Source organism: Occallatibacter sp. (assembly GCF_049582745.1).
Classification (GTDB): Bacteria; Acidobacteriota; Terriglobia; order Terriglobales; family Acidobacteriaceae; genus Telmatobacter.
The window spans coordinates 1-57,671 of the sequence record NZ_JBAUUO010000082.1; the positions used below are offsets into that span (position 1 = coordinate 1).

Annotated in this window: 53 protein-coding genes, 1 tRNA gene and 1 pseudogene (1 of these 55 running past the window's edge); 31 read left to right on the forward strand and 24 right to left on the reverse strand. The window is 58.1% G+C overall.

Annotated features, from left to right (window positions below; translation table 11 throughout):
* The 7 genes and pseudogenes from WCA10_RS13455 to WCA10_RS13485 all read left to right on the forward strand — a co-directional run.
* Positions 1–271, forward strand: a 271-nt coding sequence (locus WCA10_RS13455) for a hypothetical protein (protein WP_472823044.1), incomplete at its 5' end; no start/stop codon positions are given.
* A 106-nt stretch (positions 272–377) separates the two neighbouring features.
* Positions 378–866 (forward strand): annotated as a pseudogene (locus WCA10_RS13460) (magnesium chelatase subunit ChlI family protein); the annotation flags it as partial.
* Between the two features lie 603 nt (positions 867–1,469).
* A complete protein-coding gene (locus tag WCA10_RS13465) occupies positions 1,470–1,691 on the forward strand; it encodes a DNA-directed RNA polymerase subunit omega (protein WP_472823045.1) in 222 nt (73 codons plus the stop codon).
* Between the two features lie 220 nt (positions 1,692–1,911).
* The gene (rho, locus tag WCA10_RS13470) at positions 1,912–3,162 is read left to right on the forward strand and encodes a transcription termination factor Rho (protein ID WP_472823046.1); all 1,251 of its coding nucleotides are present in this window, start codon (positions 1,912–1,914) and stop codon (positions 3,160–3,162) included.
* A gap of 277 nt (positions 3,163–3,439) precedes the next feature.
* The gene (locus WCA10_RS13475; protein WP_472823047.1) at positions 3,440–4,207 is read left to right on the forward strand and encodes a DUF3142 domain-containing protein; all 768 of its coding nucleotides are present in this window, start codon (positions 3,440–3,442) and stop codon (positions 4,205–4,207) included.
* Positions 4,204–6,510, forward strand: a complete 2,307-nt coding sequence (locus WCA10_RS13480; protein ID WP_472823048.1) for a hypothetical protein — start codon at positions 4,204–4,206, stop codon at positions 6,508–6,510. The genes WCA10_RS13475 and WCA10_RS13480 overlap by 4 nt, the downstream gene beginning before the upstream one ends.
* A gap of 102 nt (positions 6,511–6,612) precedes the next feature.
* Positions 6,613–6,688 (forward strand) — tRNA-Ala (locus WCA10_RS13485).
* Here WCA10_RS13485 and WCA10_RS13490 read toward each other — a convergent pair.
* From WCA10_RS13490 to WCA10_RS13520, 7 genes are all read right to left on the reverse strand, one after another.
* Entirely contained in the window at positions 6,677–7,009 is a 333-nt protein-coding gene (locus WCA10_RS13490; RefSeq protein ID WP_472823049.1) for a hypothetical protein, read from the reverse strand. The two genes, WCA10_RS13485 and WCA10_RS13490, sit on opposite strands and share 12 nt — an antisense overlap.
* Positions 6,987–7,532, reverse strand: coding sequence for a hypothetical protein (locus WCA10_RS13495; RefSeq protein ID WP_472823050.1), 546 nt, complete (start codon positions 7,530–7,532; stop codon positions 6,987–6,989). Before WCA10_RS13495 ends, WCA10_RS13490 begins: the two co-directional genes overlap by 23 nt.
* Before the next feature lie 19 nt (positions 7,533–7,551).
* Positions 7,552–7,824 (reverse strand): hypothetical protein, encoded by a 273-nt coding sequence (locus WCA10_RS13500; RefSeq protein ID WP_472823051.1) that lies wholly within the window; start codon positions 7,822–7,824, stop codon positions 7,552–7,554.
* Between the two features lie 334 nt (positions 7,825–8,158).
* A complete protein-coding gene (locus WCA10_RS13505) occupies positions 8,159–8,413 on the reverse strand; it encodes a dienelactone hydrolase family protein (RefSeq protein WP_472823052.1) in 255 nt (84 codons plus the stop codon).
* Between the two features lie 9 nt (positions 8,414–8,422).
* On the reverse strand, positions 8,423–9,151 hold the full coding sequence (hoxU, locus tag WCA10_RS13510) for a bidirectional hydrogenase complex protein HoxU (protein ID WP_472823053.1): 729 nt from the start codon (positions 9,149–9,151) through the stop codon (positions 8,423–8,425).
* Between the two features lie 3 nt (positions 9,152–9,154).
* On the reverse strand, positions 9,155–12,319 hold the full coding sequence (locus WCA10_RS13515; protein WP_472823054.1) for an NADH-ubiquinone oxidoreductase-F iron-sulfur binding region domain-containing protein: 3,165 nt from the start codon (positions 12,317–12,319) through the stop codon (positions 9,155–9,157).
* Positions 12,316–12,855 (reverse strand): NADH-quinone oxidoreductase subunit NuoE family protein, encoded by a 540-nt coding sequence (locus WCA10_RS13520; RefSeq protein WP_472823055.1) that lies wholly within the window; start codon positions 12,853–12,855, stop codon positions 12,316–12,318. The genes WCA10_RS13515 and WCA10_RS13520 overlap by 4 nt, the downstream gene beginning before the upstream one ends.
* A gap of 1,079 nt (positions 12,856–13,934) precedes the next feature.
* Between WCA10_RS13520 and WCA10_RS13525 the strand changes: the two genes are divergently transcribed.
* The 10 genes from WCA10_RS13525 (at position 13,935) to WCA10_RS13570 (ending at position 23,679) form a co-directional block, all read left to right on the forward strand.
* Entirely contained in the window at positions 13,935–17,027 is a 3,093-nt protein-coding gene (locus tag WCA10_RS13525) for a proton-conducting transporter transmembrane domain-containing protein (RefSeq protein ID WP_472823056.1), read from the forward strand.
* Entirely contained in the window at positions 17,024–17,524 is a 501-nt protein-coding gene (locus tag WCA10_RS13530) for an NADH-quinone oxidoreductase subunit B family protein (RefSeq protein WP_472823057.1), read from the forward strand. Before WCA10_RS13525 ends, WCA10_RS13530 begins: the two co-directional genes overlap by 4 nt.
* The gene (locus WCA10_RS13535; protein WP_472823058.1) at positions 17,521–18,435 is read left to right on the forward strand and encodes an NADH-quinone oxidoreductase subunit H; all 915 of its coding nucleotides are present in this window, start codon (positions 17,521–17,523) and stop codon (positions 18,433–18,435) included. Before WCA10_RS13530 ends, WCA10_RS13535 begins: the two co-directional genes overlap by 4 nt.
* Positions 18,432–18,848, forward strand: a complete 417-nt coding sequence (locus WCA10_RS13540; protein ID WP_472823059.1) for a 4Fe-4S binding protein — start codon at positions 18,432–18,434, stop codon at positions 18,846–18,848. Before WCA10_RS13535 ends, WCA10_RS13540 begins: the two co-directional genes overlap by 4 nt.
* Positions 18,835–19,242, forward strand: a complete 408-nt coding sequence (locus WCA10_RS13545; protein WP_472823060.1) for an NADH-quinone oxidoreductase subunit C — start codon at positions 18,835–18,837, stop codon at positions 19,240–19,242. The genes WCA10_RS13540 and WCA10_RS13545 overlap by 14 nt, the downstream gene beginning before the upstream one ends.
* Entirely contained in the window at positions 19,239–20,321 is a 1,083-nt protein-coding gene (locus WCA10_RS13550) for a hydrogenase large subunit (protein WP_472823061.1), read from the forward strand. The genes WCA10_RS13545 and WCA10_RS13550 overlap by 4 nt, the downstream gene beginning before the upstream one ends.
* Before the next feature lie 295 nt (positions 20,322–20,616).
* Positions 20,617–20,760, forward strand: a complete 144-nt coding sequence (locus tag WCA10_RS13555) for a hypothetical protein (RefSeq protein ID WP_472823062.1) — start codon at positions 20,617–20,619, stop codon at positions 20,758–20,760.
* A gap of 270 nt (positions 20,761–21,030) precedes the next feature.
* Positions 21,031–21,435, forward strand: coding sequence for a hypothetical protein (locus WCA10_RS13560; RefSeq protein ID WP_472823063.1), 405 nt, complete (start codon positions 21,031–21,033; stop codon positions 21,433–21,435).
* 578 nt (positions 21,436–22,013) lie between these two features.
* Positions 22,014–22,523: a hypothetical protein gene (locus tag WCA10_RS13565; RefSeq protein ID WP_472823064.1), complete on the forward strand. Its 510-nt coding sequence runs from the start codon at positions 22,014–22,016 to the stop codon at positions 22,521–22,523.
* A 340-nt stretch (positions 22,524–22,863) separates the two neighbouring features.
* Positions 22,864–23,679 (forward strand): hypothetical protein, encoded by an 816-nt coding sequence (locus tag WCA10_RS13570; protein ID WP_472823065.1) that lies wholly within the window; start codon positions 22,864–22,866, stop codon positions 23,677–23,679.
* Between the two features lie 14 nt (positions 23,680–23,693).
* Here WCA10_RS13570 and WCA10_RS13575 read toward each other — a convergent pair whose 3' ends face one another.
* The gene (locus tag WCA10_RS13575) at positions 23,694–26,345 is read right to left on the reverse strand and encodes a serine/threonine protein kinase (protein ID WP_472823066.1); all 2,652 of its coding nucleotides are present in this window, start codon (positions 26,343–26,345) and stop codon (positions 23,694–23,696) included.
* A 233-nt stretch (positions 26,346–26,578) separates the two neighbouring features.
* Here WCA10_RS13575 and WCA10_RS13580 point away from each other — a divergent pair, with 233 nt between their 5' ends.
* On the forward strand, positions 26,579–28,051 hold the full coding sequence (locus WCA10_RS13580; RefSeq protein ID WP_472823067.1) for a UbiA family prenyltransferase: 1,473 nt from the start codon (positions 26,579–26,581) through the stop codon (positions 28,049–28,051).
* 34 nt (positions 28,052–28,085) lie between these two features.
* Here the strand turns inward: WCA10_RS13580 and dnaJ are convergent, their stop codons facing one another.
* The 3 genes from dnaJ to WCA10_RS13595 all read right to left on the reverse strand — a co-directional run bounded on the left by dnaJ (position 28,086) and on the right by WCA10_RS13595 (position 31,202).
* The gene (gene dnaJ, locus WCA10_RS13585) at positions 28,086–29,204 is read right to left on the reverse strand and encodes a molecular chaperone DnaJ (RefSeq protein ID WP_472823068.1); all 1,119 of its coding nucleotides are present in this window, start codon (positions 29,202–29,204) and stop codon (positions 28,086–28,088) included.
* A 124-nt stretch (positions 29,205–29,328) separates the two neighbouring features.
* Positions 29,329–29,916, reverse strand: coding sequence for a nucleotide exchange factor GrpE (locus WCA10_RS13590; RefSeq protein WP_472823069.1), 588 nt, complete (start codon positions 29,914–29,916; stop codon positions 29,329–29,331).
* Between the two features lie 170 nt (positions 29,917–30,086).
* Entirely contained in the window at positions 30,087–31,202 is a 1,116-nt protein-coding gene (locus tag WCA10_RS13595) for an HrcA family transcriptional regulator (RefSeq protein ID WP_472823070.1), read from the reverse strand.
* 385 nt (positions 31,203–31,587) lie between these two features.
* On the opposite strand from WCA10_RS13595, the gene WCA10_RS13600 reads away from it, so the two are divergent.
* Positions 31,588–31,938, forward strand: coding sequence for a DUF3147 family protein (locus WCA10_RS13600; protein WP_472823071.1), 351 nt, complete (start codon positions 31,588–31,590; stop codon positions 31,936–31,938).
* A 5-nt stretch (positions 31,939–31,943) separates the two neighbouring features.
* A complete protein-coding gene (locus WCA10_RS13605) occupies positions 31,944–32,375 on the forward strand; it encodes a DUF3147 family protein (RefSeq protein ID WP_472823072.1) in 432 nt (143 codons plus the stop codon).
* Positions 32,376–32,424: 49 nt separating this feature from the next.
* On the opposite strand, the gene WCA10_RS13610 is transcribed toward WCA10_RS13605, so the two are convergent.
* Positions 32,425–34,590 (reverse strand): VWA domain-containing protein, encoded by a 2,166-nt coding sequence (locus tag WCA10_RS13610; RefSeq protein WP_472823073.1) that lies wholly within the window; start codon positions 34,588–34,590, stop codon positions 32,425–32,427.
* Between the two features lie 34 nt (positions 34,591–34,624).
* Positions 34,625–35,788: a VWA domain-containing protein gene (locus WCA10_RS13615; protein ID WP_472823074.1), complete on the reverse strand. Its 1,164-nt coding sequence runs from the start codon at positions 35,786–35,788 to the stop codon at positions 34,625–34,627.
* A 180-nt stretch (positions 35,789–35,968) separates the two neighbouring features.
* Between WCA10_RS13615 and WCA10_RS13620 the strand changes: the two genes are divergently transcribed.
* A complete protein-coding gene (locus WCA10_RS13620) occupies positions 35,969–36,244 on the forward strand; it encodes a DUF2164 domain-containing protein (protein ID WP_472823075.1) in 276 nt (91 codons plus the stop codon).
* Between the two features lie 171 nt (positions 36,245–36,415).
* Here the strand turns inward: WCA10_RS13620 and WCA10_RS13625 are convergent, their stop codons facing one another.
* Together WCA10_RS13625 and WCA10_RS13630 are read right to left on the reverse strand one after the other, a co-directional pair.
* On the reverse strand, positions 36,416–36,715 hold the full coding sequence (locus tag WCA10_RS13625; protein ID WP_472823076.1) for a transcriptional regulator: 300 nt from the start codon (positions 36,713–36,715) through the stop codon (positions 36,416–36,418).
* Between the two features lies 1 nt (position 36,716).
* Positions 36,717–37,355 carry a thioredoxin domain-containing protein gene (locus tag WCA10_RS13630; protein WP_472823077.1) on the reverse strand — a complete coding sequence of 213 codons (639 nt, stop codon included), beginning with the start codon at positions 37,353–37,355 and terminating at the stop codon, positions 36,717–36,719.
* 156 nt (positions 37,356–37,511) lie between these two features.
* On the opposite strand from WCA10_RS13630, the gene WCA10_RS13635 reads away from it, so the two are divergent.
* The 3 genes from WCA10_RS13635 to WCA10_RS13645 all read left to right on the forward strand — a co-directional run bounded on the left by WCA10_RS13635 (position 37,512) and on the right by WCA10_RS13645 (position 40,383).
* Complete coding sequence (locus tag WCA10_RS13635; RefSeq protein WP_472823078.1) at positions 37,512–38,567, forward strand: 3-deoxy-7-phosphoheptulonate synthase; 1,056 nt, start codon at positions 37,512–37,514, stop codon at positions 38,565–38,567.
* 181 nt (positions 38,568–38,748) lie between these two features.
* Entirely contained in the window at positions 38,749–39,519 is a 771-nt protein-coding gene (locus WCA10_RS13640; RefSeq protein WP_472823079.1) for a sensor histidine kinase, read from the forward strand.
* A 162-nt stretch (positions 39,520–39,681) separates the two neighbouring features.
* The gene (locus tag WCA10_RS13645) at positions 39,682–40,383 is read left to right on the forward strand and encodes a Crp/Fnr family transcriptional regulator (protein WP_472823080.1); all 702 of its coding nucleotides are present in this window, start codon (positions 39,682–39,684) and stop codon (positions 40,381–40,383) included.
* Between the two features lie 90 nt (positions 40,384–40,473).
* On the opposite strand, the gene WCA10_RS13650 is transcribed toward WCA10_RS13645, so the two are convergent.
* Entirely contained in the window at positions 40,474–41,499 is a 1,026-nt protein-coding gene (locus WCA10_RS13650) for a class I SAM-dependent methyltransferase (protein ID WP_472823081.1), read from the reverse strand.
* A gap of 179 nt (positions 41,500–41,678) precedes the next feature.
* On the opposite strand from WCA10_RS13650, the gene WCA10_RS13655 reads away from it, so the two are divergent.
* The 4 genes from WCA10_RS13655 to WCA10_RS13670 all read left to right on the forward strand — a co-directional run bounded on the left by WCA10_RS13655 (position 41,679) and on the right by WCA10_RS13670 (position 49,692).
* The gene (locus WCA10_RS13655; RefSeq protein ID WP_472823082.1) at positions 41,679–43,307 is read left to right on the forward strand and encodes a VWA domain-containing protein; all 1,629 of its coding nucleotides are present in this window, start codon (positions 41,679–41,681) and stop codon (positions 43,305–43,307) included.
* Between the two features lie 196 nt (positions 43,308–43,503).
* The gene (locus WCA10_RS13660; RefSeq protein ID WP_472823083.1) at positions 43,504–46,233 is read left to right on the forward strand and encodes a serine/threonine protein kinase; all 2,730 of its coding nucleotides are present in this window, start codon (positions 43,504–43,506) and stop codon (positions 46,231–46,233) included.
* A gap of 113 nt (positions 46,234–46,346) precedes the next feature.
* A complete protein-coding gene (gene lpxB / locus WCA10_RS13665) occupies positions 46,347–47,588 on the forward strand; it encodes a lipid-A-disaccharide synthase (protein ID WP_472823084.1) in 1,242 nt (413 codons plus the stop codon).
* Between the two features lie 55 nt (positions 47,589–47,643).
* Entirely contained in the window at positions 47,644–49,692 is a 2,049-nt protein-coding gene (locus tag WCA10_RS13670; RefSeq protein ID WP_472823085.1) for a M1 family aminopeptidase, read from the forward strand.
* Between the two features lie 140 nt (positions 49,693–49,832).
* Here WCA10_RS13670 and WCA10_RS13675 read toward each other — a convergent pair whose 3' ends face one another.
* Both WCA10_RS13675 and WCA10_RS13680 read right to left on the reverse strand, forming a co-directional pair.
* Positions 49,833–51,239, reverse strand: coding sequence for a diguanylate cyclase domain-containing protein (locus WCA10_RS13675; RefSeq protein WP_472823086.1), 1,407 nt, complete (start codon positions 51,237–51,239; stop codon positions 49,833–49,835).
* 257 nt (positions 51,240–51,496) lie between these two features.
* Positions 51,497–52,021, reverse strand: a complete 525-nt coding sequence (locus WCA10_RS13680) for a septal ring lytic transglycosylase RlpA family protein (protein ID WP_472823087.1) — start codon at positions 52,019–52,021, stop codon at positions 51,497–51,499.
* Positions 52,022–52,872: 851 nt separating this feature from the next.
* Here WCA10_RS13680 and WCA10_RS13685 point away from each other — a divergent pair.
* On the forward strand, positions 52,873–53,319 hold the full coding sequence (locus tag WCA10_RS13685; protein WP_472823088.1) for a lysozyme: 447 nt from the start codon (positions 52,873–52,875) through the stop codon (positions 53,317–53,319).
* A gap of 166 nt (positions 53,320–53,485) precedes the next feature.
* Here the strand turns inward: WCA10_RS13685 and WCA10_RS13690 are convergent, their stop codons facing one another.
* Complete coding sequence (locus tag WCA10_RS13690; RefSeq protein WP_472823089.1) at positions 53,486–53,752, reverse strand: hypothetical protein; 267 nt, start codon at positions 53,750–53,752, stop codon at positions 53,486–53,488.
* A gap of 22 nt (positions 53,753–53,774) precedes the next feature.
* Positions 53,775–54,635: a hypothetical protein gene (locus WCA10_RS13695; RefSeq protein ID WP_472823090.1), complete on the reverse strand. Its 861-nt coding sequence runs from the start codon at positions 54,633–54,635 to the stop codon at positions 53,775–53,777.
* A gap of 188 nt (positions 54,636–54,823) precedes the next feature.
* On the opposite strand from WCA10_RS13695, the gene WCA10_RS13700 reads away from it, so the two are divergent.
* Positions 54,824–55,168, forward strand: a complete 345-nt coding sequence (locus WCA10_RS13700) for a phage holin family protein (RefSeq protein ID WP_472823091.1) — start codon at positions 54,824–54,826, stop codon at positions 55,166–55,168.
* A 20-nt stretch (positions 55,169–55,188) separates the two neighbouring features.
* Here the strand turns inward: WCA10_RS13700 and WCA10_RS13705 are convergent, their stop codons facing one another.
* The 3 genes from WCA10_RS13705 to WCA10_RS13715 form a co-directional block, all read right to left on the reverse strand.
* Positions 55,189–55,713 (reverse strand): hypothetical protein, encoded by a 525-nt coding sequence (locus tag WCA10_RS13705; RefSeq protein ID WP_472823092.1) that lies wholly within the window; start codon positions 55,711–55,713, stop codon positions 55,189–55,191.
* Positions 55,710–56,303, reverse strand: coding sequence for an RNA polymerase sigma factor (locus WCA10_RS13710; protein ID WP_472823093.1), 594 nt, complete (start codon positions 56,301–56,303; stop codon positions 55,710–55,712). The genes WCA10_RS13705 and WCA10_RS13710 overlap by 4 nt, the downstream gene beginning before the upstream one ends.
* A gap of 84 nt (positions 56,304–56,387) precedes the next feature.
* The gene (locus WCA10_RS13715; protein WP_472823094.1) at positions 56,388–57,095 is read right to left on the reverse strand and encodes a tetratricopeptide repeat protein; all 708 of its coding nucleotides are present in this window, start codon (positions 57,093–57,095) and stop codon (positions 56,388–56,390) included.
* A 178-nt stretch (positions 57,096–57,273) separates the two neighbouring features.
* Here WCA10_RS13715 and WCA10_RS13720 point away from each other — a divergent pair, with 178 nt between their 5' ends.
* Positions 57,274–57,633: a hypothetical protein gene (locus tag WCA10_RS13720; RefSeq protein WP_472823095.1), complete on the forward strand. Its 360-nt coding sequence runs from the start codon at positions 57,274–57,276 to the stop codon at positions 57,631–57,633.
* A 20-nt stretch (positions 57,634–57,653) separates the two neighbouring features.
* Here WCA10_RS13720 and WCA10_RS13725 read toward each other — a convergent pair whose 3' ends face one another.
* Positions 57,654–57,671: the 3' end of an ADOP family duplicated permease gene (locus tag WCA10_RS13725; protein ID WP_472823096.1), read on the reverse strand. Its footprint extends 2,754 nt past the window's final position; only the last 18 of its 2,772 coding nucleotides appear in the window; its start codon lies off the right edge, out of view; it ends in the stop codon at positions 57,654–57,656.

Genomic DNA, 57,671 nt, shown 5'->3' on the forward strand with positions numbered 1-57,671 from the left:
GTTCGTCCAGCATCATCTGACGGAGTCGGGTCACACTGACCTCCTTGTGACCCAAAAGCTATCCCAGCCAACAAACTACTCGACAGCCACAGAAGTAGCGGCCGCCGCGCAGCGGCTTAGTTCAAACAGGCCAGCGTTCACTGATTTCCAGCGGAGGACATTTCACATGGACGGAAAGTCGCCATCTCGGACAATTGCCCCAGAAACGAGCGCGGTATCGATAGTCCGCGAAAAACTGAGGAAAGCATTCGAAGAGGAGAAGGGCCTTTAGCCTCTCTTGATTCGCGGGCAACGTGCGTCGCTCGAGGAGCTCCCAACATACAACTAGATATCGGTCATCGGCAGATAAATGAGGCGGGAAGCAGCAACGAAGATACCCGCAGCCCTGCGGATATTTCAACGACAAGTCGCGCGAGTGCCTCTGCACCCCGCCCATGATCCAGCGCTACGTCGCCAAAATCTCCGGTCCGCTCCTCGACCGCATCGACATCCACATTGAAGTTCCGGCCGTTCAATATAAGGAGCTGCGCGGAGGAGCCGCCGCCGAAGGTTCCTCCGAAATTCGCGCCCGCGTGATGGCCGCCCGGGACCGCCAGCAAGCGAGGTTCAAGATCTCCGGCGAAAAAATCTTCTCCAACGCCCAGATGTCCACACGCCAGATCCGCGTCCATTGCGAACTCGGCCCCGACGCCGAGCGCCTGCTCGAACGAGCCATGCAGCAGCAGGGACTCACCGCACGAGCTCATGACCGCATCCTTAAAGTAGCCCGCACCATCGCCGACCTCGAGGGCGCCGAACGGCTCGCCGTTTCCCACCTCGCCGAAGCCATCCAATACCGCACGCTAGACCGCAGCTATTGGGCTTGAAGTCCCAATCCACGAGATTTATGTGGTGTGCGCCACATAGCGCGGATAACTCCAATGATTCCTTTTGTTTGAGAAAAGATAGCTCGAGTTTCCGTGATTTTCTTTTGGCGTGGTTTCAGGACCGTCTAAATATAACAATATTAATATGTTAACCTCATTCCCTCTTCTAAAGCTCGCCCTCCCAGTTCGAGGTAAACTTCAAAAAAAGATGTTGACCCGGAATCGGACCCGTTGTACATTCATGAGTGCCATCCGTAGGGGTAGATTGCTAAGCGCGATCGCGCGTCTTTCTGCTTTTTCCGCCTCCAACTCCGGACTCAAATTCATCCACAGGTGGCAGGGTGTGTTTGGGGTTCCATGTCGGCTGAAATCGCCCGGCGCAAAGCTCGCAACAGCAGTCACTTCTATCCGTTACAGGGCAAGTTGCCTGTTCCCACTGAACGCTGCTTTGCGGCAAAAGTTTTTTGAACTCCATGCCCAATTTGTGCGTCTAAAGGGGAGAACAGACTGCTTGGGGCAGCAGCTCGATTTCATATCTAGTCAGTAACTGTATCGCCGGTGCCAGGTAGTACCAGCGAACAGGTCTGGAAGGAGATTCACTTTATGCGTTCTGATTTGGTTTTTGGAGCACTTTCCCACGTCACCAATCGCTACCAGCTCTGCCAGTTGGCGAGCAAGGCGACCCGAAAGCTGCACAAGCCGAACACTCGGTTGCAGGACACTACCAACGAAGTCCTCGTCCGCTTCCACTCCACCAACCCCGGAACCCTGGCGCAGGTCTATGCCCCAGTGCCTCGGCCCATCGAAACGCGGCGCGCCGCGTAGTCACCATCTCCTGTATTATTAGAGGAGTTAAGCAAACACTCAGGCGGCCTTTTCACAAGGCACAATTGGCCGCCTTCCCGCCTGCATTGAAGTCCCTTTCATTAAGGTTTTCGCTTTAATGCAGAACTGCACTTCTGACCGCAACTCTTAAACCCCGCCTATTGCTCCTGGAGCACTTCCCTCTCTCGGGTCTCCCACTTACCCCCTTCCGCAGGTGAACATGACGATCGCCGAACTCAAAGAAAAAAACATCACTGAACTGAGCCGCATTGCGCGCACCCTGGAAATCCCGGGCACTAGCGGCCTCCGCAAACAGGACCTGATCTTCAAAATCCTTCAGGCCCAGAGCGAAAAAGAAGGCCACATCTTCGCTGAAGGTGTGCTCGAAATCCTGCCCGATGGCTATGGATTCCTTCGCTCGCCCGACTACAACTATCTGCCTGGTCCCGACGACATCTACGTTTCTCCTTCGCAGATTCGCAAATTCGATCTGAAGACCGGCGATTCCATCAGCGGCAACGTGCGCCCGCCCCATGAAGGCGAGAAATACTTTGCGCTGGTCAAGATCGAAGCCATCAATTTCGAGTCTCCTGAAGAGACGCGCAACAAGATCCTCTTCGACAATCTGACGCCGCTCTATCCGCAGGAACGCATCAAGCTTGAGACCGTGCGCGAGGCCGTCAGTGGCCGCGTGATGGATTTGCTCACTCCTGTCGGCAAAGGCCAGCGCGGTCTCATCGTCGCTCCGCCGCGCACCGGCAAGACGATGCTGCTGCAGTCGCTCGCGAACTCCATTACTGCCAATCAACCTGAAGTCGTCCTCATCGTCCTGCTCATCGACGAGCGCCCCGAAGAGGTCACCGACATGCAGCGCTCCGTCAAGGGCGAAGTCATCAGCTCCACTTTCGACGAGCCGGCAGCCCGACACGTACAGGTCGCCGAAATGGTAATAGAGAAGGCCAAGCGCCTCGTCGAGCACAAGCGCGACGTCGTCATCCTGCTCGACTCCATCACGCGCCTTGCCCGCGCCTACAACACCATCGTGCCCCCTTCGGGCAAAGTGCTCTCCGGCGGCGTCGACTCCAACGCCCTGCAGCGCCCCAAGCGCTTCTTCGGCGCGGCCCGCAACATCGAAGAAGGCGGGTCCTTGACGATCATTGCCACCGCCCTCGTCGACACTGGCTCGCGCATGGACGAAGTCATCTTCGAAGAATTCAAGGGCACCGGCAACATGGAAATCATCCTTGACCGCAAGCTCGTCGACAAGCGCGTCTTCCCGGCCATCGACATCCAGCGCTCCGGCACGCGTAAAGAAGAGCTGCTCATCCCCAAGGAAGATCTCCAGCGCATCTGGATCCTGCGCAAGGTCCTCAACCCGTTGTCGCCCGTCGAAGCAATGGAACTGCTCATCAGTCGCCTCGAGAAAGTCCGCAACAACGCCGAGTTCCTCGCCAACATGAATCAGCTATAGCCGAATGAACCGAACACTTTCTCCTTGTCCGTTAGTTTGCGCCGAAGGCGCGGTTGGCCGCACCGCAGGTGCCTCCGGGGTCTAGGTGGTACTCCAGAGACTGGCAAAAGGCCGGGGCATCATCCCCGGCCTTCGTGTTTTCGATCCAGGCCAAAGAGTGTCATTCCGACCGGACCCTGAGCGCAGCGAAGGGAAGCGGAGGAACCTGCAGTTGCTCTTCCGGCCCTTCCTCCTTGCTTTCTCCCCTGCCGTGGTGCATTGTGAAACTGCAACCACCATGCCCACCCCCGCCAAGCTCTGGAATGGCGTCTCCTGCGCGCTGATCGCACTCCTGATCCTGCTCACCATTCAATCTGACGCACTCCCCCATCCGCAACGCCGTCTAGCCGCATTGCCGCGTGTAACCCTCTGGGCCTGGGAACGCCGCGAAGATTTCCGCACCATCGATACGCGTCGCTTCGCCGTCGCCTACCTCGACCAGACAGTGACCATCGGCCTCACCGTCCACGCCCAACCGCGTCGCAACGCTCTTGCTTTTCCATCAACCGCCACGCGCATCCCCGTCGTCCGCATTGAAGCGCCTTCTACGGCAATCCTGAATGATGAAAACCGCAAAGACGCCATCCAATCAATCCTCGTCTCCGCGCACCAGCCCGGCATCGCCGCCCTGCAAATCGACTTCGATGCCACCCGCTCCCAGCGCCCCTTCTATCGCGATCTGCTCATTGACCTCCATCGACAAATCCCCGCCAGCCTTCCCCTCTCCATCACTGCCCTCGCCTCCTGGTGCAGTTGGGACAACTGGATTCGCGATCTTCCCGTAGACGAAGCCGTGCCCATGATGTTTCGCATGGAGCCCGATCATCGCCGCGCTCCGCCATCCATCAACGACTTTCAGATCCGCGAACCGCTCTGTCGCACCTCCATCGGTGTTTCGACCGATGAGCCATGGCCAGACCACCTCGCCGGCAAACGCATCTACGTCTTCCCAGACCACGGCTGGCGCGCCGACCCGCCCGCCGAACTTGCTCGGAGACTCCCATGAAATCTCGCCTGCTCGCGATTGCTGCCCTCATCGCTGTCGTCTTGCTATCACCCATCGGCAACGTCGAAGCCTGCGGACCCGACTTTGAAGGCGACGTCTTTGTCAGCATCACCAGGCCCGACGATTCTGCCGCATTCGCCGCAGGCCATCTCGGCATCCTGCAGGACGGCTTCGACTCGAACGACTACGCTGTCGCCTATCGCTACCTCAACGGTGGCAACCTCTCCGACGCCGAACGCAGCGTTTACGCACCAACCATCGGCCAGCCTCAGATCGTCGCGGATTACCGGAATCTCACACCGGCACAGATCACCGCCGCGCAGGAAGCAGAAAAGCAAGCTCAGGAAAATGCTCAGCCCTTTGGCAAATGGCTAAAGGCGCGCGCGCAATATATCCCCGAGGGCACGCCGGGAGAACAGAAGCCCACCTTTCCCACCAATTACGACGGCACCATATCCCTCGACGAGGGCTATCTCAATTGCCCCGGGCCCGCGTTTGACAATGCGAGCCTCACTCTTAACGTGCGCGCAAAAACCTGGGGTCCCCAAAATCCATTTCTGCGCGACTGGATACACGCGCAGGACGCCGTCTTTGCCAACTGCGCAAGCAAGATCGTTGTCATCCCCACTCCCGCCTCAGCCAACAGCCCCGCCCTGCTCAAAGCCGATCGCGCCTACCAGATCGCCTCCGCAACTTTCTACGCCAAACAGTTCGCCGAAGCCGCCCGCCAGTTCGCCGCCATCGCCGCCGATAATTCATCCCCCTGGGCCGCATGGGGACCCTACCTCGCCGCCCGCGCCACCGTGCGCCAAGCCTTCGCCATGGGCAACGCAACCGATCCCTACAGCGGCGACCTTGCAAGCTACGACACCAACACGATGCAGCGCGCCCAGCAAATGCTGGAGTCGCTGCTCAAACAGCCCGACCCAAAACCATCGCGCACCATCATTCAGGCTGAACTCAACTTCATCCGCATCCGCACCGAGCCTACTCAGCGCGTTGCCGAGATCTGCTCCGCGCTCGCCGGCCCAGGTCCCGACCCGCGCTTCCGCCAGGATCTCGCTGATCTTAGCTGGATCATGATGAAGCACGGCAAACTCGCCGATACTCCGCCGCTCCTCGAATGGATTGAGGCCTGGCGAGGAAGCGATACGTCTGCCACCGCCCTTTCCAAATGGCAACAGAGACGTGAACTCCCTTGGCTGGTGATCGCAATGGACAAGTCGAACCCATCCGATCCATTCGCCCCACAACTCATCGATGCGGCTGCGAAGATTCCAAAAACCTCACCCGCTTACGACACCATCTTCTTCCAGCGCGTTCGTCTGCTCATCGCACTCAAGCGCACCGACGAAGCACGCTCCCTGCTTGATATCGCTCTTCCCGCATTGCAACGCCAGAAGCCCAGTTCCAAACTCAACGCGCTCCTCGCTGAACGCCTGGTCGTCGCACGCAACTTCAGCGAGTTCCTCACCTACGCACCACGCCCCACACTCAGTACCGGATCGCAAGGCTCCTGGGATCTGCAAGGCCAATGCAACGCGAAAGCCCGCGCCGTGAACGAACAGGCGGATTGCCCCGAGCTCACTCAACCGCAATTCGACGACGACGCCGTCATCGTACTGAACCAGCAAACCCCCATCAACCTGCTCATCGAAGCAGCCACTTCCACAAGCCTTCCCGCAAACCTGCGCCAGAACATCGCCATCGCCACGTGGACGCGAGCCGTCCTCTTTGAGGACGCAGCTAGCGCGACAAAGCTCGCTCCGTCTCTGCCCAAAGCGGTCCGCGACACTGCCGGTTCCAGCATCGGCTTCCCGGCCGATCTCGCCATCCTCCGCAATCCCGGCATTCGCCCCTACCTGGAACTGGGAGTATCGCGTGTCGCCAGCTTCAGCTACTTCGATGAGTTGCGCAACAACTGGTGGTGCAAGCCATGGGGAGACCCTCAGAACTACGAACAGGCCAAAAACCCAAAGCCGCTCCCCATTCCACCCTTCCTGCCTTCGGACGCGCTAGCTCGAGCCGCTTCTGAGTATCAGCGCCTCCAGCAATTCCCAGACTCCGTCATCGTCATCGGCCAGCGAGTTCTCGACTACGCAAAAGATCATCCCGACGATCCGCTCGTTCCTGAAGCTCTGGCTCTCACAGTGCGCGCCGGACACTATGCCTGCCAGGCGTATAACACCACTGGAGATCCTGATAAATCCGAGTACACTCCAATCAGCAAGACTGCCTTCGAGCTTCTCCACCGCCGCTACCCCAAATCCCCCTGGGCCTTGAAGACACGCTATTACTACTAGATTGGTCCTGGCCGTCTGGCCCGAGCTATCATCGCCGTCCCGAGAGTGACAGCGCGGAGCGCTTTGCCGATTCCCCGCTCACTGGTAAACTAAATAAGTCGTGGGGCTGTAGCTCAGCTGGGAGAGCGCCTCGTTCGCAACGAGGAGGCCAGCGGTTCGATCCCGCTCAGCTCCACCATATAATCAGCAACTTGCGGCATCCCCAGCATCTCGTTTGCGGCGCTTCTGTCGTTGTTTGTGTCGTAACCCTTCGTTTTGCCCTCCTTGGAGCAAGATGCGGGGGGCGATCCTCCAAGAACCGTTTAGCCACATCGCGGAACAGGAGCCGGGTGAAATTGTCACTACTGGCCGCAAGTTTGCCCGCTTTGGCCTCGGCAATTCTGTCTTTTCCCTTGTTTTGCGCATCCCGCCAGTCGGTTGTTCCCAGACTCTGCCAGTAACGCACGCCGTCCACAGCGAAATGGCAGTGCCACGTTTTACCGCGCTTTTTGAGTGCCATTTCTCCTCCTGTCCGTCTCCTTCACCCTTCCATCCCTGTGCAGCCTGTAACGTTGTCGGTCAGCCGCTCGTCTCTTCGCTTTGAATTCTTCAGAGGACTGGTGGGCTTTCACGCGGCATTTCACACTGCAATGTGTCTGGTCGATTCTTTCTGCAACGAAGTACCTGCGACATGAGCATTCCCGCACATCTTCAATTTGATTTCGTTCCGCGATCTGAAGCGCGCACCACACAGCCTGAGCTTCCGCATTGTCTTCCGCGGACAGACGATGACTGTCGGCGGAAAGAAAGCCAAGCCTAGGTACAAAACTAAGCAGATCAATTTGCGGAATGATCTTGTAGCGCAGGAGTCTCTCATTCAACTCAGAATTGAACTGAATCAGGCTTGGAATAAGCGTGTCGGCAGGCCTGTGATCGCGATAGCCTTCCATCAACTGAATCACGATCCCTTGATGAGCGCGCAGCAATTGGATGATTCGACCGACACGCTCCTTGGTTGCTGTGGTCAACGTGTCGCCATTCACAAGATGCGTAATCCAGAGCCTAAGCTGTGATCTCGCGAGCGGTCTTATCCCGCTTGAGTTCGACTACAACGAGGTCCCCATCTCCATTCATGCAAAGCAAATCGATACGCCCACCGGAACTGGTTATGACTTGGCGTCCGATTACCATGAGGGCAGAGTCGTCAGGTACGAGAACCGACACGTTGTTGCATATCCAGTTTTCGATTCGTTCCTCGTAATCCAGCTTCGAGGGCTCTATTTCCCTCAGGCAATCGCTTTCGTCGACAGCCCAGACACGCACTCCATCTGACATATCACGCTCCAGAATCTCCATTCCGGGTTCTGCCTTCGTTTGGTAAAGACAATGGGTTTGCAACTCTCGGCTGGTCGCCTCACTTGCCCTTCCCGTTGGGATCAGAAATTTCTTGTACTGCGCGCCGTCTCGAACATCGCACATAAAGCCCCAGTCGGCCTTCCGGCTGTGACCATCGCAAGCAGAGAACCGGCTATCGTCATCCTTCATTAATCCAGACGGAGCGCAGGTCGGCACGGATTACAGCCGCGGAGAGAAATTCCCGCAGCGATCCGATTGCGCCCTCCGGCTTTCAAGGACCAGTTACCGAACTATCTTGATTCGGGAATTTTGGCTATTCGGCGGCTTTTAGTTGTAAATCCGCAGGGACGGCTTTCATCTCCTCGATACAGGTGTTCACCTGGGCCATCGGAACGTGTGGGTCGAGACCTCCGTGACTTATGAGGATCTTGGCCTTCGCGGTGCCTGGTTCTGACGGTTGCGAGGTATCGAGGCCTTCGTGAACGCTGACGACCCCGGAGACATCCGCACCGCTTCCAGCGAGTTCGAGCATCGTCATGCCACCAAAACAATACCCGACTGTAACCATGCCTCTGGCTCAAGTGTGGTGTGCGGTCGTTCTGCTCGCCGAGATGCGCGCAATCATTTCGCTGTTCTTTTCCATATGGGTCGGAGCGAATCCCTTCTCAACCAAGGCTCCCGTGGGGCATGCCTGGATGCATTTGCCGCAGTTGGTGCAATTTCGGGCGTTACCCCAGTCTTCCGCCATATCGCTCACCAGCCGCGAAGAGATCCCGCGAGCGGATACCTCCCAAACATGGGCACCCTCCAGTTCTGCGCAGGCACGTACGCATCGGGTGCACAGAATGCACCGATTGTGATCAACGACGTATCGCGGATGGCTCATATCGACATGAAGACGCGGATTGTCGTACGGATACCGAACGTGTGTGATTTCAAGCGATTGCGCAAGCGTTTGGAGTTCACAGCGACCGTTCGATACGCACACAGAGCAGATGTGGTTGCGTTCGACTAAAAGCAGTTCGATCGCCATCCTGCGATATTCTTCGAGTCTGGGCGATGTTGTTCTGATCGACATGCCATCCTGAACAGGTGTGGTGCAAGCCGGCAACAACCGATCGGTTCCTGCAAGTTCAACCATGCATACACGGCACGCGCCCGTTGCGCTTAAGCCCTTGAGGTAGCAAAGCGTCGGGATATCTTTTCCGTGTTCGCGAGCGGAGTCAAGGAGCGTTTGACCCTCGGGTACTGTTATCAACTCGCCATCGATTCTTAAAGAGATGGTTTTCAAGGGTTCTCCTTCCAAGGCTCACTTCTCCGCAACCAGGGCGCGCAGGTCGCAACGAAGACAACGCCGGCTTTCCTCGATGGCTTCAGCCGAACTTAACGTGCAAACAACTTCGTCCTGTGTTCGTACGCGAACTGCGACTGCTGCATTTTCACCGGCATGTCGTTTGCTCAGGCTCGGCTCACCGGGAGTGCTACGGCCATATTCAAGCTGAGGGAAGATTTGCTCCCAGCGCGTATCACCCATCAGGCGTTCATCGATCTTTCGAGCGGCCTGTTTACCTCCGCTCATCGCATTTGAGACATTCGAGGCGCCTGTAATCACATCGCCTCCGGCGTAGAAACCCCGTCGGCTCGTTTCCAACGTGAATCGGTCTACCTTGATCGTTCCTTGTTCCTTCAGTTCCAGTCCCGATGCGCGGCAGAAATCAAGATCGAATGTTTCCCCGACGGCGAGGATGACGGTGTCGCACTCAAAGCGTTTGACCTCATCTGTAGGAATCGGTCGCCGCCGACCTGAGTTGTCGTATGCGCCCAAGCGGGTCTTCACAATTTCAATTGCTTTCACTTGACCCTTTGCGTCTCCGAGAATGCGGTGAGGCGCCGCGAGGAACACCAGCCGTACGCCCTCTTCTTCGGCTGCGCGAATTTCTTCATCGATCGCGGGCATATCACTGCGTTCGCGTCGATAGAGAATCGTCACCTCGGCGCCAGCCCGCCTTGAAGTCCTGGCCGAGTCGATTGCCGCATTGCCGCCGCCTATAATAGCTACGCGCGAACCAAGTGGAACGGACTCGTTCTTTGCCATCGACTCAAGGAAGGGTAGAGCAGGATAAACCCCGGTCAATTCCGTGCCAGGCAGATAGAGCCACGACTCTTTCCACGTTCCGATGGAGAGAAATGTCGCGTCGAATTGGCTCGCCAGATCATTTAGAGAAAGTTCCGTCCCGACTTTCGTGTTAAAAATCATCTTGACGCCGATACGTTCGATTAATTCGAGTTCACGATGAAGCACCGATTTCGGCAGGCGATATTCCGGAATCGCGAACCGAAGCATACCACCCGCCTCGCTGCGCTCTTCGAAGACTGTGACTTCATGTCCCAACATGACCAGGTAAAATGCAGCTGTCAACCCGGTCGGCCCGGCTCCGGCAACTGCGATCTTGCGCCCCGTGGGCGCCAGTTTGTGGGTCAGGATACGCTCCACCATCGGTTCGAACAGTTCCGAAGAATACACCGCGTCTGCGATGTAGCGATGCACTTCGCGCATATTCACAACTTCATCGAACGACTGTCGCCGGCATCGGTTATCGCATGGATGCTGGCAAACGCGGCCCGTAGACGCAGGGAGTGGATTGTCCATCAGCACTGATTCAAATGCGTCCTCAAGGCGACCTTCCTGAAAGAGCTCAAGGAAGCGGGGGATATTCATCCGGAGAGGACAGCTGTTCTCGCATGGGGATACTGCAAGTTCCTGACACACCCCAGCTCGGCAACGTCTTGCCAGGATATGGTCGTGGTACTCGTCGCGAAAGTGTCTCAGTGTCGTCAGGACGGGATTTGGAGCCGACTGGCCGAGGCCGCAAAGAGAGCAAGCACGGATCATCCGCGCCAGTTCGTCCAGTGTCTCCAGATGTTCCATCGTTCCGCGGCCTTCGGTGATTGCGTTAAGTATTCGAAGTGCCTTGTCGAGCCCGACCCTGCACGGCACGCACTTGCCGCACGATTCGGAATGTGTGAATTCGATGAAGTACCGCGCGACATCGACCATGCAGTTGTCTTCATCCAGTACGACCATTCCGCCCGAGCCCATGATCGAACCGATTTGCGCAAGACTCTCATAGTCCACGGGAGTGTCGAACATCTCTGCGGGGATGCATCCGCCCGACGGGCCACCTGTCTGGACGGCGAGTACGCGACGCCCGCTTGCCGCACCCTCACCGATGTCGTAGATGAACGTTCTTAGAGGTGTACCAAGCGGCATTTCTACAAGTCCGGTGTTCTGCACTTTTCCCACAAGAGAGAAAACTTTCGTCCCGGGGCTTTTCTGACTACCCGTCTCGGCGAACCAACTCGGTCCGCGACTAACAATCGCAGGAATATTGCACCAGGTTTCGACATTGTTGATGTCGGTGGGGATGCCCCATAGTCCGCTCTGTGCCGGAAAAGGAGGACGGGGGCGCGGTCGGCCGGCACAACCCTCCAGCGACGCAATCAACGCAGTCTCTTCTCCGCAAACAAATGCACCGGCACCCTGAACCAACTCGATGTTAAAGTCGAATCCGCGATTAAGAATGTTCGTTCTAAGCAAACCGTATTCGCGCGCTTGCTCAACAGCACGACTCAGTCGGCGCACCGCCAGCGGGTATTCCGCACGGATGTAAACGATCCCTCGCGTGGAACCGGTGGCATATGCTCCGATAATCATGCCTTCCAGAACAGAATGAGGATCGCTCTCGATCTCGTTGCGGTTCATGTACGCGCCCGGGTCTCCCTCGTCCGCATTGCAGATGATGTACTTCTCATCCGCCTTCGCCTTGGCAAGGAAGTCCCACTTGTTTCCTGTCAAAAATCCGGCGCCACCGCGTCCGCGCAACCGCGATGCTTTGATTTGCTCAATGATCGATTCCGGTCGTCCATCGATAAGAACCTTGTAAAGTGACTGATAACCTCCGACTGCGATGTACTCCTCAATATCTTCCGGATTAATCAGCCCCGCGTTCCTAAGCACGATCTTCTTCTGACCTTTGAAGAATGGGATCGAGTTCCACAGGGGTATCTCAGGATAGCCCTGGCCGAATTTGAACTGCGCGGTGACGTGATCCCACTCTTCCAGTTTGCAAAAGACAAGATCGGGAGGCATCACCTTTGACGAAAGGACTTCGAGAATTCGGTTGGCGTCGTTCGGTCGAACGTGATGCAAAATCACCAACGGCGCACCGGGGATTCGAACTCCTACGAGCGGCTCCTGGAAGCAGGCACCGAAGCAGCCCACGCCCGCAAGCTGAACATCCTGTCCGCTTCGTTCAATGGCATCGTTCAGGGCGTGAAATACCTCTTCGGCTCCGTTACCACGCCCACATGTACCCATTCCCACGGTAATCCGCGGAATGGGAGACATGAGCTTGGCAATCCCGGATTCGCGTATAGCGTTAAAGCTCCCGATATCCTCGATGCGCGGCTTCATTTTTTCCTCAAGCTCAACACGTTGATCTCACGTTGCAGGGTGCGCTCATTCACGTGACTCAGGATGTGATGATTCACTTCAACAACGGGCGCCAGAGCACACTGTCCAAAACAAGCTACGGTTCTAACCGTGAAGTGCCGATCTTTCGTCGTCATCGACAGCTTGTCGGCGTCGTTGGAACCGTCGGTGGTTCGCTGATGCAAACCAAGGTCGAGGCAGAGCTTGGCAAGCAGATCTCGCGAGCCGCGAGTGTGGCACGCAGTACCTCGGCATACGCAAACCACGTTATCGCCCTGCGGGTCGAGATTGAAGAGCGCATAGAAGGTGGCGACGCTGTAGACCTTTGCAGGGGGGATTCCAGTTTTGGCGGCGACATAGCGGAGGGTATCCAGCGACAGAAACTTGTGAGGATTTGCGCCCTGCACATCCTCGAGAATGCCCAACAATGCGCCCGCTCCATCTCCGTGCACGGCAATCACCTTGTCGATCAGCAGCTTCTCGTTTGCATTCAATCCCTGAGCAATCTCTTCCCGCATTCGACCCTCCTCCAGGTGTCAGGAACCTCGTTGGTCGTCGGATTTCTTGCGATGCTCTGAAGAAGTGGAGAGGAAAGGGCGCGCACCGACAGAGCACATTCCAACGGGCACGCGCAACGCGTTTCAGTTTCCTGCATCGGAACTCCCGAGAGTCGTCCGCCGGAACTTTGGAATGACGAGCGCAGCTTTGGATGTGCCTTTGATCACATAACGCTGTGACTAGGTGTCGGAGCAAGATCTTCCCCAACCGTGATTTTGCATTCGTAAAGAAGGACCGACTTGCGTGGGATCTCAAGTCAAAAGGGGTTGAGGAGATGAACAGAGGAAGGACGCCTCGTTCAAGAAAAATGAGCTACCCTTCACTCACCCTTGAGCAGTTCGACAGAGACAAGAGCCTCCGGCCTATTGTCAGGATGCCCTGTAACTTTTGCCGAATCTCCCATCACTGACCCTCGCAAAAAGTATGTGATTGGGTGTGTGAGATCAGCCGGTAATGATGAGCCCGCATAAGGACTCACACGAACATTCGCGTACAAATCAGAACCCTCTACCTGATAAGAACCGAAGTACGTGTGCGCTGGGTCTCCACCTTCAATCAGCCCGTCATGCAACACGGCCACACCGTCTCCCTTCACTTCCCCAGATGTGAAATGCGCATACCAAATGCCTTGCATTTATCTAGCTCCTTACCGAAGATTGCGAATCTGGGCAACCAGCATACTCCAAATTTCAATGTGCGCACCAGCTCGCACATATAAATCTGCTGCCAACCAAGCCAACGCAATCGCAACTGTCTCAACAGCCCATGACGCGAATTTGGAATGCTCGTGACGTTTGTCACAAACGGTACCTACCGCGATGTGCTAACACCATGGGTGCTCGGCAAACTGCCACGGTGCGAGCAGTAGTTGACAACCGATCGTGTGATGCTGAAGTTGAACTGCCCCCGCCTAACCGGCAGACTGTCGTAGCTCGGCGCTGCCCAGAATGGCTCGTAATTCGCAGTTTCGCGGCGCGGGCCGCAGCTGCGACTCGGGAGACCTTAAATCGGGCACCGCCCATGAACATGGGAGGTGCGGATGCCGAAGCTTAATGATCCGGTTTACCTCTTGCTCGCACCGTGTGTCCTCCTCCTCGGCGCCCTCTTGCAGTTCCTGATTGCGCGCATTTGCTCTGCCCGGGTCAAGGGCGTCACAGCAGCAGCAACCTGCATCCCTGCACTGTTCAGCGTGATAAGCCTCTTTCCGCGCGTCCAGTCGGGTAACGCAGTCGACATCACTCTGTTCTCCTGGGATGGGCCGCTCGCTCTCGCATTTCACATCGATGCGCTCAGCATCCTATTCGCATTCATGGGGACGTGCCTTGGCGCGATCGTGCTCCTCTACTCGATCGCCTATATGCGTCGAGATCCGGCTGTCACACGCTTCTATGCCACGATGCTCGTGTTCATTGGCGGCTTCGTTGCGCTCGTCTATTGCTCCAATCTGTTTCTCCTGTACCTTTGCTGGGAAGTGATCGGACTGTGTTCGTTCAGCCTGGTCGGCTTCTGGTATCAGCAACGCGAAGCCGTGATGGGTGCGCGCAAAGTTCTGCTCATGACACACCTTGCCGGCTACGGTTTGCTGATTGCCATCCTCGTTCTCTATCACCGCACCGGCACAGCCCTTTGGACCGACCCCGCGATCGGACGCAACTTCTCAACGGGTATATTCCTCCTGATGCTCGCGGCGCTGGCGGCCAAGTCGGTGCAGGTTCCCCTGCACACGTGGATACCCGATGCCATGGCTGCTCCAACTCCGGTCAGTTCGTTGCTCCACGCAGCTTGTTACGTGACTGCCGGTGTTTATCTCGCAGCGCGCATGCACAGCTTCGCGGCATGGCCGCCTTCATGGAACTTGATTCTGGTTTCAATCGCCTCCGTCACCATGATGGTTGGAGTGATGTACGCCCTAGTACAAAGTGATTTGAAACGCATGCTGGCCTTCTCTACCGTGAGCCAGATTGGCTATATGTTGCTGGGAATCGGGATCGGCACTCCTCTGGGAATCATGGCGGGGCTTCTACACTGCCTCAATCACGGATTCTTCAAGGGCGGCCTGTTCCTGAACGCTGGCGCGGTGCAGCATGCCGCGGGAACACGGGACATGAATCTGCTGGGTGGACTGGCATCGCGCATGCCGCGCACAACACTCTGCTGGCTGGTCGGCGTCGGGAACATGGCCGGCATCCCGCTGATGAGTGGCTTCGTCAGCAAATGGATGTTGTACGCGGCAGCAATCCAGGCGGGGTGGGCGGTACCCGCCGTCATAGCCTGGATCGCAAGCCTCGGAACCGTGTTCATGTGCGCGAAAGCCACCAGCGCGGTATTCCTGGGTCCGCCATCTGAAGCAGCGCGCGATGCACACGAGGCTTCGCCCGGAATGCAATGGGCGATGGGGTTGATGGCTTTCGGGAGCATCGTTCTCGGCGTGGCGCCGCAATTGGCTTATGTGATTTTCTTCCAGCCAATGTTCAGCGCCATCGGGATGGATACATCGCTGCGTGTCACCTGGCTCGGCATGTTCGGCGGTGCAGGAACGTTCTCAACGGCTGGTGGACTCGTGCTCGCCATCGTCTCGTTCATGTTGGGCACGGCCATATTCGCGGTTGCGCGGATCGCGAGCCGTCCTCGCGTCCAGGTGACGGTTGCGGGTTCTGGTGGCATCCTTCTTGGCGGCCCCAACGATGTATTCACAGGCGGCGAACCACTGTGGGAGCACGACCGGCTTTCTGCCGCCGACTTTTCCCACATCTTCGAGCAGAATTGGCGAGCTTTCTTCCGCTGGTCAAACGTGGACAAGGCTTACGCATTTCTCTTTCAACAATTACGCGCTGCGGCGCAAACGCTGGCGCGGCCGGTCGCATGGCTTGAGCAGCACGTGTTCCAGGCGCTTCTGCTTATTTCAGCGGCTATGATGCTCGGCGCTTTCTGGATGGGCAAGGCCTCGGCAGTCTCCGTGGGACTTTCCGTCGCGCCGATGCCGCCGTTGCTCATCGGCGCAGTCTGCATTGCGGCAGTCTCTCTGGTTTGCACTGCGTCGACAACTAATGAAAGCAGATTCCTTCCGCTGCAATTGGCGCTCCCCTCGATTTTCGCGCTGGCGGGGTGCATGGCGGGGATCGAGTCAATTCGCCTTGGGCTGCTCGAAACGGCGGCGCTGCTCAGCATTGTGCCGGTGTGGAAAGCTGCACATACGCATAAATCGCGTCTCGCGTACGCGGCTGTGGTCGTACTTTCCGGACTCTGCATGGAGTCTTCGCAACTCCTTGCAAAACCAGAACAATTGGGCTGGAGCCGAGCGTTTCTCCTGACCAGCGTCTGCATCAAGTTCGCAGCGATTCCGTTTCTATTCTGGCTGCTTCGCCTCGCGGATGAACTCCCTGCCGTAATATTGGGTTTCATCCTCGCGGTTATCGACATCGCAGCCTTGGGTGAGCTGGCGCTTCGTGCGGAGATCGACCCGTCACTGTTCTTCCCGGCTGGACTCTGGCTCGTAATCGCCCTCCTCACCAGCTTGGTAGCCGCGCTACTGATGCTTGTGCAGCGCAGCATGAAGCGCCTGCTGGTTCTTTCCAGCATCGAAGACTTTGGGTTCCTCCTGCTCGGCGTCGCTTCGATCAGCCGCCTCGGACAGGATGGCGTCCTCCTCGCGGCTGCATCGCATGCCCTGGGAAAGAGTCTCCTCTTTATTGCGATTGCTGCTCCAGAACGCGATGGGGCACTTGCGCGTGGAGATACTGGATTAGCCGTGCGCTACCCTCTCAGCGCCTTCGGGTTTCTGGTGGGAATGCTCACACTGCTCGGCGTTCCTCCGATGCTCGGGTTTGCTGGCCGCTGGAGGCTCTACGAAACAGCCCTTTCGATTCATCCAGCGTTGTTGGGCGGATTCGTACTTGCGTCGATGCTGGCTCTTATTGCCTATGTCATGGCGTTCGCAAGTGTATGGTGGGGAATCCCGTCCTACGATGAGAAACATGTCACCGCGGCCGATAGAACTGAGCGGTACTTTCCCCCTCTCTTCCACGAGTCCGTGATATTGAAGGCTGTCATCATTCTGCTCTTTGTATGCATTCTTGGCGCGGGTGTCTGGCCCAACGTTGTCGTCCAGGCGTTTCAAGGAGGGCGGCCATGAATCTCTGGACTCGTTTGCTATTTGCCTGCCGCCGTCGCAGCCCGTGGATCTTCCATATGAATTCGGGAAGTTGCAACGGGTGCGACATTGAACTGATTGCCTCGCTGACCCCACGTTACGACGCAGAACAGCTCGGAGTGTTGTTGCAGGGAAGCCCACGCCACGCCGACATACTGTGCGTGACAGGTCCGGTAACGCATACGGCCGCGCCTGCCATTCACACCGTCTACGAACAGGTGTGCGGGCCGAAGGCAGTGATTGCGATCGGCTCATGCCCGGCATCTACCAACGTATTCATCGATAGCCGCGTTCTTGTTGGTCCGCTCGACAAGCACATTCCCGTAGATGTCTTTGTCCCCGGATGCCCACCCCGGCCTGATGCTATCGTCCGCGGAATCGCCGCAGCTGCCAACATACTGGCCGAACGCCGTGACAATGCCGCGAAGGCTGAATCGCCGGCAACCTCCATCACCAATCGGGAAGAGGCGCGGTCATGAATCTCCTTACCGCACTCGCGCGCTTCTTTATATTCCCTGGTTTGCTCTTCGCCATTCCGGCGGCATGGCTGGTGCTGTGGATCGAGCGTAAGTCTGTCGCTCTTTTGCAGCGGCGCATCGGACCCCCCTTTGGCCAGCCGTTCTTCGACTTCGTCAAGCTCATCGGAAAGTCAACGCCGCCGCGCTCCGGCGTGAACGGAGTCCTGATGCGAGCCTGGCCCTTGATCGCGGTTTCCGCGTCAGCCGGAGCCGTTGGGTTGCTCCCCGTTCTGCCATTACGTGGCGGCTTTCAGGGTGACTTGATTCTTCTACTCGCTTTGATGGAGATCCCCGCAATCTGCATGATCGTCGCGGGGTTTTCCTCGCGCTCATTATTTGCCGAAATCGGCTCGGCGCGCGAAGCTGTGCTCCTTGTCTCATACAATCTCGTATTCCTGCTGGCGGCTGTCTCGATTGCTGTCTCGCAGCACTCGTTTCGACTCGATTCGCTCGCCAGCGCCGCGGCCACTCCGTGGAGATACCTCGGCCTGATTGCAATTCTCATTTGCCTTCCTGCCAAGCTTCACGTCAATCCCTTCTCCCTCCCCAATGCTGAGCAGGAGATCTACTCGGGTCCGATGGTTGAATATGCCGGATTCGAACTCGCGCTGTGGCAGCTCTCACACGGCCTTGAATGGATTGCCGGTGTGGGCCTGGTTGCCACATTAGCCATTCCACCAACTGCACATCTTTGGCTCGACGTAGTCTTCGTCCTTCTCATCGGCTTGCTTCTTGTCCTGGCAATCTCGATCATTGCCGCGGCCACGGCACGCCTCGCCATCGACACAACCGTTCGGTTTTACTGGCAGTGCACTCTCGCCTTCGCGGTCCTTGCCATCTCCACGACTCTGCTCATGAGGTTACGCTCATGAAGATCTTTGGACTGCTCTGGAAGAACCTGCGTCGCGGCGTCGCGACGCTGCGATTTCCTGCAGCTCCGCCCATGACAGCTGGCTTTCGCGGCCTGGTGCATTTTGATCCCGCGCGCTGTACCGGTTGCGCCATGTGCCGTTTTCGCTGTACTGCCCGCGCCATCACATTTACTGCAGCCGGCAAGCAATTCACCTGGGCTTACGACCCGGGGCGATGCACGTTCTGCGGTCGCTGCGTCGACGGATGCAAAGACCACGCCTTGACACAGGACGCGGAATGCCCACCGATCTACCTCTCGGCAGGAAGCCTGCGAACCAGCTATACGCTGCAACGCAAAACTCCTTCGCCCAAATCGCAGCCCGCCCCTGCCGGGACGAGCGCCCAGTCAGGAGAGCCCCATGAACAACATTGAGGAACTGGCAGCCGAACTCAAAATCACCGACGTCTCGACAGACATAAGCGGGGTCAAGTGGTTTACCACCGGCAACCTCAGTCTCCGTGAGCTGGTGCCGGTTCTTGGTCGGGCCGGCGCGCGATTCGTCACCATTACCGCAACCGAACTTCCCATGAATCAGGGATTCTGCCTCGAATACCTATGGGACTTGAACGGCCAACTGCTCGGTTTCGCCTTCTACCCTACGGCCAACACCATGCCCAGCATCTACGACATCTGCGAAGCTGCCGATTGGATCGAGCGCGAAATCCACGAAGAATATTCGATTGATTTTACTGGCCGCGTTTACGAGCCGCTTCTGCTCCGGGATAACGACCGCACCGGCGTTAACCTTCACGAGGTGGCGAAATGAGCTACAAGTTGCCGATGGGCCCCTATCATCCCGGTCTGGAAGAGCCCTACAAACTCGAGATGATCTGCGAGGGCGAGACCATCTGCGATACGAAGCTGCATATCGGGTTTAATTTTCGCGGCATCGAGCACCTTGCGGAAACCCGCAACTACGTCCAGCTGATTGCGCTCATGGAGCGCGTCTGCGGAATCTGCTCGTTTATTCACACGCTCACTTTGTGCCAAGCTCTCGAGAAGCTCACCGGACTTGAGCCTCCGCCGCGCGCGCTCTATATCCGCGTCATCATGGCGGAGCTTGAACGACTCCATTCTCATGTGCTCTGGGCTGGCATTGCCGCCAAGCTCATGGGATTTAAGACGCTGTTCATGGCGTGTTTCGGTTATCGCGAAAAGGTCATGGACATGCTTCAGGCTATTTCCGGCAACCGCGTGAATTACTCGATGAATCGCATCGGCGGAGTCAATCGGGATATCACCGACCCCGACACCCTGTTGAAGATGGTCAATCTGCTCGAAGATGAAATCGCCCGCGAACTCGTCCCTGTCTTCACCAGCAGCTACACGGCAAGATCTAGATGTGCGGGTATTGGGATTCTCACACGCGAGAAGGCGCAGGACTGTGGAGTGGTGGGCCCTACCGCCCGCGCTTCAGGAATTCCTCAGGACCTTCGCCGTGCAGCGCCCTATGCAGCTTACGCCGAGATGGAATTCGACGTGCCGGTAGAGACAGCGGGTGATGTGCGCGCCCGGCTTCTCGTCCGCGCCTACGAAATTCTTCAGAGCTGCAGCATTCTTCGCCAGGCGATAGCCAAGCTCCCGCCAGGTGAGTTCGCGCATAGCGAAACAAAACTCGCGTTTGTAGCTGGAACGGCCATCAGCCGCGTCGAGGCCCCGCGCGGTGAAGTCGTGTACAGCGTCAGTTGGAAGGAAAACTCGCGCACGCCGAGCCGGGTTCATGTGCGCACCCCGACCTACGTCAACATGCCTGCGATTCGCTCGATGGTTCTGGGCGCCCGCGTCGCTGACGCACCCCTCATTCAGGCATCCATCGATCCCTGCTACTCATGCACAGATCGGTGATTTCAAAAAGGTCTCATCCGCGCACTGCATTTCGAAGTCGTTCAGGTCACTGAGAGCCATCGGCAAGCAGCACGGTCGAAGCACAAGGCAGCAGCCCCGCCGGCGCCGGCGCTGCAGGCCTCCCGACAGCAGAAAACGCTATTCGATCTGAAACATCGTGCTTTGGCGCTATTCACCCGCAACCTGGTACCCGAAACGCACTATCTCGACCTCAAACCGGAGCTGAAAGTGCTTGTTGAAGGCCTATTTGCCGAGCAACAGGCCATGGAGGAAGATGCCTTTGCCGAGAAGCAGCGTGAGGAACTGCTTCGAGAGCAGCAAGCGCGAACGCAGGCTTGCGCACAAGGGCAAAGGCTCGAAGATTGACGAACAGCGCAAGGCGAATTTCGATCTCGAATATCCTCACCTTGCCGCACTGGCGCAGGAATACGATGCGTGACGCCATAAGCTCGAGTTCGCAGATGAGGAGAGGGAGTTCCTGAAGGCATGGGATGCCCAAGAGCAAGAAGACGAGGATTGCGACGTCGCAAACCGGCAGCGGCTTACGGAATTGGAGCTTCGGTTCGCGCGCTCGCAGGCCAAGACGAGAGCGGCTGCAGCTCAACACAGCGATGATGCAATTGCCAGGCACGTGCGCAGGCGACGTGAGGAGTATCGCGCACTTCTACCGAAGTTATCTTTCAAAGATCGAGCGCTCGAGAGAATCGATATGCTGGACGAATCGCAACGCCTAGTCTTCCTGCAGCAATTTCGCCTGATGCACAACGGAAAGACTAACGGCAAACATGAGGTTCCGGGAACCACGCCCAAGCTCTGGGCGCTCGATGCAGGTAGCAGCGGTAAGGTCTATTGCCGGCGCGGCGATGGAGACTTTTTGATCATTGAACTGGTCGGCTTTAAACACCGCCAGGACTTCGATTATGCCTGGTTGCGCAATCAAGATCAGCGAAATTTCGCGAACCTGATGGGAAGCTCATACTATGGCGACCAAGGTGATCATATTTGCGGTGAAGGGCACAAGGGTGAGTGTCTCGCTGCGGTGGCATTCTTCGAGCGCAACTCAACGACAGACAAATCAAGACATTCTGCAACGGGCAGTTCAACAGTGCCTTGATCGTGCGGGAGCTTAAGAGCACAACCAAAGGAGGTTTAAGATGGTGACTCCGACGATAGCGGCACCTGGCCGGAACTACTGGCAGGTAGCAGCAGAAGCGGAAGGTCGTGATTATTCAGAGTGGTTTTTTGCAGCAATGCATTGCCTTTGTGGGTGACAAGCCGCAGGTCGCGACAATCTCGCAAGTTAAGACTGGTGATCGCGTGGCACTCAAACGCGGTACCTCACAACTGCTAGCGGTAGGTATCGCAAGAGAGCGCAATGGGCAAGTCGTCGGGCAGGCAGACAAGAAGTGGCTTAAGGACTTCGATGGTTGGGAGTTGCCGGGTTACTGCTATGTGGATTGGCACAGACTGCCTGAGACATTAGACTGCCAAGGGTTCATTCGGGGCACCATCTCTGGAATAAACAATGGGCTAATCCGGAGGACTATAGACGACTTGCTAGCTACGACTCCTGCAGTCGGTGAATGCCTTCCAGAGCCGGAACCAACCAAGCAGATTTCGGATGAGCAAATCTTGGGCTTTTGAATTGAGAATGGACTACGACCGGGCGCTGCCGAAGAATTTACTCACGCAATGAAGCGCATTCGTCTTTTGGTCAACTACTACGTGGATTGCCAGTACCCATCCGACATTCGCGAACACGAGGCTCTAACCTTTCTCATCGTACCGCTCCTCATCGCTCTCGGATGGGCTGAGCACCAACCTAAAATCGAGCTAGGCGTGAGCGGTGGACGTGTCGATATTGCTGGATTTAGGAGACCTTTTATTAGGAAACCAGGGGGAGCATGCAATCTAGATGATTGCACACTGATCGTTGAGAGCAAGGGGTTCTCTCAGGGGCTAACCTACGCATCCGTGCAAGGTCAGACCTATGCCAATCAGTTCCCAAACTGCAAGATCGTTCTCATGTCGAACGGGTTCTGTTACAAAGCGTACTCGCGAAGCGAAGATGGCTTCTCAAACAAGCCGACCGCATACCTGAATCTGCTCTCACCAACGGAAACGTATCCGCTCGACCCTACAAACGTCGAGGGAGCATTAGAGGTGTTTCGGCTACTATTGCCTTCAAATTCGTTCGATTAATTCTGACGTCTTTAGTTATCCAACTACAATCTCGGGATGCTCAAGAGGATGCCTACGGTGGGTCAGATCATTGTGTCACGGTTTGTGTCATAACCCTGCCATCCCTGCCGGTGTCGGGGCGTCGATCGCTGTGTCGCTCGGTCACGCGCAAAAGGCAGCGAACCGGCGTGAAACCCGCATGAACACTGCCTCTCTGTGTCACTTGGTGTCGTCTGGTTTCTCTCCGTCTGACTTCGCGCCTTGAATTCGCAACGAGGAGGCCAGCGGTTCGATCCTCAGCTCCACCAATCCCCTCAAAATCTTCGCCAGACTTCCTCGCGAGGCACGGTATAGTGCCTCCATGCCCCGCAAGATTTCCTTCCTGCTGCTCCTCGGCTTCCTCTGTCTGGCCTGCACCGCGCTTCTTGCTCAGAACAAAGACCCGCGCGCCCGCCTCGCCGCCGCCCACGCGCTCTACTACACCCCCACGGCAAGCGGCCTCAAGTCCTTTCATTGTGACGCCGCCATCGATTGGAAGTCGATGCTGACGCGCCTTAGCGGTGTCGATATTCCCGACGACAATCCCGCCCTGAAATTCCTCCAGACCGTCCATCTCTCCGTCGATGACGAACTCAAAGGCAATGGATCGCTTGGCTGGACGAGTGAAAGCGAAGCACCCCAGGACAAGGCAGCCGCGATTAAACAAATTCGCGATGGACTGCAAACCTCAGTCTCGGGCTTTTTTCAGACGTGGAATGTGTATATGAATGGCAGCATGGTGCCGATCCCCGACTCAACCATCACTGTTACCAATGCGGGAGACGGCGTTCACCTGAGCGGCACGTCAGACGGTTCGAGTTTCGATGAAGACTTCGACAAGAATATGCTTCTTACCGAAGTCCGGGTCGTCAACCCGAACATGAAGGTTCTGGCTACACCGACCTACGCCTCCACGCCCGACGGACTTCTCGTATCCGCCGTCGCGTCCCAGGTAAGTCAGCCATCCACGGCCCCTCCGGCTGAAGCCATTTTTCGCATCGACTATGTGAAGGTGGAGTCTTTTCAGATCCCGTCGCGTGTCGTGTTCGACATCAAAAATACCGGCGTCATCGAAATCGCCTTCAATTCCTGTCGCGTTTCGCTCGCTGATTTGGCTAAAAATCCGCCGTCACAATAGCAGCCCGCAACAAACTAGGGCTGAATCCAGTCCAAAGCATAGATATCCTGCGTTCCCCGATCGCGCAGCAGCAGGGGTGAGCCGTCCGGTGCTATAGATACCGCGCCTCCGCCAAGTCCAGTCAGTACAAAATCCTTCAAGTCCACGATCCGATCGGCCTTTCCGTCCGGAACTTGAAACCGCTCGACTGAACCTGTGCCTGCGAGATCTTTCACATAAATGAATTTCTCGTCAGGCGACCAGTTCAGCCAGCTCAGCGTCCCGGCCCCGATCTGCTTCCAGTTCCGGGTCTCGAAATCAAACAGCATCAGCTTGCTCGAATCGCTCGTCATGGCAGCGAGGTAGCGTCCATCCGGAGACCACCGCGGCGAAAACATTCCCTGCGAACCCTCCAGCGGTGAAACCTTGCCCGTCTGCACATCGAGGATATTGATCGCTGGACTGCTGTTCCGCACAATCGCATCGTTCGCATCCCCGGCGAATGCGATCCGCTTGCCATCCGCCGACCACGTCGCATCCTGCTCGTTCTGCTTGTCATCCGGTATCAGCTCGTGAGGAGTTCCTCCTGATGCCGGAATCTCATACATCTTTCCCGGCTTGCCCGGTCCGTTCGGAAACTCGAAGAAGAGGATCGTCTGGCCGTCCGGCGACCAACGCGGCAACACCGGCTTGGTCGGACTGAAGGTCAGTTGCACCCGATTCGTTCCATCCAGATTGCTCTTCCACAGATCCCCTTGCGGATAAGAAACATAAACAACCTGTCTCCCGTCGCGGCTTGCATCAACCCAATCGGCCGAAATCCCACCGAGAAAAGGCGTTGGCTTGCCCGTCTTCACATCGAAAGAAGTCAACTCGCCTCGAAACGTCATTCCCACCACAAATAGCTTCTTCCCATCCTTGCTCGGCAACGGCGATTGCAATTGCATCGGGCTCGATGTCAATTGAATGGGCTTCGCTCCTCTTTGCAGAAAGCGCCTCTCCCCCGAAAGTGCCCATATTTGCCCGCCCGACTGAAAAACAAAGTACTTCCCGTCCTCCTTCCACCTGCCGCAGCATTCGTTCCTTGTGCCTTGCCACTTCGGAACCAGTGGAGTTGGATTTGATCCGTTCGCCGGCGCCTGCCAGATCATTCGCTCTCCGACCACGACACTCGTTCCGCTTTGCGATATTTCTTCCGTTTCGATCTGAACGCGCGAGTTATCCGGCGAGAGACTGATTCCGGACACGAGGTTCTTCATCGTTGCAATCTTGCGTGCCGCCGTTCCATCTCCGTTGGCCAGAAAGACGTCATTGTCCTTACCAAACGCCAGTTGTTTTCCATCTCCCGACCAGGCGCCAACGCTACCCGAAGCATCTCCCAGTCGTCGCGGAGAACCCCCGAGCACCGGCAAGCTCCACAGCGGACCGGTCACGGGATATCCCGTTCCATCCACCAAAAGCAACGATGAACCGTCCGGGGAAACGTCCAAGGGAAGCATGCCAGGCCTCGGCAATGAGATCCGAGTTGGTTCGCCGCCTGTAATCGGAACTGCCGCTGCGTCCTCTGCTCCCGAATTAACAACCGTCAGAAAAAGCCTTGACCCATCGGTCCCGATAAGCGATTTCTGTAGTCCATCGTGTGTCAACTGCAGATAGTTCGCCACCTGCGGCTCCGGCACCGGCCGCAGCCATGAATACGCAACCGCAACAAGCATCACGGCGATAGCACCAGCGATCGCCAGGAGAAATCCACGCGACCACAACGGCCGTTTCTCTTGAATCCTGTAGTTCGAGGTGTACACACTCTGCAATGGACCCGCTGCCGCCTCCAGCGCAAAACCCAGATCCGATGCCGACTGAAAGCGCTGTTCAGGATTCTTTTCGAGACCACGCTGCACGACTCTTTCAAGTCCCGGAGGCGCATTGGGCAAGAGTTGCGTAAGGGGCGTCGGCTCCTCGTTTAAGATCGCGCTCATCGCATCGATCGACGTCGCCTTCTGGAACGCTCGCTGACCGGTCAGCATCTCGTACAGCACAGCGCTGAATGTGAAAATGTCAGACCGATGATCTGCCGACTGTCCCCGTACCTGCTCCGGCGACATGTAGCCCATGGAACCCATCAACATCCCTGCCATAGTCTGCACTTCGTGCGCAGACTGCGCCGGTATCGCCTCGTTCACTTGCGTTAAGCGCGCCAGTCCGAAGTCCAGAATCTTGGCGTGGCCATCGTTGGTCAGAAACAGATTCTCCGGCTTCAGATCGCGATGAACAATGCCCTTCTCATGCGCCGCCGCCAGTCCCTTTGCGATCTGTACTCCGTAGTCGACGACCTTCCGGATTGGCAGCGCGCCGCGCTTCAACCGGTCGCGAACCGTTTCGCCCTCCAGAAGCTCCGAAACCAGGTAGGGCGCCCCCTGGTGCGATCCCATCTGGTACACGGCCAGAATATTCGGATGGTTCAGCGCCGCCGCCGCACGCGCCTCCTGCTCGAAGCGGCGCAGCCTGTCAGGCTCGGACGTCGACAGCCCCGGCAACACCTTGATGGCGACGTCGCGATTCAGTCTCGTGTCCCGGGCGCGATACACCTCGCCCATGCCCCCCGCCCCCAGAAGCGCAAGTATCTCGTAGTGATCGATGAACTGGTGTGGATTGAGCGGCATCTGCGCGATTATATCGCCCCAACGCATCCGCAATCATTGGGCGAATCGAATTCACCCATGCAAATCCAGCAAAGGCGCAGGTTCGGGCCGTTTGCTGAAGCCTCCATTCATGCCGCGCCCTTCTCTGGTTAAGTCAGTTTGCATCGTCGCGGCTGTATACTTGAGCCGTTCAGGCGGCTTCTACGATCATCTGAGTTCGTCACACCATTCGGTCGAAGCGGGTACGCATTGAGATCACGTTTGACCGGCTTCTTCCGCATGTGCACGCGAGGTTAAGGTTGCCCCGAGTCCAGTCTCAAACAGAATCCGGAACGGCAAAACTCATGCCCCTCTGCGTCGACCTGGATGGGACTCTGGTCAAATCCGACACTCTGATCGACTCGCTGCTCGTCCTGGCCCGAACTCATCCCTTCCTCCTTCCGCGCCTGCCCGGCACGCTCCTTCGCGGAAAGGCCGCCTTCAAAGCCTTTGTTACCGAAAACGTCGCTCTCGACGTGACGCATCTCCCTTACAACCGAAAACTGCTTCATTTCCTTCAACAGGAAAAGGCCCGGGGCCGCGAAATCTATCTCGCTACCGGCGCCGACGCTCCACTCGCGCGCCGCGTTGCCGATCATCTCGGATTCTTCCATGAAGTCCTTGCCAGCGACGGCACTCACAACCTGACCGGTAGCTGGAAACTCGACAGCCTCCGCCGGCGCCTGGGCAGAGTCGATTTTGCCTACATCGGGAACGACACGCCGGATCTTCCGGTGATGGCGGGCGCCGCGGAATCCATGGTCGCAAATCCGAGTCGACGATTGCGCATGAGTTTGCGCGCACAAGGCATCGTCCCCTCGCGCGCCTTTGAAGAACGCAGCCGGCCCCTGAATTCGCTCGTCAAAGCACTTCGACCACATCAGTGGGCCAAGAATCTTCTCGTCCTGCTCCCGCCCCTCCTCGCCCATAATCACTCGATCCGACTATTGGCCTCAGCGCTGCTGGCCTTCTGCTGCTTCTGCGCCGCCGCATCGGGCACCTACCTCGTCAATGACCTTCTCGACATTGAAGCCGACCGCCGCAGCCCGAAGAAGCGTCTGCGTCCCTTCGCCTCAGGCGATCTGGCGCCTTCTATCGGACTTGTTGCCATCGTTCTCCTGCTCGCCGCAGGCTTCGCTGCCGCACAGCTCCTTCCTGCCGCGTTTTCATTCTGGCTGCTCGTCTATGTTGGCTCGACGCTCTCCTATTCCTTCTATCTGAAAAAAATCGCTCTCGTAGACGTGGTCGTCCTTTCCGGCCTCTATACCTTGCGCCTGCTCGCAGGCGGCGCCGCCACCGCCACGCCCATCTCTCACTGGCTCGCCGGCTTCGCGATCTTCCTGTTTCTCTCCCTTGCCATCGTTAAGCGGTTTGCCGAACTCGAGAACCTCCGTATCAGGGGCATGCAACTCAAGAACGGCCGCGGTTATCTCATGAGCGATATTGAGCAGATCCGCGCCTTCGGAACCGCCAGCGCTTTTGCGGCGGTCGTCATTTTCGCCAATTACATCAGCAGTCAGGACATTACGACTCTCTACCACCATCCGCAACGCCTGTGGCTGATCGTTCCCTTTATGGTCCTTTGGCTGTGCCGCGTATGGCTGCTGGCCTCGCGCGGAGAACTCGACGAAGATCCGGTCGCGTTCGCTCTCACCGACGCTGCAAGCCTGGTGATGGGCGTAGCTGTCGCCGTCATCGTAGTGATGGCAATCTGATCATTAAAGAGTCTAGATATATTCCGGTATCGCTCTAGCTGAACAAATCCTTCATCTTGTCCAGCAATCCCGGCGACGTCGGTTTATTCTCCACCGACATCGAGTTACCCAGTTCCGTAATCAGATCGCGTTGTGCGCGACTCACCTTCTTCGGAATCTGCACCACAACTCGCACAATCAAGTCGCCGCGTCCCTTTTCGTTGAGATACGGAACACCCTTGGCGCGGATGCGCAGTTCCTTCCCGCTTTGCGTGCCCTCGGGAATCTTCAGCATGACCGGCCCATCAACTCCCGGAATCTCGATATCCGCCCCCAAAGCAGCTTGCGGAAAGCTGATGGGGATCACGCAGTGCAGGTTCTGCCCTTCGCGCTCGAAAAAGTCGTGCTTGCGAATCGAAAGCACAACATAGAGATCCCCGCTCTGCGCCCCGCCGCGGCCCACATCGCCCTCACCCGTGTACCGAATCCGCGTTCCCTCTTCCACACCCGACGGCACTTTTACGTTGAGCTTGATCTCCTTCGTCAGCCGCGTCTCTCCGCGACATGTCTGGCACGGATCGCCGATGATCGATCCCCGCCCCGCGCATGCGTTGCACGTCCGCGCAACCGAGAAGAATCCCTGCTGATACCGGATCTGCCCGCGTCCATGGCATTGCGGACACACCGACGGCCCCCGGCCCGATGCGCTCCCCGTTCCCTTGCAGATTTCGCAGGCCTCGAGTCGGCGGATTTTGATTTCCTTCTCGGTCCCGAAAATCGCTTCTTCGAATTCAATCGCGAGATCAAAACGCAAGTCATCGCCGCGCAGCTGGCGACCTCCCCGCTGCTGTCCGGCGTTCATGTTGAACATCTCGCCGAACAAATCTCCGAAAATATCCCCAAGGTCAACCGCACCCGAGAAGCCCCCGAAGCCGCCCGGCCCTCCGCCGCTCACGCCCGCATGACCGTAACGATCATAGGCTGCGCGCTTGTCCACGTCGCTCAGCACCTGGTAGGCTTCGCTCGCCTCTTTGAACTTCTCTTCCGCCGCATGATTCCCCGGATTGCGATCCGGATGGAACTTGAGCGCAAGTTTGCGATACGCGCTTTTCAATTCCTGGTCGCTGGCTTCTCGCGAAACTCCCAGCACCTCGTAATAGTCAGCTTTAGCCACTCTCGTATTCAAACCCTGTTCAACCCTCTCTCGATGGTGGCGCGGAATTCGCCCCGCGCGTCGCCTCTTCGCCGTCCCGGTTGTCACGCGCCGGAAACGTCCGCATCCTGAGCGCCAACCGCGTTCACTCGCTCGTCTGTTTTGGATTGGATACTACCCGCACCAGCGCCGGCCGCAATAGTTTCTCCCGCAGTCGATAACCGCGGCGAACCTCCTCCGCCACGTGTTGATCCGGCAAGTCCTCGCGCTCAACTGAGCCCACTGCCTCGTGATGACGCGGATCGAATTCCTCACCCACAGTCGCCACCGGCTGCACCTGCAGTCCGCGCAGGATCTCCTCCATCTGCTTCACAATCAGTTCCACGCCCGAACGCAACTGTTCCAGCGAACCCGTCGACTTCAGCGCCAGTTCGAAGTTGTCAAGCACCGGCAAAAACTGCTCCACCACGGAGCCGACAGCGAAGTCCTTGAAATCGGCCTTCTCTTTCTCCGCCCGCTTACGCGCATTCTCAAACTCCGCCTGTAGCCGCGCCAGCCTGTCCAGCAGCGCATCGCGCTCCTTCTTGAGCTGGTCGTACTCGCCCTTCAGTTGTTCAAACTCCGCTCGAACTACCGTGGTTTCTTGGCCCTGCCCCTCGGCCGCAGGTATCTCGGCCGTCTCCGCAGACCTGTTCTCCCCTGCAGGGTTCTCCTCGTTTTCCAACTCTGTCAAATCTGCTTCCTTCTCTCGCATATCTTTACGAATTCCCCAAATATTTCTCTTCTTGGTCAATGATAAATTCCTCGGCAAATGCCCGGTTATTCCAGCGGCTCTTGCGGCGCAATATCCCCTTGCATGCGGACTCGCATCCGCGCAAACCCCGGATGCTTATCCGGGCCCTTTTACTGATTCGGAATCTCCAGAATGCGCTCCGAGAGCTTCGCCACATAGCGCACTGCCTGGATCATCTCCTGATATTGGATGCGGGTGGGCGCAATCACTGCCACAGTTCCCAGGCTGGTGCCACCCAGCCGGGCCGGTGACCCGATCAGCACCAGATCCTGCATCGCCGGGGAAGCCTCATCCAGTCCCACCACTACGCGTACTTCCTGCTGGCTGCCATTCACATAGGCCGTCAGCAAATCCACCAGGCGCTGCTTGGCTTCCAGCGCCAACAACATCTGTTTCAATCGACCGCGGTCCACCTCTACCGCAATCAGGTTCGCCATGCCCTCCACGAACAGCACCGATGCCGCATCGCCCACCTCCAGTGCACCCTTGCGGCAGAGCTCCTCCACCGACGCCAGCAACTGGTGATAAGCCGCGCGCTCCTCATCCATGCGCCGCGTCACTTCTGTGCGAATTCGCTCGATCTGCCACCCGTGATACGTCTCATTCAGATACCGGGCTGCCGTCTCCAATTCTAGATGCGTCAACTCGCGATCAAGCACCAGGACCCGGTCCAGCACCGCGCCGGCCCGCGTCACCACCACGGCCAGAACGCGCCCGATCGACAGCCGGGAAAAATGAATATGCTCCAGCACCTGATCCGCCGTCGCGCTCGCCAGCGCCACCCCGAGCCCACTCGAGATCAGCGCCAGCACATGCGAGGTGCGCTCCAGATATTCGTTTGAACTCGTCACGCCTGAGAAGCTCTCCTCAATCTGTTCGCGGCGTTCCTCGCTCAGCGGCATTCCAGCCTGCGGCAGCGTCGCGAACGCAGCTCCACCCACCCCAATCCGCCCCATCGGTGCATCCGGCCTCGTTATCTGCTCCACGTAATAGCGAAACGCCGCCGCCGTGGGCACGCGACCCGCCGAGGTGTGCGGCTGCTCCAGCAGTCCCGCCTCACTCAGCGACACCATCACATTTCGGATCGTCGCCGAGCTCAAACCTTCCTTGTGTGCAAAATGGTCGGCAACCGTTTGCGAGGCCACAGGTTCCCCGGTAGCAATATAGAGCTCGATAATCGCCGTAAGTACCAGCCGCTCCCGCGGACTCACGCGCGTCTCAGCCATCGGATCAGCTACCTCGCTGGACTGCAACCGGTTGACTTCAAACCGGCTAATCCTCCCATAATGAGATGCTTAGAGCTCCAAATAGGCAGGATTGTCCCTCTTTATTCTAGAAATCTCACAGTAGCACTGTCAAGTTGCGGCAAAGGTCCCCAACCTGCTTCTGGCACAGATCAGGCCGCTTAGGGCAACCGAATCAACCCCGTAGCTCTCTCAGCTTCCAGGATGATATTCCCCAAATAAACAGGCGGAGCGCGTGATGGCACAAAAACCCGCCAGAAGTATGGCAAACCCCGTCCTCCTCAAACCTGTGGACCAAAGTGAAGGAACTATCCAGGTCATTATTGAAATCCACAAGGCGCAGAGAGCGGCGTGAGGGCTCATCTCCGTGCGTGTTGAAATTGGAGAGCTTCTCGCTCGCTTCCTGATCGGCGGCGTCGTCGTCAGCTTCTTCGCCGTGCTCGCTGAAATGTTTCGCCCCAAAAGTTTCGCGGGCCTCTTCGGCGCAGCTCCATCGATCGCGCTCGCCACCATCGGCATTACCATCGCCGGCCACGGCAAAGCCTACGCGGCCGTCGAAGCGCGCTCCATGATCCTCGGCGCCATTGCGTTCCTGCTGTATGCCGCCTGCGTAAGCTGGATACTGCTTCGCCTCAAGCCGCACGCTCTCGCCGCAACCATCGCTCTCATGCCGGTATGGTTCGCCGCTTCGTGCGCGTTCTGGCTCCTCGTGAGATAGCCACCATGATCCTGCATGCCAGGCTCTCCGCGATTAAAGGCATCAGGCCCCACGAATGGATCATCCGCTTCGCGTTCGGAGGTGTTGTCTGCGTGCTCGCAGGCTTGATCGCACAGCGATGCGGGCCAGTGATCGGCGGCTTCTTCCTTGCCTTTCCCGCCATCTTTCCCGCCAGCGCGAGCCTTGTTGAAGCCCACGAAGAGCAGCACAAAGCGCGCGCCGGTTTCGACGGGACCAACCGCGGCCGCATCGTCGCCGCCATCGACGCACTCGGCACGGCCATCGGCTGCATCGGCCTTGCGGGGTTCGCGTGTGTCGTCTGGATCTGGCTGCCGCGCGCCGGCCTCGCTCAGACCTTCGTCCTCGCCACGCTTGTCTGGCTCGCACTCTCCGTGGGAGTCTGGCTGCTGCGCAAGAAACGTGTCCTCCACTGTTAGATCCCATACCCGCCAACCTCGGGGCCGGGCATGCTGCGAATTCCTCATTTCAATCCGGCACTATCCGCATCTCCGAGCGAAACACATGATACTCGTCAAAGACAACATCATTCACCCGAGTAACTTCACTGCTTGAAATCGGCCCAAACGACACTCCTCCCATACTCGGGGAGCGCCCTGTCGAAAGCGAAACACTCCGCAGCGGACACGTATATTTCTTCTCTCCAATCTCCATTTCACCGTACTCCACCATGATGTCGGCGCGCTCCATCGGAAGTTCCGGTTCGAGATCGGCCTCCAGTGCAAGACGCAGGATCCTCCCCGTATCCGGGTCAATCCCAATCTCTCCGTGATAAGCCGTTCGATGCTTCGCCGCCAGGTCAACACCCGTATTCACAATCGTTGGATAAGACACTTCGTAATGAGAATTCGGCTTGAGAACCTGATACTGGAAAACCGCCATAGGTCCGTTCGGGCCTTCTTCCCAGTGACTCCATCGCATCGTGCTATGTGCAGCATCCACAATCACAGTGGAAAGAATCGGCCCGAAGGTCCCCCACGTCTCCAGCCCCTGCTCGCTGCCATCGCTCCCTTTCACCATCTCCTGCTTTACCACTTCCTTGCCATCGCGGTATTGCACGATCGCCACTGCATCTCCGATCCTGCGCAGCGGACCATCGTTTTTCGAGACTGCGTTTTGCGCCTGCGGATTCCGCACGCGACGCGCTTCGAACTTCACCGTGGTTCGCCTGGCAAAAAAATTCGGGAGTTTTGGAACCGTATCTCGCAGGTAGTCCACCGCCAGCGACACAATCCGTCTTTGCTCGATAAGGTCGGCTTCCGGTTTTGCCGGTATCTCTGTCACCGGAGGTTCCAAAAACACTGACACATCGCCAACCGCCGTCAATGCAGCCTTCGACTTCGCTCCCGGCAACTCCGCGCTCAGCGCCGACAGCTTCGCGCTGCTCAGTCGCTCCGTCAGTTGGAGCCGATCGATTTCCTTTGCCAGCTCCGCATCGCGCTTCGTCTTGTCCTGCCGCAGAATCTCGGTGAGTTGGGCTACCGTCACCATTCCCGGCGCAGCCTCTTCTTCTATCGCCGGTTGCTCCACAACCTTGCGCAACTCCTGCACCGTCTGTGGCCGGTGGAGTTCCGGCTGATCGTAGTAGCCGGTGACGGTCCGCGCGTTCAGACCCGCTCTGTCGATCGCAACCCTCAAGTCATGGTATTCGTCAGCTTTCTTTGCCTGCGGCGGGTTGAACGAGATCGCATAATACGCGTTCGCTTCCCGCACAAAGTGGTTGAGCGCCGCCGTAACGACACTGTCCGCATTGATCGCCGGTAGCTCACCACGTCCGCCGCTCTTGAACGCCAGCACATCCAGCGACAGCGCGCGCGGATCGAGATCCGATGCTTTGTTCGCTCCTTTCAGAAAGTCGCGCATGTAAAAATCGCTCGCGGTGTATCCGCCGTAGAGCACAATGTGTCCATCGAGCATTGCTTCCAAAATCTGAACCATCAATTGATAATTCTCGCGTTGCTGCCGCTCGTCCAAAGAGGTGTACGTCTCGCGGACGATAGCGGGCGTTGGCCAGCCTGTGCCCAGCCAGATCAGCAATTTTCTGCCCGGCTTCGACGCATTTTCCTGCGCCAAACGCGCCAGAGCATTCATCGACGGCGGGAATGTATAGACCCCGATTGGCCTGTTGCTTGCGCCAATTCCGTGTACAACCTTCGCCAGCGCATTGCCGTCGAGCGATGGACGCGACAGCGTCTCCATCCCCGACACCGTCAATCTCGCAATCGAAGTCGGCTGCGATAAATGGCCGCCGTTCTCACGCAGATACTTCTCCAGGCCCTGAAGAATGAATCCCATCTCAATAAAGCTGTTGTTGAGCGCGTCGATCATCAGAATCACTTCGACGGGAGGATCCGGCTTGCTCTTCACTCCATCGAATGCAGCAAAGGAAACAATCTTCTGCGGCTTCCCATTATCAAAGAGACTGAAGTCCCCCTCTTGCAAACCGGTGACCGGATTGCCCGACGCATCCGTTACCACAACATCTAGCTGAATACCACCCTCGGCGCCCGTCGCCAGGGCTTGCGGCGCGATCTCTGAGGCTGTTTGCGTTGCTTGCGACTGTCCCGTTCCAAGGGCCACAGACAACAACAAAGCAATCGCCGCCGCAGTTCTCCCCAGGCCCACTTCCCCCATCGATCCCGTCCTGTTTGCTCGCCGACCCTCAGGCTCAATGGCCCGGCAGCTCGTTGTAGTACCCGGTATTCGTCCGCACAGTTACTCCCGGCTTGGCCACGACTACCTTCAGATCGTGATACTCATCGGCGTGTTCTGCCGCCGGCGGATCAAATGAAATCCGGTAGAAATCATTCGCGTCCACAATGCACTTGTTGATCTGGCTCACGATGTCGTTGTCCGGTCCCAGAATCTTCCCGCCTGTCTGCGTCGCCAACACCTTCAGCGAAAGGTCGCCGGGGTCCGACTCCCGCGCCGACTTCACCGGCTTCAGATAGTCCTGGTAGCGAATGTTGAATGTCGTGTCCGCGCCAATATACGGAGCCACGCTGTAAACCACCATGCGCGCCTCGCGCAGCCGGTTCGACAATTCCACTATTCCGTCGAAATAGCTTTGCTGGTCCCGCGCGGAATAATACCCAAGTTCCGGCCGATTCAGCATCGGCCACCCCGGTCCCACCCAGATCAGCAGTTTCCGGCCCGGCACGCGCGCCTCGTTCTCCGCAATCGCCGTCACCTGGCGCGAGCATCGCTGAAAACGCTCCAGCAGAGCCTCGCCACCCATGGCCGAATCAATCGTTCTCACTCCTCCCTTGATCTGCTTCACCACGCTCAATAACGCGTTGCCGTCGATCGAAGACCTCGGTTGCACCCGCATGCCCGCATCGGTCAGCAGAAGCAGCCTCACGGGTACCTTCAGATGTCCGCCGTCCTGCTCGAGAAACTGCGATATCTCCTGCCGTGTTACAGCCACCTGCTGAAAGGCCAGGTTCACCATGTCGATCACAAGAATCACCTCAACGGGCGGATCGGGTTTCACCTCTGCGTCGTTGAACGCGCGAAACGACATCACCTTGCGCGGCTGTCCATTGTCCAGGATCTTGAAATCCCACGGCTCCAGACCCACCACTGCTTTTCCTGCCGCATCGTTGACCATCACATCCAGTTTGATTCTTCCTTCAGGAATCAACAGGGTCTTCAGCTTCGGCGGTGGCCGCTGCGTCAGTACCGGATCGCCGCCTCCCGGCTGCTGTGCCGGAGCGGCCGGATGTACCTGCGCGAGAGCGCTAAGGCTATTCCCTGATGCCATTCCCAAAAGCGCGATTGCGAAACCGATCCACCACGCGAGCCGGCATCGCCCGATATTGACCCAGCCCATGAATCCTCCCATCACGGAGTCTACATCTGTCCGTTGCTCACTAAGACGGAGACGTATCACTCCAGGGCGGCATAAAAACGCATCCGCAATCGCAATACAACACTCCCGCCGCTCATACCGGCGATCTTCACCCGCACCATTCAGTATTCTGGATTCATCCCTCAACCAGGAGCCGCTCCGATGGTCACCCTCGAACTCTCGAAACAACAACGCACCGACGCCATCGCCTCCATGCACCGCTACTTCGAAGAGAACCTCGAGCCCATCGGCGAAATGCCCGCAGGCCTCCTGCTCAATTTCTTCCTCGAAGAGATCGGCCCCGCCATCTACAACCTCGCCATCTCCGACGCGCAAACACGTCTGTCGCAGCGCGTCGCCGACCTCAACGGCGAGCTCTTCTCCGACGAGTTCCAGTACTGGCCCCGCGCCGACGCCAAACGCAAATCCCGCCGCTGACTACCCCGGCAAAACCTGACTCAGAACGGCAAGAAGCGTCAGGGCACGACTCGGGGAACCCACAGAGTGGGTCGCGTGCCGCAAATGGGCAAGAATGAATGTCGGCTTTAGCCGCTGTGGGACATTTTTTGTCGATTCACCAGCATGCACCGTAAGCATTGCCTCACGCGATCAGAGCGCTCCCTTAATCACCTTCCGGTACGCATCGAGCACCTTTTTGCCCTCTTCCGTCAGCCGGCAAATCGTCAGCGTGTACTTGCCTTTGAAGCTCTTCTCAATCTCAACATACCCCGCTTCCTCCAGCTTCGATAAATGGACAGACAGGTTTCCCTTCGTCAGGCCGGTAGTTTGATGAAGGTACTGGAAGTCCGCCTCCGCCACGGCAGCCAGCAGCGCCACAATCATCAACCGCGCCGGCTCGTGAATCACCCGGTCAATCTGCGCCAATCGCTGAATCTTCGCGCTGCTCATCTCACTCACCCGCCTCGTCGCGCTTGCGCATGAAAAGCAACAGCACCACGACGCCGGAGCCCAGAGACAACAGCCCCATCACGCCGTACACCAGGGTGAAACCCAACGCGAGAGTCAGCCGGTCGAGCCCGGCAACACAACCCACTACCGCCCCGATCACTCCGCCAACGATGAACCGGGGCAAGCGGCCGGCAGCGGCCACGATCGCTCCGCCGAAGATGCCGGTCCCCGCCAGCACCCAACTCGCCGGCGGAAACGCTCCCCGCCAGGCTGCAAATGCCGCCGCCGCCCCGACCACGAACGCGATGCCAACCACAACGGCCAGCCGCTTCCGATTGGCCGGCTTCGGTTCAACATATCCCACCCTCTCGATCAGGTACCGCCTCCGGACCATTCTGATCATCCATGGCAATAACGCACCCACCGGAATAATGAGCAGCATCAGTCCCAAAACGGACGCCAGATACTCAATCGATCCCGGCTTAAATGCGACTTGAAGCCACATCAACCCCGCTACCGCAAGAAAAAATGCTCCAACCAGAATCTCCGGAACACCATCCTGGTTGTGCGCCCTCTGCATCAGGTTCCTGGCCGCCGCATCCGGGTTCACATCCACATTCTGGAACGATGAATTGATCATCACGTTCTCCATAGACTAGTTTGCACTACAAACCAGTCTGCGAACAATATGCGCCCCATGCCGTGAAATGTCAACTCCAAACTAGCGCGATAATCCCAGTCCCTTTGTCCCTCCGTCCCTCCAAAAACACTGATAATCTGAAACAAAGCTTCTCCCATGAATCAAGGCATTGAAGACGTTCGCATCCAGTGGACCAAGGTGGTCCTCCCCCCCGTCTTCCTTGAAGAAGAACGTCCCATCACCGAGGAGGCCATCGCCACCATCTTCAATGCGCGCCTCGACATCTCCCGCATCCTCGCCCATCGCGATCCGCGCCTCCTCGTCCTCGTCGGCCCGTGCTCCATTCACGACACAAAGGCCGCTGTCGAATACGCCGCCCTCCTGAAATCCGCTATCGCCGAATTCTCCGCCGACCTCCACATCGTCATGCGCGTCTATTTTGAGAAGCCCCGCACCACTGTCGGCTGGAAGGGCCTCATCAACGATCCGCATCTCGACGGTTCCTACAAGATCAACGACGGCCTGCGCCTCGCGCGCCATCTCCTCCTCGACCTCGCCGAAATGGGCGTACCCTCAGGCACCGAATTCCTCGACATGATTTCCCCGCAGTACATTGCCGGCCTGGTCAGTTGGGGAGCCATCGGCGCCCGGACCACCGAAAGCCAGGTCCATCGCCAACTGGTCTCCGGCGTTTCCTGCCCGGTCGGATTCAAGAACGCCACCTCCGGCGACATCCAGGTCGCCATCGACGCCATCCTCTCCGCGGCGAACTCGCATACCTTCCTCGGCCACACCAAGCATGGCCAATCCGCCATCTTCGTCACCACCGGCAATCCCGAAACCCACATCATCCTCCGCGGCGGCCGAAAAATGGTCAACTACACCGCCGCTTGCGTTGCCGATACTGCTCTCCAAATGGAGAAAGCGGGGACCGCGCCCCGCATCATGATCGACTGCAGCCACGCCAACAGCAACAAGGACCATCTGCGCCAGCCCCTCGTCTGCCGCGACGTCGCCGCCCAGGTCGCTGCCGGCAATCCCAACATCATCGGCGTCATGCTTGAGAGCAACCTGGTCTCCGGCGCTCAAAAGCTCGTCCCCGGCAAGCCTCTCGTCCACGGCCAAAGCATCACCGACGCCTGCATCGACTGGAGCCAGACCTACCCCTTGCTGAAAGAGCTCGCTGTCGCAGCCCGCACTCGCCGCCCATAGCCCAGCGCATCTGAGAATCCAGCAACCGTATTCCGTTAGCGGGCCACCCTTTCCAATATCAAGGCATCAATCTGTTTGTTACCGGACATAGCGGGTTCTGCTCCAGCTTCTGAACCTGCCATGCCGAAGCAGTAAAACTGGCCTGCGGGGGCGCTTCCTCCCGAGTCGTTGATGCCCAAAAATGGCATCCTCCCCAGTCACCGAGATGGGGTTGCGTATGAACCAGCCAGTCGAACTCGACCACTCGAAGGAAACCCAGGACATTCTTCGCCGTAACCAGGAACTGGTCGTGGCCGGTCAATTTGCGGCCATGGTTATGCACGAGATCAACGGCCCCCTCGAAGCCGTGCATAACCTCAACTATCTCATTCAGCAGGAAGCAGATAACCCGTCGCAGGTCCGCGTGTTCAGCGGCATGCTCGAGGAGCAGCTCGTCACTCTCACCAAGCTTTCCCGGCAAACACTCAGCTTCTACCGTTCCTCCGAAACCCGCGAGTCTATCGCCATCGCTACCCTCGCCGAAGCTGCTCTGCGCGTGCATCAACGGAAAATCTCCGCCAAACACATCAATCTGCGCAAGCGGCTCACCTCCGATGTCTCTGCCGAAGTTCACGCCGGCGACATGCTCCAGGTGTTCTCCAACCTGATCTCCAACGCCATCGACGCCCTGCCCGAAAATGGCACCCTCGCGGTCAGTGTGAGGCGCACTTCCGACGAAGCGCACGTCACCGTTGCCGACAACGGACCCGGCATCCCTGCTCCCATCCTGCCCAGAATCTTCGACCCCTTCTTCACCACCAAAAAGGAGCGCGGCACCGGCCTCGGTCTTTCCATCTCCAAGTCCATTGTGGAGAAGCATCACGGCCGCATCCGCAGCCGCACCACAACGCGGCCTTCACGAAATGGAACGGCGTTTCGCATCTCCATTCCCCTCAGCGCCCACGCCGGCTAAATCTCACAAATTATTAAGGCTATGTGCGGTAGTGAACATTCATCTGTCGGGTGGTGAGCATATAGTCGTCACCAGCAAGCGATAGGTCTCGTCAATTTTTGAGCGCAACCCTTCCCGCCAATCGGGCGGAATCCCTTGCGACTGTCGCAAAGGATCTTCCCAATGGCCGCCGAACTATCAAATCTGATCATCAATGCCCTTCCGGCTGAGCTGAAATCGTCTCTGCTCGCCCGCCTGCAGCCCGTCGACTTGCCCGTCGGAACGGTACTCACCAACCCTGGCCAGACGCCGCCGTTTGCGCACTTCATGACCTCAGGCATTGCTTCCGTCGTCACCTTCATGTCCGACGGCGTCGGAGCTGAAGTCGGCGTCATTGGCCGTGAAGGCCTCGTTGAAGCCATCAACTTGCTGGGACCCGCCACCGCCCCGACCACGGCCTTCATCCAAAGCGAAGGGACCGCCCTGCGCATGCCCTTCGATGATTTGCAGCAGCTCTTTCTCGCGCACACGCAGCTTTCGCAACGCATTCTCGAATGTGTGCAGTGCCAGGGTTTCATTCTCAGCCAACTCGCAGCCTGCCATGGCCTCCACGAGATCGTAGAACGCCTCGCCCGGTGGTTGCTGATGGTCCGGGACCGCCTCGGATCGGACCGCTTCGTACTGACCCAGGAGTTCCTCGCTGAGATGCTGGGCGCTCGCCGCACCAGCGTCACCCTTGCCGCCGGATCCCTGCAACGCAGCGGCCTCATCAAATACAGCCGCGGACGCATCCATATTGTCGACTGTGAAGGTCTGGAAAGCGCCGCGTGCGAGTGCTACCCCATCGTCCGCGATCTCGTCACTCGCCTCTATTCATTGGAATAACAAAATGCGCAACCAAAAGGTTGCGCTTCACCACACCCTCTGTCCCTCGCCCCTATGTCCCTATGTCCCTATGTCCCTACTCCCTGCTCTTTACGCGTTCCCCATCACAATCGTATGCGGACTCATCGGAATCGGGTGCGCCTTAGTGCCCTTGAACCCGGCTTCCTCGTACATCGAGTGCAGTTCGCAGAATGTATAAGCATCACCCGCCGCCGTGGTGGTGAGCATCGTCATTGCAAATCCGGCCGGCATCGGCGGCGAGACCCGATCCTCGTTCGGCACAAATTCGAGCGTCGCCGCTTTGCCGCCGGGCTTCAGTGAAGAATGCACCTTCTTCAGCAGCCCCACGCACGTCGGCTTGTCAAAGTGATGCAGAAAGTTCGTCAGCAGCACCGCATCGTACGGCCCGCCAAATTCCACATCGAATGCGCTTCCCGGCAGCATGTTGTAGCGATCGTGCACGCCGGCCTTCTCCGCATTTCGCAACGCCACGCGCAGAACCGGCGCCCAGTCCAGCCCCGTCACATGCGCCTGCTTGTTCTGCTTCGCGATCTCAATCCCGAAAAGTCCATGCCCCGCCGCAATATCCAGCACGTGCATCGGCCCCTCGTGCCCTTCCAGCACGACTGCGCCCAGCGGGCCCGCCATCGGCCCCATCATCGGTGCCATGTTCTCCGCAAACTCCACCCACAGCGGATTCTCCGGCTCAACGCTGCCCTCGCCCGGCAGGTGCGTTCGCCCTGCGCGCACCACGTCTGCAAGCCCCGTGAGTCCAGAAATCAGCTCCGGCCGGCTCATAAAATGCGCCACCGATGCCATGCAAGCCGGCGACACAGGATCGAGAAATGCAGCGCTGTTCGGTGTGTGCGTGTAGCAGTTCCCTTCCTTCGCCAACACCCCGCTAATCACCAGGAAATCGCAGAGAATGCGAATACCCCGCTCCGACGCCTTCGCGTGTTTTGCGATCGACGCGACATCGCCCGGCCCTTGTCCCACTGCCCTGAAAATGTCCAGATCAATGGCCGCCTTCAGTGCTGCCGTCTTCTGTACCGCCTGCACCATGTCGAAAACAATCCCTGGATTCAGCGGCGCGCCTGCATGACTTCCGTTTTCCATAATTGACCTCCGATTCTTTACCTGGCTCATGGGAAGTCCATTCCAAGGGGAGAACGACCTTGCCATCCCGTGCAGGCTCGCCGAGTGTACCATTCGCAATCTTCCGCGGGAAATGATTTTCGCTATGAGCAACCAAACTTCCGCAGTCGCAGTACCGTCTAGTCAAGAAGAGGACCGTCATGATCCAACGGCGTACAGCGCTCTCTCTCTCCTCTCTGTTGCTCCTCGCCGCATCCGCTCCTGCATTCACCCAGACCGCCCAGCAACAACCTCCACCAGCGCCTACACTCCACGTAACCTCATCCCTCGTCTTCCTTGATGTCACCGTGCTCGACAAGAAGGGTCACCCCGTCGTCACCGGTCTCACTAAAGATGACTTCACCATTACCGAAGACAAGAAGCCGCAGCGCATCTTCTCCTTTGAGCAGCCCGACGTTCATATCATCAACCGAAAATCCTCCGACGAAAATCCGGATGGCAAAGCCCCCGTCACCATCCTCGTTCTCGACCTGCTGAATTCGCGATTCGAAGATTTCGCCTACATTCGCTACTCGATGCGCAGATTCCTTCTTGCGCAACCGCAGCAACTCGCTTCGCCCGCAGAGATGCTCGTGGTGGGAAACGAATCGCTCGACATGCTGCAGGGCTACACGCGCAGCCGCGCCAGTCTGCTTTACGCGCTCGATCATCTCCCTCCGGCTCTTCCCTACAAGCACATGAATGGCGCTTTCTTCTGGGAGCGATTCTCGCAATCGATCGATGCCCTTCAGCAGATTGCGTTGCAGAACAAGGGCATTCCCGGCCGCAAAAACATCATCTGGGGCGGCCATGGAGGCCCCAGCCTGGAACTTGATACCACCGCGTTCTCTCCCAAGGCCGCCGAGGAGGTGCGAGAGTACACCCACCTCACAACGAACCTCCTGGTTGACGCGCGCATCAGCCTGTTTGTCATTTATCCCGGTCTACCGGTGACTCAGCGCTCTCCCTTCGTGCAGGCGGGCTTTCCTTTGAGCGCCATGGAGGCACAGATGGTGATCGGTGACAACGATCCATTCAGCGGAGATATCAGTTTCGGCCTCCTCTCGAACGAAACCGGTGGCAAGCTCTTTTACAACCGTAACGACGTGGATGCCGAGATCCAGCGCTCGGCCCAGCTCGGCGCTAACTACTACACCCTCACCTATCAACCGGAAAACGTAGATCCCAATGGTAAATTTCGCCGCGTTCGCGTTGCGCTGCGCGACTCCTCACTGCGCGTCATCACCAAGGCCGGCTACTATGCGCCCAACGAGAAGGCCGTCATCAACGTGCGGCAACAACAGATGATCAAGCTCTCCGAAGCCGTCCAGGCTGCGATTCCCTTCAACTCCCTCTCCGTAAACTTGACCAGCGTCGTCCGCCATCCAGACTCGAGAACCGCTGAGTTCACCGTCATGCTGCATTCCAGAAACCTCGATTTCCTTCCCACCGAAGACAGAAAAGAAAGCGTCCCCTTGATCGTGGCTGCTGCCAGCCTCAACAACGACCGGTATATCCTCGCTTCGCGCGTCGCGCGCACCACACTCCAGGCACCAAGCCAGGACCTGGCCATACTGCCGACCGTAGCCACGCGACTTAAACTCGTCGTTCCCTACCCGAAAAGAACCCGGACGATCCGCGTCGTGGTCGAAGACCAGAACGGCGGCCGCATCGGAACCGCCGAACTCGATCGCAAGTCAATCGACGCAGCGCCGGAAGCCCCCGCTCCAGCGCCTAAGATCGTACCGAGACCTTCTGCACCAGCTGCCACACAACCCGCTGGCGGCTAGCGGCTTCCCTTCATCGTCGTTGCTCTTGAAGGACCTGGGATTGTGGCACGCCTCGATGCAATGCACGACATGCCCCTGCTCTTCGTGGTACAACTTCGGGCAGGAAGACTTCCCCAAAAAAGTTGAAGCAGTCTCCCCCAATCTGGCCGGAATTGGTGCAGGCAACCTTGCGGATGGGTTTTGACTCACCGGAAAAATGCCCCATAAACCAGCCAGCCTGAAAGGCATCGCGGGCATGATCGACTCTACCGTCTCGCACTACCGCAACCTGGTGAAACTGGGCGGCGGCGGTATGGGCGTGGTTTACAAGGCTGAGGATTCTCGGCTCGGCCGGCTCGTCGCTCTGAAGTTTCTTCCTGAAGATGTCGCCGGCGATGCGCAGGCCCTGGAGAGATTCCGCCGCGAAGCCCGCGCAGCCTCCGCGCTCAATCATCCCAACATCTGCACTATTTATGACATTGGAGAAGATACTGGCCGCACCTTCATTGTGATGGAGTATCTTGATGGATCGACACTGAAGCATCGCATCGCCGGAAAACCGTTCGAGATCGAGGCGCTCCTCGGCATCGCCATTGAGATTGCGGATGCATTAGACGCGGCGCACAGCCGGGGTATCGTGCACCGCGACATCAAGCCCGCCAACATCTTCCTAACGGCCCGCGGTCACGCCAAGATCCTGGACTTTGGATTAGCAAAGGTCCTCTCCAGCGGATCAAGCCAGCCGCGAACTGCTTCAGGAGAGGCCCCGACCACAATCGACGATGAGCACCTCACCAGTCCCGGCACCACGATGGGCACCATCGCATACATGTCCCCTGAACAGGTGAAGGGCAAGGAGCTGGATGCGCGGACCGACCTGTTCTCATTTGGCGTGGTGCTTTATGAAATGGCAACCGCCGCTCTGCCCTTTCGCGGCGAAAGTACTGGCCTCATATTCGACGCGATCCTCAACCGACCGCCTGCTCCCCTGGTGCGATTGAACCCTGAGATGCCGCCCGCACTCGACGACATCATCCATAAAGCATTGGAGAAGGATCGCGATCTGCGCTATCAGCATGCAGCCGACATGCGCGCCGATCTCAAGCGTTTGAAGCGCGACACGGAATCGGGGAAATCGCAATCGGTCTCCGCTTCCCAGGTAATCGCCTCCGCGGCGTCGGCGCCGCTTCCGGTCGCGGCTCCGCGTTCTCCATGGATCAAAGCCTGGTGGCTTTGGCCGATCATCGCCGTAGCAGCGCTGGGTCTCGCATATCTTCTTCGGCCCACTCTTCCGCCTCCGGTAGTTACGGGAGTGACACAACTGACGCACGACGGCCAACCCAAGCTGTTTTTGCCCGGAGAACCGCCACCTCCGCTCGTCTCCGATGGCTCAAGAATTTACTTTACACAGGGGATTATGGGAAACGCTGAGGTGATGCAGATATCAACCGCGGGCGGTGAAACCGTACCGCTTCAGTCCCCTATTCGGCTCTTCGGTCCGTCGGATATTTCCCCCAATGGGTCCGAATTGCTCGCGGCAGGACCACCCCGCAACAATTCCGGAGCCGCCATCTGGATCATGCCTGTTCCCGGTGGTGAACCGCGGCGTGTGGGAAACATCATGGCAGGAGACGCTGCGTTTTCGCCGGGCGGATCCGGCATTTACTACGCCACCAGATCAGAAATCTTCGCTGTCGGTCTGGACGGAACGTCGCAGCGGAAGATACTCACGGCGAATGGTGAACCTTTTGGGTTCAGATTCTCTCCCGATGGCCATCGCCTGCGATTTAGCGTGTTCGATGACAAACTCCGCACCAGTTCGTTGTGGGAAGCACAGGCTGACGGCAGCCACCCCAAGCAATTGCTCGCTGGCTGGAATAATCCCGGAAACGAATGCTGCGGCAACTGGACGGGCGATGGAAAATACTACATCTTCCAGTCCATCCGCGGAGGGGTCGCGAACCTCTGGGCCATGCGCGACAAATCCGATCTCTTCCATAAAACCACTCCGGATCCTGTGCAGCTCACGGTAGGTCAAGCCGATTCAGAGGCGCCGCTGCCGAACAAGGATGGAACACGAGTCTTCTTCATCGGCTCCAATCGTCGCGGCGAAGTCATGAAGTTTGATGTGAAGACCGGGCAGTTCGCCCCGTTCCTCCAGGGCATCTCGGCAGAAGGCCTGGCTTTTTCGAAGGATGGTTCACGGGTCGCATATGTATCCTATCCCGAAGGCATCCTCTGGCAGAGCAAAACCGATGGCAGCGACCGTCATGAACTCACCTTCGCTCCATTGGAAGTGGGACTGCCCCGCTGGTCACCGGATGGCACCCAGATCGCTTTCGCGGGCCACGAGCCGGGTAGAGTTTGGAAAATATTTGCCGTGTCCGCCGAGGGAGGCACTCCGGAAGTGCTCGCGTCTGAAGATTACGATCTGGAGGATGCAACCTGGTCGCCCGACGGAGATTCCGTTGCCTATGGAGTCACGTCCTTCCTCGCCAGAACATCGAAGGAAAGTTCGATCCGGATCCTCGACCTGAAGACCCGGAAAGTCACTTTGCTGCCGGATTCAACGGGACTATTTTCACCTCGCTGGTCGCCTGATGGAAGATACCTGCTGGCCATGACCGGGAACTACACAAAGCTGAAGCTTTTCGATTTCACTACGCAAAAATGGGAAGACTTCCTCAATGCGACCTCGAGTTATCCCGAGTGGACGCGTGACAGTAAGTGCATCATCTATGCCAATACTTTTGTCAAAAACATTCCCGTTTACCGGTTTTGCCTAAGCGACCGCAAGTCGATGCTTATCGCGGACCTGACATCTGCGGGCCGCATTGCCCTAGGACGCTTTGGCTCCTGGACCGGTCTCGCCCCGGACGACTCCATTCTCGCCATCCGCGATATCAGCCAGGAAGAAATCTACGCCCTCGAAACAAAGCTGCCTTAGGGCCTTTCACCCCGCAATCAAACTAGCGGCTTCCCGGTAGTCGGCCTTGAAGCCTTCGATTCTCTTCATCCCCAACCCTTTATCATGTTTCCAGCGCGGGACGAGGCGCACGGATGTCCGAGCCCACCATCTTCATCTCCGCCGGAGAAGCCAGCGGCGAACTCTACGGCGCCATGCTGGTCGAAGAACTGCGCAGCCAGCTCGCCCTGGAGGGCCGCCAGGCCAGCTTCGTCGGTATGGGTGGGCAGCGCATGGTCAACGCGGGCCTGCGCCAGATCGTGCGCTCTGAAGACATGGCGGTCATGGGCATCACTGAGGTCATCCAGCACCTGCCGCGCATCTACCGCGAATACCAGAAACTCAAGAGCGCCATCCGCACCCACCGTCCCGTCATCGCCGTCCTCATCGACTTCCCCGACATCCACTTCAAGCTCGCTCAGGAGTTCCACCGCCTCGGCATCCCCGTCATTTTCTTCGTCAGCCCCCAAATCTGGGCATGGAAGAAGAACCGTATCAAGCTTGTGCAGAAGTTCATCGACAAGATGCTGGTGATCTTCCCCTTCGAGCAGGCCTTCTATCGCGAACACGGCGTCTCCGCCGAATTCGTCGGCCACCCGCTCGCCGACCTGCCCTTGCCCTCCATCACCCGTGAGCACTTTGCCCGCGAAAGCGGTCTCAACGCATCCCGCTCCTGGATCGCCCTTTTGCCCGGCAGCCGCGCCAAGGAGATCGGCGACAACCTGCCCCAGATGCTTTCGGCTGCCCGCATCCTCACTCTTCGCGGACCCCGCGCCACCAGCCCGCGCAAGGAATTCGAGTTCATCATCCCCCTCGCCCCCACCCTCAACCCATCTCAGCGCAAGATGCTCGCGGGCCTGGTCAAGCACCACGGTGAGGGATTTCCCGTCCGGCTTGTCGACGACGCCCGCGCAGCCCTTCTGCATGCCCGCGCCTCGGTCGTGGCCAGCGGAACCGCCACCGTCGAAGCCGCGCTCATCGGAAACCCCTTCGTCGTCGTCTACCGGGTTTCGCCCCTCACGTATGAAATTGCCCGCCGCGTCGTCAAAGTCCCCTTCGTCGCCATGGCCAACCTCATTGCCGGCAAAATGGTCGTCCCCGAGCTCATCCAAGCCGACTTCACCGCCGCCAATATCGTCCGTCAAATCGAGCCTCTGCTACCCGACGGACCACTTCGCGAGTCCATGATGAAGGAGCTGGCCCGCTTTCGAGGCCTTCTCACCCCCGGCGAGTCCGGGTTGTGGGACGAGGTAGAAACCGCCATCAGCCGTGTTGCAGGCATCACAATCAGGCAGATCGGCAGCGCCCTGCCCGTCTCCGAATCCGTACAATCCTGATGGGACAGGCATCAAAACAATGACACCACAAAGCTTCGTCGCGATTAGGAAGAACATGCTTCTAGCACTGGAATTGCTGAATCTGAATTCGTTTGTCCGCAGGTCATTGACGCCTCGCGGATTTGGTCCTTGGACGGCGCTCCTGATTCTTGGCGTCAGCTTTTTCGCCTCCCGCCCGCTCGCCGCGCAACGGCCCGAACGCCCCACGCTCGACATCACCGGCTACGTGATCGACGCCGAGATCGACACCGCCACGCACCATCTCGCCGCCAAGGCGACCGTCACTTTCACCGCGCCTGAAAACTCCGAGATCGTCAGCTTCGGATTCCATCCCGCCCTGAAAGTCACGAAGATCACCGATGACTCCGGCAAAGTCCTCACCGGCGAGCGCTCGGCCGACGGCACCATCCGCGTTACGCCGGCAACTCCGCTCGTCCCCAGCCAGCCCGCTCATTGGACATTTGAATACGACGGCACCATCACCGGCAGCGAAGACGGTCCCGTTGAAGGCCTCAAGCTCGCCGCTATCCAGGAGCCCATCACTTACCTGCTTTATCCCGCGCGCTGGTTCCCCACCACCGGTTTCATGACCGATCGCTACACTGCGGAGGTCCACTTCCGTGTCCCGCAGGGCATGAAAGTCTTTTCCAGCGGTGCGCAGGGGGCTGCCCATCCCGTCACCCTCGCCAACGGAAAACCTGGCGACCAATTCGACTTCAACTGGAATAAGCCCGGTTTCCCCGGCACCATCATCGCCGGCCGGTTCGTTGGCCCCATCTCCGTCGGCACCGGCAACATCAAGGTCTACCTCACCGTCGCCCACCAGGCCTCGGCAAACCAGCTCGCCCAAACCGCGACCCGCGAATTCGATTTCTTCACCGACAAATTCGGCGAACCGGAATCCTCGCATCTCAATGTCGTTGAAATCCCCGACGACACCCTGCCCGCCGTCTGGGCCCCTGAGCTGGCCGCCATCATGGGCTCCCGCGTCGGCGACAAGTCCGGCATCCGCCTCCTCGCCAACACCATCGCCCACCAATGGTGGGGCTCTGAAGTCAGTCCCCGCACCCTCAGCGATGCGTGGATTACCAACGGCATGTCGCGCTACGGCGAGCTGATGTACGTCGAAGACGAAAACGGCAAGACCGCCCTCAAGACCGCCCTTGAGGACGTCTCCGCCGGCGCGCTCGCCTACGACACCATTCCCCTGTCCAGTTCCGCGCGCCTCAATCCCTTCTCGCCTGAATTCCAGTCCATGACCCTCGAAAAGGGCGCCATGATCTTCCACATGCTGCGCGGAGAGATCGGCGACAAGGCCTTCCTCGCCACGCTCAAAGGCGCGCTCAGTCAGTACACCGACAAATCCATGCACGCCACCGACCTTGAAAAAGTGGCCGAAGCGCAGAGCCAGCAGCAGCTCCTGCCCTTCTTCTCGCAGTGGGTCGACGGCACCGGCGCGCCCACCTTCACCAACAAATACGCCGTCTACCGCCTCGGCAATAACAAGGGATTCCGCACCATCGGCCAGATCAATCAGGACCTCGACCTCTTCCGCATGCCCGTCGACCTGCGCGTGGACACCGATGGCAAAACGGTAGACCAGAAAATCGACGTCGTCGGCACCGACTCCCAATACGTCGTCGACACCTTCGGGCGTCCTCGCCGGATCATTGTCGATCCCGGCGACTGGGTGCTCAAATCCTCGCCCGACCTCCAGGTCCGCATCGCCATCCTCAAGGGACAGCAACTCGTCGCGCAAAACGATCTCGTCGGCGCACTCGCCGAATATCAGAAGGCTCTCCAGGCCAATTCCCAAAGCTCGCTCGCCAGCTATCGCATCGGCGAAGTGCTCTTCACGCAGCGTAACTTTCAGGCTGCCGTCAATTCCTATCGCGACGCCCTTCGAGGCGATGGCGAGCCTCGCTGGACCGAAGTCTGGAGCCACATCGCTCTCGGCAAAATCTTCGACATCACCGGCCAGCGTGACCGCGCCGTCAATGAATACCGCCTCGCCGTCCAGACCAACGACAACACCCAGGGCGCCGTCAACGAGGCCCGCCAATGGCTCTCCAAACCCTACAAACTCCCCGACACAGGCCAGTAAGTTCGATTGCCGTTCGCTATCCTCTACACCCTTACAGCCGTACGTGTTTTTGTCGCAAGAGTGGGAAAGCAACGACCCCGCCCCTCAAATACAAAAGACCAGCTCATGGCTGGCCTTCTATTTCGAAATTCAGATCTGATCTACTCGCCTTGTATTGCCGTCCGACTGGACCTGATCTCGTTCCAAGACCGACCTTGCGACGAATCCTGCCCGTCGGACTGAGGCTCGACGCATCCGATCGCCATCTCCGGCCTGAAGAATCGATAGTTCTCACGCCCGTTCTTCTTTGCGTGATACATTGCAATGTCTGCATGCTTGATCAGCGTTTCGCCATCCCGTCCGTCTCCGGGATAGACGCTCACACCAATGCTCGTCGTAATGGAGATCTGGTGCGAGTCGATCAAATATCCTTCCGCCACCTTCTTCAACAGCCTCGCAACCGTATAAACCGCATCCTCCGGGCGCCTCAGTTCCTGAAGCAAGACGATGAACTCATCGCCGCCATGACGTACCACGGTATCCGGAGAGCGCACGCACTCCAGCAGCCGCTTTGCGACGGCCTGAAGAAGCTTGTCGCCGATGGGATGCCCGAGGGAATCGTTGATTTGCTTGAACCCGTCCAGGTCCAGAAATAATACCGCCGCATGGCACCCCTGCCGATGTGCAAGGGAGATTGCCTGGCCAATCCGGTCATTCAGCAGGATTCGATTGGGTAGCCCGGTGAGAAAGTCGTGGTGGGCAGAATCCGTCAACTCCTTCTCCAATGCTCGCGTCGCACTCACGTCGTGGAACACGATCACCGCCCCGGCCACTTGTCCATCCCGATTGTGAATGGGGGCGACTGAGTCTTCGATATAAACTTCATGTCCGTCGCGGCTGATAAGGACGGAGTTCAGCGGCAGGTTGCCCGTTTGATTTTGAGAAGCGGCGTTTGCCATCGGGTCCAGGATTGTCTTTCGCGATGTTCCGTCCACAATCCGGACACAATCGCCCATCGCCTTTCCCATCGCATCCTTCAGTAGCCAGCCTGTCATCGCTTCCGCGACATGATTCAAGAAGGTGATATTCCCCGATGAATCGGTGCAGATTACGGCGTCGCCAATGCAGTCGAGAGTGACCTGGGCGCGTTCCTGCTCTACGGCCAGAATTTCCCCGACGCTTCTGCGCTCGACGGCATTGAGAAGAGCCCGTTTCAATTCCCGGGGCTCGATCTGTCCCTTGATGAGATAGTCTTGCGCGCCCTCCTGAATCCCCTGAACTGCCACCGGCTCCTCCACCGGATCGCACAGTAAAACCATCGAAACACGCGGCACCATGGTGTGGAGCCGCCTGAATGTTTCCAGTCCGCGCGGCCCTGTCAATCCGAGGTCCAACAGGATAATGTCTACCGCATTCCCTGCAAGATACCGTTCCGCATCGCTGACCGACGAAACATGGGTCACCTGAAAGACGTTCGAATCCATCTGCTTGAACATCTCTCGAATCCGGCTCGCCCGTTCCGTCTGGTTTTTGATGAGAAGAACGTTCTTCGCAGCAACTTGTCCCATGGTTCACCTCTTCCCGGCAAACCTTGCAATCCGGAGTTCGGGCAGCAGGATGTTTCCTCCTCCTGCACACGAATACACATTGTCATCATTTCAAAGAAATACCGCGAAATCTGTTCCCTTCTGATCAGTCCTGTACCCCTCCCGTTAACGAGACTGCACATGCTTGCGCTCGCCCGGGATTCCCTGTTCGCCGCATAGAGAATCAGGGCCAGCGCTTTGCGCTGGCCCTGATTCTCTATAACGGGTCTTTTCCGGTTTTACTCGCCGCTCACTGGATGCCCCGGCGACAGCACCTCGACTGAAACCCTTGCCAGCCCCGCCTGCGTCATCTGCAGCTTCTGTGCCGCCGCGAACGAAAGATCGATGATCCGTCCGTTGTTGCTCCCCAGGTCCCCGCGATCGGTAATCCGCACCACAACCGACTTCTTGTTCCGTAGATTCACCACCCGCACAATGCTTCCGAACGGCAGGGTAGGATGACACGCCGTCATGTCGTACATGTTGTAGGTTTCGCCGCTTGCCGTCTTCCGCCCGTTAAACACCGATCCATACCAGGACGCGATGCCACGAAGAATCTTGCCGTGTTTCTTGGGCGCTGGTTGTGCCGCTGCGCTCATATCCGGAGTCGCCGTCGCGACCACCGTTGGCTGTGTTGCCATTGGCCTTTGCAGCCGAGCATCCGCCTGCACTGACCGGGTCGAAATCGTTCCCAATAGCCCGGCCATTGCCACGCAGGAAATCCCCACAAGCAGCCAGAACGGCAGCGGCGTTGGGGGGTTCATGTTGGTTGCTTTTGGTCGAATAAGCATCCTCTGATTTTACCAGCCCGAGAGCCGATAACCTCCAATAAAATCTTTGAGATGCAAGCAAAAAACACTACAAAGTCGGCCCACTTTATGGTACGTCCAGTAAGCCGTTTAATCCGCGCAGTTAGGATTCGGAACTTCCTGGTGCACGATCGCTATTTGCCGGTGTCCGACCGCTCCTTTGCGGATGTGAACCGCGCCGATGCAACCCGTCGGGAATGCGCGGAAATCCCCGAGGCCGCAAAGATTATCATGGCGAACTTGCCTTGGGAAAGTAACTTTAGCCCTATACGCTCCAGGCCTCCTCGCAAATGGCTCTGGAAGAGCAAAGTCCACTTGAGAAGAAGAGCCAGATCCACTTTAGAGTCATACGCTTAGTCCGGCCATTAGGGCTACCCCGAGCGGCAAGGTGTCACTCAAAGCGAACGGACCCAGACGCTTTAAGCGAACGGTCCCCAGACGCTTTTATCTTCCGAGCGAAACCCTCCCCACCAAACCTCCCCCAATTGCACTGTCATTCTGAGTGAAAGGGCCCCCGAACGTACCAGGGGCCCCGGAGAGCGTGAGCTCTCTGGGGTAGGTTCGGGGGTGGTGAACGAAGAATCTGCTTTTCGGACGCGCCCTCAGTTCGGCGAAGTATGCGGTCGCCCCGAAAAATGTCAAGCCCCGCCTCCCGACAAAACTCCCCAAGTGACTCATTCCAAAAACCAAATTCCTGCCGCCAGTTTGCAGGTAATTGATGCCGTCCGGCGCATAATCAGTTCATAAACCAAATCCGTACCCCAGGCCGCCACGCGCGGCCTTTTTCTTTTGGATAAGGAGAAAAAATGCGCTTGAGCCCTTCAGGCCTGAACCTGCTCAAAAAATCCGAAGGCTTTCGTGACCGTGTTTACCCGGATGTTGCCGGATTCCGCACCGTCGGTTTCGGACACCGGCTGGCTCCCGGCGAGCAGTACCCAACCGGCATCAACCTGTCGCAGGCCGAAGCCATCCTCAGCCATGATCTTGCCATTGCCGAGACGGCCGTCGAGCACCTGGTCAAAGTCACGCTGACCCAGGGCCAATTCGATGCCCTCGTGGACTTCGTCTTCAACCTCGGCGCCGGACGCCTTGCCTCCTCGACCCTGCTCAGGTATCTCAACTCCGGCAAATACGATGCCGCGGCATGGGAACTCCTGGCCTGGGATCATGCCGGCTCTCATGAAATTGCCGGACTCAAATCCCGTCGCGAAGCCGAATTTCAACTCTGGAGCCCACACTCCACCGCTGCCTGAACCCCAATAACGGCTCGTAAACCCTTTCCTGAGACGACTCTGTGTCTAACGTCTTTGCTTGGAAGACTTTGCAAATCTGAAAACCCGTAAACCGCTGAAAACGGCGAACTCCGTCCCAGAGATGGGGAGGGCATACCCCCGCTGTTCAAAGGGTACGGACCGCCCACTAGCAGCTCAACTCCCTGATCTCCACTCTCTCGTCCGCCTTGATATACCCCTTGCGATGGAACCAATCCTCCATCGCCGCTTGCAGCCGATCCAGCGGCACCCGGTGCCCCGCTTCAAGCAGCCCGTCGCCGACGGGCAGGGTGTCATCGAAAATCGCGTCGTTGGTGAAGTTCCGCATCGCAAAGTTGTCGATCCAGTGCACTGGACACGCGTGCCGTAAGCCCTCCGCGTCTACACGCTCGACCGACAGTTTGCGAATGAACATGCTTTCAGCCTACAGCCGTTGCTCAGTGCTCTTTGTCTGGAGCGACCTTCACGTCCTTTGGAACCTGCGTTTCCACCTTGAAGCGCTGGTAGTCGTAGTCGCGCTCGCGAAAGCGCTGCCGGAGGTTCTTGAACAGCAGCAACCGTGCCTGCACGGTACCCTCGGCGCCCGTCGGCAGCCAGATCTCGCCATTCACCTTCGCCTGATCGAAACGAAAACTCGAGCCCTTCTGCACCGTCGCCAGAATTCCGCCCATCATGCGGAAGTTGTCGTTGAACCTCACCTCGATGTGCGCAACCTGCCGATCTGCTTCGTTGATCCAGATCGTTCCTTCCAGCTTCTTCGAGGCGTCTTCAGCCATGCCGTGTGTCTTGGCGTCCTTCCGGCCCACGAAGTCGAACACAATCGTCGGGTCGTTGCGGTAGAGTTCGCGGCGCTCGTTGCGCACGTCCATAATGTCGAGTAGGCGGCTGACACTGATCGTCGGGCCCTCCAGGGGCTGGCCCCGCGGCGTCTTCTCCGCCTTCTCCACCAGTTTGGTAATACGCTCCGTTTCCTTCTGCTGATCGTGCGCATTCAACGGCTGATCGTTTGCCTTGACCTTGCGTTCAATCACGTGGCCGTTGACGAAGAAGTCCTCGTACTCCGAGTTCTCCGTCTTCTTCACCTGCCCGTTCGCATCGACGTCTTGTACCACCTGGTAGGAAGTGTACGTGTAGTTCTCGCGGATCTTGTCCAGCTGCTTCTGGTGCTGCTGCACTTGCTGCATCAGTTCCCGAATGTCAGGCAAAGGCGTCTGCGCCGACTGTTGACCGCCGGCAACCAGAACCGAAACCGAAAGAAGCGTGCGGCCAATCCAGAGCGAATGATTACGAATATGCATGAAAGATATTGACCGTTGGTACCGCACTTGGGATGCGAATTGGAAAGAGAGTGACTACGCAGGATTGCATTACTAGAATGGTCGCACATATTACGCGCGATCGCCCGTCGATCGCGCTATGATTGCAGACCAACGCGGTCCGAAGTTCCTGCGCACACACTCCCCGCGACTCCGGAGATGAACGCCACATGTTTCGAGCATTGATTCACTGGGTACTGAGCTCCATTGCCCTGATGGTCGTGGCCAATTTCGTTCCCGGATTCTATGTCAATGACCTGCAATCAGCCGTGATTGCGGCACTCGTGATCGGCGTTCTCAACGCAACCCTGGGATTCGCGATCAAGCTGATCACCTTTCCCTTTGCCATTCTGTCCTTGGGAATCTTCCTGTTGTTCGTCAACGCAGGAATGATTCTGCTGGCGGCACAAATCGTGCCCGGCTTCATCGTGTATGGATGGGTTCCGGCCTTTTGGGGTGCGGTCGTGCTGGCTGTGATCGGCATGCTGGTCCGCGCGCTGATGAAGGATCAATAACCCCGCCAACCGCTCTGCCCTTAACGAACTGCCGGCGCCGACACCGGAGTCGATGATCTCTTCTTCTTATCTTGCCGGCGATCACCGTGCAGGCGCGGCTGCGTAGAAACACTGCCCGACCCAGTTGCCTGCCTCATAATCTTCGGGGTCGCAATCCTTGGGCCTTCCACAGTCTTAGGAGTTCGCACGGCTCCTGCGGGCGAAAGACCACCGCTTCCGTCAATGCGCTGCGGGACAGCCTCGGCAGTCGGCGTGGCCGCAGGCCGGAAATGCGTATACACGCCCCAGCCTCCGCCCGCGACCACGAACACAATGGCAGCGGCAGCGGCGGCGCGCATATACGAAACCTGTGCCCAGCTCGCCCTGCTCGATGAGGATAGCGGCCACGCGATCACTCCTGTTTGAAAAGAAGCATTGCGCAGCCCAGACTTCACACGGTCTTCAATTCCAACCGGGGCCGGCAGCGTTGCGATCAGACGAAGCGACCGTTCCGCTTCAATTGTCTCGGCATTGCGGTCGAGATCGTTTTGTGTCGAGGGATTCATCGGATACTCCTGGGATGGCTGAGCAAGTCGGCCAGCAGGTTGCGCGCGCGAAACAGCCGGGACCGCACGCTCGACTCCGTAACCTCGAGCACCGCGGCAATCTCCACGCTTGACAGCTCTTCAAACGCTGAGAGCATCATCACCTCGCGTTCGCGTGCGGGCAGTTTCTCAACGCATGACAACACGTGGGCGTGGTGCTGCGCAGCGGATGCGCGTTGCTCCGCGGTAAGCCCGGTCGCGGGCAGCACACGTGCGACCTCGGTAATGTCGTCGGTTTCCGGGCGCGTCTTCGTCCGGCGCTTGCGGTCGAGGACAATATTCCACACGATGCGAATCAGCCACACGCGGTGGTCGCGAATCTCACCGAGTGTCTCGCGATGCCGCAGAACGCGCAGAAAGGCTTCCTGCACGGCGTCTTCCGCGTCCGATTGATTGCGCAGGACAGAAAAGGCTACGCGGAAAAGCGTGGTGGCATATTGGTCCACCAGCGCCTCAAGTGCTTCTTCCTGGGCGCGCTGGCGGGCCTGGTCATGCACGTGGCTCTCGACGATCTCCATCCAAGCGGGAACTAGGGTCTGGCTGGCGCTCATACAACCACCAGACGCAGGCGACGGCAAAAATGCTCAGACGTTGAATCTTCTGGGACTTCCGCCTCGCGTCATTCGATCCGAAACCTACTGATTGCCGGAGAGCTTCTGTGCAGCGATCGAGCCGGCAGCGCCATCCTTGTCTGAATCCTTCAGCTTCGCCCATAACGCACGAGCCTGGGCCTGCTTGCCCGTCGCAGCATACAGGTCTGCCAGGTCAAGCTGCGCCGTCCCGGCAGTGACGGTATCTGAGGGCTTGGCAATGATCTCGTTATAGAGATCGATGGCCTGCTGATCGCTTCCCGTCTGGTGATAGATCGATGCCAGGGCGACCTTGGCAAGATTGGCGAGGTTGCGATTCCACGAATCCGCCACCTTCTTGAGCTCGGTCTCGGCCGCAGCCGTCTGGCCCAGTTCCTGATCGGTGACGCCGGTAAAATACCGCGCCTTGCCGCCTTCGGGCAGCCAGCCATACTTGTCGGCGACAGCCTTGAATTGCTGATTTGCAGCCTTAGACCGCTCGGCAACCGTCGCATACTCGCCCTTCTGCGCCGGAGCGCCCGGGAGCGCAAGGGGCGCTGTATAAGTATCCATGGCTTCGCCGAGAGCCGTTTCGGCCGCCGATTCCTGCACATTCCAGAGGATGATCAATCCGATGCCCACAACGAGGACCACTGCGGCTGAAACAATCCAGCGCACAACATTGGTGCGGTGGCCGCTCAGCCAGGTAACGCTGGTTTTGGTGGCCTGGGCAAATTTATCGCCCTTCAGGGCATGACGAGTCTGTGTATCCACGGGGTGTTTTGTCCTTCGCTTCGATCAACTTGCAGGCGGGTCCGTACAGGGGTGGGCACAGCCACTGCAACCTTACTAGTTTATCAGCGCGCGAGGCTCAGCGCCACAGAACGTGATCCCTGCGCTTGCCCTGCCGTAGCGGGGGCGATAGGCTAGGAATATGTACGAAGATTTCCATGTGACCGATCGCTGGACCGGCGAAGACCTGCATTGCTCCTGGAAAGCCAACATCGTGGCCATCGCCACCCGCCACGCCGATGCCGTCGATGTGCGATTTGACGTCAACGGCCGACCCATGTGGATCGCGCTGCCTTGCACCGCTTGGCTCGAACAGAAGAAGCGCTCCGGCAAAGTCATCACGGACCAGCTTGCCGTGCAGGTTGCCGGCCGCCATCTCAAACAGTTGATCGAAGAGGGCTACGACGCCGGCCGCGAGATGTACGCCGTTTCAGTGGCTGAAGTCCTTGCGCACCTTGATGCCGTCATCGCCGAGGCCAAACAACAGCGCGGTCTTCCACTCTTGCCCGTCGGCGTGTAGAACAAGAGTGCAATCAAATGCTATTCATGCCGCAATGC

Excerpts from the sequence above, each read along its gene's own strand:
- WCA10_RS13655 (WP_472823082.1), top strand. The coding sequence starts at position 41,679 with ATGATCCAACGGCGTACAGCGCTCTCTCTCTCCTCTCTGTTGCTCCTC.
- WCA10_RS13680 (WP_472823087.1), bottom strand. The coding sequence starts at position 52,021 with ATGAACCCCCCAACGCCGCTGCCGTTCTGGCTGCTTGTGGGGATTTCC.
- WCA10_RS13605 (WP_472823072.1), top strand. The coding sequence starts at position 31,944 with ATGATCCTGCATGCCAGGCTCTCCGCGATTAAAGGCATCAGGCCCCAC.
- WCA10_RS13520 (WP_472823055.1), bottom strand. The coding sequence starts at position 12,855 with ATGCGGGAAGAGATTGCTCAGGGATTGAATGCAAACGAGAAGCTGCTG.
- WCA10_RS13530 (WP_472823057.1), top strand. The coding sequence starts at position 17,024 with ATGAATCTCTGGACTCGTTTGCTATTTGCCTGCCGCCGTCGCAGCCCG.
- WCA10_RS13630 (WP_472823077.1), bottom strand. The coding sequence starts at position 37,355 with ATGATCAATTCATCGTTCCAGAATGTGGATGTGAACCCGGATGCGGCG.
- rho (WP_472823046.1), top strand. The coding sequence starts at position 1,912 with ATGACGATCGCCGAACTCAAAGAAAAAAACATCACTGAACTGAGCCGC.
- WCA10_RS13695 (WP_472823090.1), bottom strand. The coding sequence starts at position 54,635 with ATGCATATTCGTAATCATTCGCTCTGGATTGGCCGCACGCTTCTTTCG.
- WCA10_RS13645 (WP_472823080.1), top strand. The coding sequence starts at position 39,682 with ATGGCCGCCGAACTATCAAATCTGATCATCAATGCCCTTCCGGCTGAG.
- lpxB (WP_472823084.1), top strand. The coding sequence starts at position 46,347 with ATGTCCGAGCCCACCATCTTCATCTCCGCCGGAGAAGCCAGCGGCGAA.
- WCA10_RS13610 (WP_472823073.1), bottom strand. The coding sequence starts at position 34,590 with ATGGGGGAAGTGGGCCTGGGGAGAACTGCGGCGGCGATTGCTTTGTTG.
- WCA10_RS13660 (WP_472823083.1), top strand. The coding sequence starts at position 43,504 with ATGCCCCATAAACCAGCCAGCCTGAAAGGCATCGCGGGCATGATCGAC.
- WCA10_RS13615 (WP_472823074.1), bottom strand. The coding sequence starts at position 35,788 with ATGGGCTGGGTCAATATCGGGCGATGCCGGCTCGCGTGGTGGATCGGT.
- WCA10_RS13640 (WP_472823079.1), top strand. The coding sequence starts at position 38,749 with ATGGCATCCTCCCCAGTCACCGAGATGGGGTTGCGTATGAACCAGCCA.
- WCA10_RS13540 (WP_472823059.1), top strand. The coding sequence starts at position 18,432 with ATGAAGATCTTTGGACTGCTCTGGAAGAACCTGCGTCGCGGCGTCGCG.
- WCA10_RS13670 (WP_472823085.1), top strand. The coding sequence starts at position 47,644 with ATGCTTCTAGCACTGGAATTGCTGAATCTGAATTCGTTTGTCCGCAGG.
- WCA10_RS13625 (WP_472823076.1), bottom strand. The coding sequence starts at position 36,715 with ATGAGCAGCGCGAAGATTCAGCGATTGGCGCAGATTGACCGGGTGATT.
- WCA10_RS13705 (WP_472823092.1), bottom strand. The coding sequence starts at position 55,713 with ATGAATCCCTCGACACAAAACGATCTCGACCGCAATGCCGAGACAATT.
- WCA10_RS13700 (WP_472823091.1), top strand. The coding sequence starts at position 54,824 with ATGTTTCGAGCATTGATTCACTGGGTACTGAGCTCCATTGCCCTGATG.
- WCA10_RS13505 (WP_472823052.1), bottom strand. The coding sequence starts at position 8,413 with ATGGTTACAGTCGGGTATTGTTTTGGTGGCATGACGATGCTCGAACTC.
- WCA10_RS13575 (WP_472823066.1), bottom strand. The coding sequence starts at position 26,345 with ATGCGTTGGGGCGATATAATCGCGCAGATGCCGCTCAATCCACACCAG.
- WCA10_RS13500 (WP_472823051.1), bottom strand. The coding sequence starts at position 7,824 with ATGTCAGATGGAGTGCGTGTCTGGGCTGTCGACGAAAGCGATTGCCTG.
- WCA10_RS13475 (WP_472823047.1), top strand. The coding sequence starts at position 3,440 with ATGCCCACCCCCGCCAAGCTCTGGAATGGCGTCTCCTGCGCGCTGATC.
- WCA10_RS13675 (WP_472823086.1), bottom strand. The coding sequence starts at position 51,239 with ATGGGACAAGTTGCTGCGAAGAACGTTCTTCTCATCAAAAACCAGACG.
- WCA10_RS13690 (WP_472823089.1), bottom strand. The coding sequence starts at position 53,752 with ATGTTCATTCGCAAACTGTCGGTCGAGCGTGTAGACGCGGAGGGCTTA.
- WCA10_RS13565 (WP_472823064.1), top strand. The coding sequence starts at position 22,014 with ATGAAGCGCATTCGTCTTTTGGTCAACTACTACGTGGATTGCCAGTAC.
- WCA10_RS13595 (WP_472823070.1), bottom strand. The coding sequence starts at position 31,202 with ATGGCTGAGACGCGCGTGAGTCCGCGGGAGCGGCTGGTACTTACGGCG.
- WCA10_RS13650 (WP_472823081.1), bottom strand. The coding sequence starts at position 41,499 with ATGGAAAACGGAAGTCATGCAGGCGCGCCGCTGAATCCAGGGATTGTT.
- WCA10_RS13515 (WP_472823054.1), bottom strand. The coding sequence starts at position 12,319 with ATGAAGCCGCGCATCGAGGATATCGGGAGCTTTAACGCTATACGCGAA.
- WCA10_RS13480 (WP_472823048.1), top strand. The coding sequence starts at position 4,204 with ATGAAATCTCGCCTGCTCGCGATTGCTGCCCTCATCGCTGTCGTCTTG.
- WCA10_RS13560 (WP_472823063.1), top strand. The coding sequence starts at position 21,031 with ATGCTGGACGAATCGCAACGCCTAGTCTTCCTGCAGCAATTTCGCCTG.
- WCA10_RS13465 (WP_472823045.1), top strand. The coding sequence starts at position 1,470 with ATGCGTTCTGATTTGGTTTTTGGAGCACTTTCCCACGTCACCAATCGC.
- WCA10_RS13490 (WP_472823049.1), bottom strand. The coding sequence starts at position 7,009 with ATGGCACTCAAAAAGCGCGGTAAAACGTGGCACTGCCATTTCGCTGTG.
- WCA10_RS13685 (WP_472823088.1), top strand. The coding sequence starts at position 52,873 with ATGCGCTTGAGCCCTTCAGGCCTGAACCTGCTCAAAAAATCCGAAGGC.
- WCA10_RS13570 (WP_472823065.1), top strand. The coding sequence starts at position 22,864 with ATGCCCCGCAAGATTTCCTTCCTGCTGCTCCTCGGCTTCCTCTGTCTG.
- WCA10_RS13545 (WP_472823060.1), top strand. The coding sequence starts at position 18,835 with ATGAACAACATTGAGGAACTGGCAGCCGAACTCAAAATCACCGACGTC.
- WCA10_RS13620 (WP_472823075.1), top strand. The coding sequence starts at position 35,969 with ATGGTCACCCTCGAACTCTCGAAACAACAACGCACCGACGCCATCGCC.
- WCA10_RS13535 (WP_472823058.1), top strand. The coding sequence starts at position 17,521 with ATGAATCTCCTTACCGCACTCGCGCGCTTCTTTATATTCCCTGGTTTG.
- WCA10_RS13525 (WP_472823056.1), top strand. The coding sequence starts at position 13,935 with ATGCCGAAGCTTAATGATCCGGTTTACCTCTTGCTCGCACCGTGTGTC.
- WCA10_RS13635 (WP_472823078.1), top strand. The coding sequence starts at position 37,512 with ATGAATCAAGGCATTGAAGACGTTCGCATCCAGTGGACCAAGGTGGTC.
- WCA10_RS13550 (WP_472823061.1), top strand. The coding sequence starts at position 19,239 with ATGAGCTACAAGTTGCCGATGGGCCCCTATCATCCCGGTCTGGAAGAG.
- WCA10_RS13710 (WP_472823093.1), bottom strand. The coding sequence starts at position 56,303 with ATGAGCGCCAGCCAGACCCTAGTTCCCGCTTGGATGGAGATCGTCGAG.